The organism is Nostoc sp. FACHB-190 (assembly GCF_014696905.1).
In the GTDB taxonomy this organism is placed as follows: domain Bacteria; phylum Cyanobacteriota; class Cyanobacteriia; order Cyanobacteriales; family Nostocaceae; genus Nostoc_B.
The window spans coordinates 346,029-403,699 of sequence record NZ_JACJQW010000002.1 but is presented as its reverse complement, the minus strand read 5'-3'; the positions used below and the strand labels follow the sequence as shown (position 1 = coordinate 403,699).

The window sequence follows — 57,671 nt, the reverse complement described above, 5'->3', positions numbered from 1 at the left end:
TAATCAGCAAAGCTAAGATTTTAGTGAATTAATCTCCACAAAGGTAAATTTTTTCCCAAATCCCAACTACCCATATCTGATTGTCAAAAATGTCTGCTAAACCTCAAGATAAAAGCCGAAGTTTCTTTCAATCTGGTGACTGGCCGATTGAACAATTACCGGGATTAAGTCAAGAAGAGCGATCGCAACTACAAGTTTGCGGTATTAAAACTACACGCAGCTTATTTAACCAAGGCAAAACTCTAGAAGCTAAATTAGCGTTAGCTAGTAAATTACAAGTTCATCTTCAGTATGTCAATAAATGGGTAGCACTAGCTGATTTATCGCGCATTCCCAGTGTTGGCACACAATATTGTGGCTTATTGCTTCATGCAGGAATCGGTTCTGTCGCCCAATTAGCCCAAACACCCAGCCATAGATTACACAGACAAATTATGCGTTTGCAAGTAGCCACCTTGCAACGACGAGACTTGTGTCCATCAGTTGAGTTAGTTCAGCAATGGAGTCAACAAGCTAAGGGAGTGCTGAGTGCTGAGTGCTGAGTGCTGAGTGCTGAGTGCTGAGTGCTGAGTGCTGAATAAATATGTCTCCCTTGTCTCCCCTGCTCCCCTGCTCCCTTGTCTCCCTGCTCCCTGCCTCTTACTCCTTCACCAATACGCCATTGAGAAAAATATCCGCCAGTCCTTCAGCCATCTGCTGCATTTCTTGGGGAGAAGCGTCGGGTTCCATGAGGGTGTTATTAGAAAAACCTGCGATCGCAAACATGCCTAAAAATACTTTAGCAACAAGTTTGGCATCGATTTGACGATAAATGCCTTTATCCATTGCCGTTTGAAAAAAGGCTTCAGCCACATCTGTCATTTTATTGATAACTTCGATTTGAATGCGATCGCGTAAATCAGGGTGAAACTGCACTTCCATAAAACACACCCGCATCAAATCAGCATTTTTCTTGAAGTTCCACATCCTCCGGCGCATCACCTGGGCTACAGCCTTATAACTGCCCATTTCACTTAATTCTGTTAGCAAATCCGTTAATATCTCCACCCAGCCACCCGTCGCCACTTCCACCAAAATGGCTTTTTTATTCGGAAAATGCCGAAATAACGTACCCTCAGCCACACCCGCAGCTTGGGCTAAATCGCGGGTAGTTGTACCATCAAATCCTTGCGAGGCAAATAGTCGCCGCGCCGCTTGTAAAATGCGGTTGCGTGTTTGTGCTTCTGAAGGTGGGGGAGAATTAAAAACTCGCATAACAGTTACGGTGTGATTTCCGGGACGAGATAGGTAGCATTATTGTCTAACATCGATTACAAAAAGCACGGAAAGCTTAATACAAGATTAACGCCCTGCCCAAATATTGACCTGTTTCTCAGGTAGTGAAACTTTACAAAAGAAGTTGGATTCTCCAAATTGAGCAATCTAAAAATTCTGAGTTATTGGCAAAGCAGCTAACTGGCTCTTCACCATACACTAATGTTGGATGCTACTAATAAAATGATTATCTTACTCGTAAAATTCATGGTTGCTTATGAATCAGATTAGTAGCCGACAAGTAGTTGTAAATGGTGTAAATCAAGTGTTGAGCAGATTATCTCGTCTGTTAATTGCTTTTTTGGCATTAACGATATTCTCGTGGGGAACAATCCCAGAAATGGCGGTGGCGCAAACTCAAACTGCACCACCGCCACCACGCACCGTCCAACCCAGCAAACCACCAGAGAAAAGCTCGATTCAGCCTTATTTAGATCGGGTAGTCAAGCAATTGACTAAGTTTCAACTGGACAATGGGATGAAGTTCATTGTTTTAGAACGCCATCAAGCGCCTGTGGTTTCTTTTTTAACCTACGCTGATGTTGGTGGTGTGGATGAGCCGGATGGGAAAACTGGCGTGGCGCACTTTCTAGAACATTTAGCTTTTAAGGGTACGCAACGGATTGGTACTACAGATTACAAAGCTGAAAAGCCGCTTTTAGAACGCCTAGAACAGTTAGATAGCCAAATTAGAACAGCTAAGGCAGAGAATAAAAAAGCTGATTTGACGCGGTTACAAGCAGAATTTAAGCAAGTAGAAGCCCAAGCCGTCAAGCTAGTCAAGCAAAACGAGATGGGGCAAATTGTGGAACAAGCGGGAGGTGTAGGCTTAAATGCGAATACTTCCACCGAAGCCACTCGTTATTTTTACAGCTTTCCATCTAATAAATTAGAACTTTGGATGTCTCTGGAGTCGGAGCGATTTTTGGAACCTGTACTCAGTCGGGAGTTTTATAAAGAAAAAGATGTAATTTTGGAAGAACGGCGCTTACGGGTGGAAAATTCACCTATCGGGTTGATGGTGGAGAAATTCATCGATGCGGCGTATAAAGTTCATCCATACAGACGGCCTGTGATTGGTTATGACGAAGATATCCGCAACCTTACACCCACAGATGTAAAGCAGTTTTTTGATACTTACTATGCACCAAATAATCTAGCGATCGCAATTGTTGGTGATGTTAACCCCAACGAAGTCAAACGACTCGCACAAATTTACTTTGGGCGTTTTCCTAGCAAACCCAAACCCAAATCAGAAATTCCGGTAGAACCCAAGCAAACCGAAACACGTCAAGTCACTTTAGAATTACCTTCCCAACCTTGGTATTTAGAAGGTTATCACCGTCCGGCAGTTACCCATCCCGATAACGCTGTGTATGAAATTATCAGCCGACTGTTGAGTGAAGGGCGCACTTCCAGATTGTATAAATCTTTGGTGGAAAAACAACAACTCGCCCTGACAGCCCAAGGTTATAGCGGTTTTCCTGGCGATAAATATCCCAATTTGCTGTTATTTTATGCCCTGACGGCTCCTGGTCACACTGTGGATGAGTTAGCCACGGGTTTACGTCAAGAAATTGATAACTTAAAAACTCAGCCAGTCACAGCCACCGAATTACAGCGTGTGAAAACTCAAGCCAGAGCCGATTTACTCCGCAGCCTTGATTCTAATACAGGGATGGCGCAGTTGTTGTTGGAATATGAAGTGAAAACCGGTGATTGGCAAAACTTGTTCAAGCAATTGGATGAAATTGCGGCGGTAACTCCGGCGGATATTCAACGAGTCGCCAAAGCAGCGTTTACCCCCGAAAATCGCACTATTGGTAAGTTGTTGTCGAAACAAGGATGAAAACGAATCGCAAAGAACGCGTAGACACGAAGTGGCTTCCCGAAGGGTAGGGAGAGAAGAAATATGCACAGATATAAGTATCAGGTGAAGGGTAAGAGGTCGATGAAATTCAAACTATTGCATGGTAAAAGGTTGATTTATGTTGTCATGTTTGCCTTTGCCTTTTTACTTTTGACTTTTGACTTTTCTTTAGCAGCGACAACAACAGCCAAACATTACACAGAGTTAAAATTACCAGCTTTACCTGCGGTCAAATTACCCAAATATGAACGCTTTGCTTTACAAAATGGCTTAGTTGTGTATTTAGTAGAAGATCATGAACTGCCGTTAGTGAGTGGTTCGGCTTTGGTGCGGACTGGTAGCCGTTGGGAACCAGGTGATAAAGTTGGGTTAGCTGGTTTAACAGGTGCAGTCATGCGGACTGGGGGAACTAAGCAGCATTCACCCGATGAACTCAATGAAATCTTAGAACAACGGGCTGCATCGGTAGAAACAAGTATTGGTGAGGGTTCGGGGAGTGCAAGTTTTGAGGCGCTAACTGAAGATGTGGACACGGTGTTTGGCTTGTTTGCGGAAGTACTGCGGGAACCAGTATTTGCCCAAGATAAACTGGATTTAGCCAAGAACCAAACTAAAGGGGGAATTGCCCGTCGCAATGATGATCCTAATAGTATTGCCAGCCGAGAATTTAGAAAATTGGTTTATGGCAAAGAAAGTCCATATTCGCGGACTGTGGAATATGCCACATTGGATAAAATTCGCCGGGAAGATTTAGTTCAGTTTTACCAGCAATACTTTCACCCCAATAATATAATTTTGGGAATTGTGGGCGATTTTGATAGTAAAAAAATGCGATCGCTCATTCAAGCTAAATTAGGTGATTGGCAACGTAACCCCAAAATCACTAAACCCCAGTTACCAGAGGTTTCCCCAGCTAACAAAGGCGGAGTATTTTTTGTTAATCAGCCCCAGTTGACTCAAAGTAGTGTACTGTTAGGGCATTTAGGTGGACAATTTGACAGCCCCGACTATGCCCCACTGGATGTATTAAATGGGGTGTTAAATGGTTTTGGTGGACGCTTATTTAATGAAGTGCGATCGCGCCAAGGTTTAGCTTACTCTGTATATGGTTACTGGAGTCCCCGGTTTGATTATCCCGGTATTTTCTTGGCTGGTGGACAAACCCGTTCTGAGGCTACCGTCCAGTTTGTGAAATCCTTACAAACCGAAATTAAACGTATTCAAGCACAACCAGTAACAGCCCAAGAACTGGCTTTTGCCAAAGAATCAACTCTCAATTCTTTCGTGTTTAACTTTCAAGACCCTGGTCAAACCTTATCACGGCTGATGCGGTATGAATATTATGGCTATCCATCAGACTTTTTATTCCGTTATCAAAAAGCCGTCGCCGCCACTACCGCCGCCGATGTGCAACGGGTAGCCAAGCAATATCTCAAACCAGAAAACCTGATAACCTTAGTTGTGGGAAATCAAACCGCAATTAAACCACCATTAACAGGTTTAGCCAAACAAGTCACAACCATCGATGTGACAATTCCTGGTTCACCATCACAAGCTAAGAATTAATCATCTAGAAGTTATGCACAAAGATTGGCTGTGAAAATGGGTGTAAGGGTGTAAAAGGGTTTTGAACATCTACACCCTCACAAAGAAGTCAAAATTCAAAAGTCCGAGAATTTTTGACTTTTGACTTGATTTTTCCCCGTCACCCATTCTCAACAAATAACCTTTGTGCATAAGCTACAACCAAACAAAATTCTTCTCGATGCGCGGATGGGTAGGTGTACAAAATCTCGCTTTTGACAAAATAGCTAGATTCCTTGAAGTGCAAGCTTTTGCAGAAAAAATTCCTAAAAATCATCCGCGCACCTTATCCAGTCTAGGTTTCAGCCATTTTAGTTAACTCAACTGATATTTCCCCATGTTAAAATCAACCCATCCGCGAAACCGCACCTTGAAAACTAAATACAGACTGCCTTTCCAGTCCCCGCAGTTTAAACTTCAACTAATCCCTATTAGGGATTGAAACAATTCTCCAACCATTCTTGGGCGATCGCTTTTGCGTTTAAACTTCAACTAATCCCTATTAGGGATTGAAACGACGTTGACGGAACACTGACCGATACAATTAGCGGCGAAAGTTTAAACTTCAACTAATCCCTATTAGGGATTGAAACTGAAGGCATTATCTTGAGCAGCTTTTTCCATCTCCATCCTTGTTTAAACTTCAACTAATCCCTATTAGGGATTGAAACTATTGCCGAAAGCAGGCTGATAGCCCATTTCGGTATAATAAGTTTAAACTTCAACTAATCCCTATTAGGGATTGAAACTACAAAATTTACGGCGGAGACACTGGGGCTTACTCTTGTTTAAACTTCAACTAATCCCTATTAGGGATTGAAACCCCAAACAAAAATTTCACCATCGCTTTCAACGTTTAAACTTCAACTAATCCCTATTAGGGATTGAAACGGAGAAGTCTTTAATACATTGCTTGGATTATGTTCTAGTTTAAACTTCAACTAATCCCTATTAGGGATTGAAACTCAGCTTTTGATTTTGAGCAATTAGCTGTAATTGCTATGGGTGGTTTAAACTTCAACTAATCCCTATTAGGGATTGAAACTTTATAAACCTGTATCCCCTGCTAGTTGGTACAGGTGTTTAAACTTCAACTAATCCCTATTAGGGATTGAAACGGGTTGATAAGTTGATTTGATTTGCATAATAAAAGTTTAAACTTCAACTAATCTCTATTAGTGGTTCAAATTTGATGTGAAAGGGTATTTAGGGGGGAGCTAAAATGTCTTGCTACCAAAGAGAGGACTTTTAAAACATCCTCTCAAATATCAATAAATCCCCCGCTAGAAAAGATAGATTATTTTAAACTTAAAGAATCATGTTGTGATAGTAATTTTTCTACCTTTGCCTCATCAATTCTTGCTGTTAATCTTTTAGCTTCATGCAAATCTCTGGTTGTTTTTGCCAAGGTAAAAGTCGAACCAACAGAAAAAGCTAAACCCATACCCATAAAACCTTTTACCCAGTTATCTACGGGCAAATTCACAATACCAAAGCTAGTCATAGAAACAGAAAGCATAAAAGCAGCCCATGTTTGAATAATCCAAGCTGTACTATCTTTTTGTGAACTTAGTTGCTGCATATTTCCGCCCGATAAATTCAAAATTTTCTAGCAATAGCAAAGGTAATTAGGATATTTGGAAATGAGACAAACTCGACAGAAAATAACTTTTAATTCTGTCACCTGTAACCTGTCTCCTGTCCCCTGCTATAGTAGCGATATTATTAATTTGTGTAGTCAATTACAACAATTAAATTACCACTTTGATAACTGGACTGTAATCAGTTAACTAAAAAGTACCTAAATAAAAGAATAACTGGTACATAGTTTTGTACCAGTTAAATAAATGGCATAAAGTTGGGAAATTTAATTATTCAGATTCCGAAAATGTTTGTACTTTACCATCAGGACTGAAAACAACTCGAATTCTGATATTTTGACCAGATTTATTACCAGAAACAAAAGGCTTACCAATTGCAGGTATACCTGTATTATCAATAAACTCTCTTGCTGGTTTATTCAAAGGTAAAATCCGTGCTAGAGAACCATCCACATCCACAGTCAAGCTGTATTCTAATGTTTGTGTTAATCCCGCAGGTGGTTGCCAACGCTTCTGAAAGAAACTTCTAGCTTCTGCTATTTGGGTTGTGTCAAATATTGTGCTGTTGGTAGCCACATTAGGAGGTGTAGCAGTTTGTGGAGTATCACCCAATCTATCAACAAATGGATTATTTTCTGCGGCTGAAGGTGGTAGAGACGAACTGATTTTGTCTCCTAGTTGTTGATTAGTTGGTGAGTACTCTGGCGAAAGATTATTGCCACGGTTGTTATTGGGTATAGTTGCCAATGGTGGCGGAACAATTGACGGGATACTACTAGATGATAAATTATCCGCCCCAGAAGACAGACGTGGAGGTAAACTCCGCCTTTGAGGTAAGCTAATTTCACCCTGAGTAATGGACGGTGCAGGGTTTAGGGCAATTTGTTGACCAGAAATTGTTGTTGATGTGGTACTTGGGAGATTATTCTTGGTGCTAATGCTTGCTTGGGGTATATTCAGCCCAGTTTTGGAAGATGTTGACGGTACACCGAGGGAGGTGGCGGAGTTAGCGGAAGAAATACCCGCCCCAGGAGGAATGACAGGTTGTGCCGGCAAACGAGAAGTTGGCAGAGGCAGAGTAGAGTCGATGGGTGGCAGTGATGGTAAATTATCTGGAGATATCAGTCCAGGTAGTGGTGTACTCAAGTTAGCTGGTGGTGTAGGTGCTAAAGCCACATCAGACTCTTGAGCAGTAGTTTTATTTGCCGTTGTCGGCTGATTTTGTCGATAATAATTGGCGTATTGTAAAGTGATTGGCAATAAACCTACACTTAAAACCAAAACTGCGGCTATAGGAGCCCAAGTCGGGAAACGGAGAACAGAATTATTGTTATTCAGAGATGGTAAAGCCATCACATCAGCTGAGTATTCATCCAAAGCTGAGGCTAAATCATAAAGTTGTAATAAACTGAGTTGCACCAATGGGCTAGAGGCTTGACCAGACAAAGAACCAAGATGTAATTTGTGAGTTAAAGAACTGCCCGGTTCTAAATAGATTTTGCTTCTGGGAATGTCGGCGGCGAAAGATTTTAAAGTCTGTGTAGATAAAGCCGATGGGGCTGAATCATCAGATGTTGTAATTGCATCGCCAAAGTCAGAAAAACCCAGCGAAAAACTTTCTGGCGACTGTTGGAGGAATTGCTGCACATAGCTGGTGACGGCATCACATAAAGCTTCGAGTTGGTCGCGATCGCCCCGAATTACAACCCTGCGTTCTTCTGGTAGTCGTGGATCGTCAATGCGTAACTCAAAGCTGAGTTGCTTAATTACAGTTTTCCCCATCCAACGGGACAAAGGCGAACTTTGTGCCAATACTTCGAGTGTGCAAGTGGGGGGTGTGTAGCGACGAATGACAGAATTTAATACAGGCATGGCAGAAACTGCAAAGGAGACGTTTTCAATATTTTGCGGAATGGTCGATGAGTGCGAGCCAGAGACGGCGGTGTCCACCAGGGGCGCTGTAAAACAACAAGTTTACGAGCAATTTAAGTGCCAGGTGGGTGAGTAATTCCGTTGAGATTTGGTCATCCTCTTCCATTCGCTCTTGGTAGGTGTTGCAAAAAGCATCAATGTAATCTCCAAGTAAAGCAGCCTGATGAGGTTCCCGGTTATTTTCCGCCATTTGCTCTAGTAACCCAACAGCACGACGAATTAATTCTTGGTGCTGTTTGGCGAGATAGCAGATGATTAAAACAAGCGATCGCGCTTCTTCTACATCTAGCTTTTTTCGCCCTCCTTGACCTTTGCGTAGGGGATTTGACTGCCGTAGCCGCCATAAAGCTACGCGGTCTGGCACTCTTGACTCTAAATTTAGGTTAACTGCCGCCGAAAGCATAGCCTCAGAACCAATCCCAGTTAAGGTTTCTAGCGCCAACAGTACCAAGTCCAACTGAGTTTTGATATTGTCCCATTGAACTGTGTCTGGGGTTGGAAGCTTAATTAACTCCTCCCACTGAGAATTGGGTGTGGCTGAGTCGGCGGCCGAGTGCATAACTTTTAGCATAGGTGATCGGGCTGGTAGGGGCTGGTGCTGTTACCTATTTTGAAACCAGACTCTTTAGGATTTAAGTTGGTTTCCCATACATAAATTTTGGCAGGAACTAGCTTTTAGCTGGTTGAACTTTGGTAAACAGCAGTTGTCACTGTCTTACTCTACAAGATGAAAATTTATTTTCCATACACTTAGCAGAGGAGAAAATGATCTACCTCAGTAAAAATTTTCCTAGCCTCTACCACTGCTTCCGTATGAAGTATAAATCAATATCAACAATAAATAATTGATGGCTCTGTGATGAATAATTACAACTGAAAAGATGCTGTTAAAGCTACTGCTAAAGCATCTGCGGCATCGTCTGGTCTTGGGATTGTATCTAAATTCAACTCTCGCGCCACTGCTGCTTGTACATCAGATTTATCTGCATTGCCATAGCCGGTTAAAGCTTGTTTAATTTGTGCCGGGGTAAATTCTACATAAGGTAAGCGATGTTGTCCCAAAACTAACATGACAACGCCACGAGCTTGTGCTACAAGAATAGTGCTTGACATACGATAGAAGAACAGCTTTTCGATCGCAACCAAGTCTGGTTGCAATTCACTAATCAGGGTGTGTAAATCATCAAACAAGGTACACAGGCGCTGTGCCATTTCTGCATCTGCCGAGGTACGAATTACCCCAAAGTCAAGCATATCTACCGTTGTGTCTTGTACCTTGCTAGAGCCTTGTTTGCAAGTAATTACGCCAAATCCTAAAATGGCTAATCCAGGATCTAAACCTAAAATTCGTTTTTCCATTAAACTAACTTTGACCAAGCCAGGGTATTGTTTTACTGGGAAGACTGGCAACTTTGATGACTGGTTTTCTAGCTGTAGTCACAGAAGTTAGGACACTCGGAAAGCAGAATGTTAGGCATAGTAATACTATTACCTCCTGCTTACATTTGGCCTCTATCTCCTGTCTTCTGCTATCAGTCTCAAAGCACTGAAATACTTAATAATGACACACTTGGTGTTAAAACCAGGGAGTGTAAATTTTCCTTTATTCATTAGTTTGTAGCACTGCTTTCAATCAGGTATGTCAATTGGTTTTCTCAGACAAGCCCTCCACGCCCTGCAACAGCAGTCGCGCAGCCGCACATCTTATCGGGTTAACCAGTGGTTTAAGTGGTTATCTCCAGGACTATCAGTAAAACGCTGGTTACTTATTAGCGTTGGCGGTGTATTTTTGGCGAGTTTGGGGTTAGCTATATGGGTGAAGTTGACCCCGATTTTTTGGCTGTTGGAGTTGTTGAGGAGTTTTCTGGGAGTAATTACCAACATCCTACCCAACTATATCAGTGGCCCTTTGGTGCTACTGTGCGGCTTACTGTTGCTGCTTTGGGGACAAACTCGCACTGTGGGTTCCATTACTGCGGCTTTCAAACAACAAGGTGAAACAGAACTCATTGATGTTTTGTTAGCCCATCGCCGCTTGTATCGCGGGCCGAAAATTGTGGTTATTGGCGGTGGTACCGGACTTTCGACTTTGTTGCGGGGGTTAAAAACTTATAGTGCTAATATTAGTGCGATCGTCACGGTTGCTGATGATGGTGGTTCTTCTGGGCGGTTGCGTCAAGAATTTGGTGTGCTACCACCGGGAGATATTCGCAATTGTTTAGCAGCCTTAGCAGATGAAGAAAAGCTGTTAACAGAATTGTTTCAATACCGCTTTCGGGCAGGCGATGGCTTGACGGGGCATAGTTTTGGTAACTTATTCTTAACTGCCATGAGTGAGATTACTGGTGATTTAGAACGTGCTGTGGCGGCAAGTTCTAAAGTCTTGGCGGTGCGGGGACAAGTTTTGCCAGCAACTCTCACCGATGTGCGTCTGTGGGCAGAATTAGCCGATGGCCGCCGCATTGAAGGAGAATCGAATATTCCTAAAGCTGGTGGTAAAATTGTCAAAATTGGTTGCACACCTGCTAATCCACCAGCCTTACCCGCAGCGATTAAAGCAATTAAAGAAGCTGACTATATTATTATTGGGCCGGGTAGCCTGTATACCAGCTTGATTCCTAATTTACTAGTACCAGAAATTGCCAATGCGATCGCCTCCTCCAAAGCCCCTCGCATCTACATCTGCAATATTATGACCCAACCAGGAGAAACTGAGGGCTATACTGTTGCTGACCATATCAAAGCTATTGATGCAGCCTGTGGTCAAAGGCGATTATTTGATGCTGTTATGGTACACAAAAAATCTCCTTCTCCCCAATCTCTCATCCGTTATGCCCAACAAAATTCTCATCCAGTTTTCCTCGACAGAGAAGATGTATCGTTACTAGGGCGACGAGTTGTTTTAGCGAATGTATTGTATGAAGATGAAACTGGTGTTGTCCGTCATAATCCCCAAAAACTCGCAAAAGTCTTGTTACGCTGGTACAGTGGCGCTCATCATGGCAAGTAAGAATTAGTCATTAGTCATGTGTATACACTAATGACTAATGACCAATGATCAATGACCAACAATGAAAATTTCTCTTGCAGATGTCCAAGGGACTCTGAATTTAGGTATCAAACTAGGTCAAACTTTGACTCCTGGTACTGTCATTTTACTAGAAGGCGACTTAGGTGCAGGTAAAACTACCTTGGTGCAAGGCATTGGTCAAGGTTTAGGAATCACAGAATCTATTGTCAGCCCCACTTTTACTTTGATTAATGAATACACTCAAGGGCGTATACCCCTTTATCACCTCGACTTATATCGCTTAGAACCATCAGAGGTGACAGGTTTAAACTTAGAAAGCTATTGGGAAGGAATCGAAATAGAACCTGGAATTGTAGCGATAGAGTGGGCAGAGAGAATGCCTTACCAGCCAGAGAGTTATCTGTGTGTGCGTTTAAGCTACGGCGACAATGGTACTCGTCAAGCTGATATTACAGGATTACATTGCAACATCAGCGAGTTAATTGCTAAAATCTAGATAAATTATTTAGATTTGTGGATTAGACTATACAATTATCCGTGATTATGCACCATCAAAGCAAAAAAAATTGGGTAGGCAAAAGTTGTGTAGAGAATCCCACCCAAAAGAAGTTTGAGCGGCAAATTTTGCCGCTCAGAATTCATAATTCATTGCTGTAGGTTGTGAGAAAATTTTCTGGATGCGGTTCTAAATAAATGAACTACAAGGACAACTGTCCCATCCAAAATTAGCCTCACATCATGATGAGATGATAAAAATGTATCGATAGTCGAGGGGGGATTGTACACTCGTTCTATCTACCACTACCGCGTTCATCGAAGAAATTGACTAACATTACTGCCTTCATTATTCAAAAATCAATGGAATACTGTACAATAGGGGTTTGGCCTTGATTGACATTTACTAGCGACTGCATTTAGCTAATTTTTGGTCTATGCTCGCAGACAGTATTGCCGTAAGTGTCGATAAATCTTGAGTCAAAGCTTTTGAATGAAACAATCCTTTGGAGAGTGATATCTAGCAAGCTGCCAGATTTTTGAGTGCGGACACTCAAGGGTAATTACATTCAAATAAGAAGTGACTTTAATTTGTTGTTTAGGGAATCATCTTGGTGAGAAGGCTCATTTACAGATGAATTTTAGTTAGCCAGTCAGTACTGGGATGTATTACTTGTATTCTGTTTTTCTTTGTACCTGCCTTTGATTAACTAAGTAAATTGTTTCTTTTAGTGTGTTTAATTGGGATGCTAGTGTTTTGAGACTAACTTTGTTTTCTTTGCTAATGCTGGCTTTTAGAACACCAATTGCTGAGAAAACAATCAATCAGAAGTGTAAAAAATAGGTTTTAAGGTCGTCCAAATTAAGTGCATATAAAATTTATATATGTATAAAACTGAGTTTTCACAGAAATTTGCCCGTTTACTTAACCCTATTAATTCTCTTCTTTTTTTAGCGGAAAAATCCGGATAGTTGAACACAAAAGACTAGTTGAGAAAGGTTAAAAGATTTACGATCGCAGTAGCCATCCTGTCATCTATCCACTGACCTAGTATTCCCAAGTTAAAAACAGAATCTGTAATCAAAAAGTAACTAATGATTAAGTTATGAGATAAATTAATTTTAAAAAGTCTTGGTTAAAAGAAAATCTTATATTCATACTGATACATCTTCCAAAAGCCCAAACATTTTTAACCAAGTAGCATAGTATTTATACGAGTTAAAATCGTATAAACACTCAACTTTTCGCCTCCAAATTTGGAAGCTAGTGTTTATACGTAGTTGAAAGGAGGCAGGGGGCAGTGGTTCGGCTACGCTCACCAACCAGGGGCAGAAGGCAGGGGGAAAATATTTAACTCAGCACTCAGCACTACTAAATATTTATGAAGAGAAAGTTAAAGCTTGACCGCGCACGTCAGTATTAACGCGATTTTGTTCATAGACAATTTGTCCACCCACAATTGTGATGACAGGCCAGCCTGTGAGGTTCCAACCTTCAAAGGGACTCCAACCACATTTGGTTAACAAATCTTCCCTGCGGACGGGGCTGTAATTATCCAAGTCTACCAAGACTAAATCGGCATCGTAACCAGGTGCGATCGCTCCTTTATGCGGAATTTTATAAGCTTGCGCCACCGCATTAGACATCCAGTTGGCAACTTGCGCCACAGTACATTTTCCTTGCATTGCCGCAGTTAACATCAATGGTAAAGAAGTCTCGACACCGGGCATTCCCGAAGGTGTATTGGGGTATTCTTGGGCTTTTTCTGCCAAGGTGTGGGGGGCATGGTCGGTGGCGATAAAATCAATCACACCATCCCGTAACGCTTGCCAGAGAACTTCGTTATCGTGGGGCGATCGCAATGGCGGATTCATTTGCGCTAAAGTGCCAATATCTTGATAAGCACTGCTATTTAATAACAAATGCTGTGGTGTGACCTCCGCAGTTACCCAACGCGGTTTGTCTTGACGTAACAACTCAGCTTCTTCGCCTGTGGACAGATGTAATATATGTAGCCGACGCTGATATTTTTTAGAAAGATTTAAGGCTTTTTGGGTGGCTAACAGCGCCGCTTGATTATCTTGAATTTGGGAGTGAATGGCTGGGTCATGAATACCAGCAAACTCTTGTCGTCGTTGATTAATGCGTTCTTGGTCTTCAGCGTGAACCGCAATTAAGCGATCGCCTTGGGCGAAAATGGCTTCCAGCACAGTATCTTGGTCAACCAGTAACTGACCGTGCATCGAACCCATGAAAACTTTAATTCCTGGTGTTGGTTGGGCTGTGAGTAAATCTGGCAAAACTTCTGCGGTTGCACCAATAAAAAAGCCATAATTCACTACACACTTACTAGCTGCCCGTTGGAGTTTATCATCTAATGCCGCTTGAGTAGTAGTCAGGGGGCGGGTATTAGGCATTTCTAAAAACGAAGTTACACCGCCCTTAGCACAGGCACAACTAGCGGTAAATAAATCTTCTTTATGTTCTAGTCCTGGTTCCCGAAAATGCACTTGCGGGTCGATAACTCCTGGCAACAAAGTTAACCCTTGTGCGTCAACCTCTCTGGTGACAATGGTACCAGCAATCTCCGGTGCCACTTCTTGGATGAGGCGATCGCGCACAAGTACATCCCCAACCATGAATTCACCATTGGGTAGGACAATGCGAGCGCGGCGAATTAGTAAACTTTCTGAAGATGACATGGAGCTAAAAAATTTGAAGGAAAGGAGTTATGTATGACGGCAAGCTTTAATCTTAGATGAAACTTGCTTGCTCTTTCTATGATCAATTTTTGCAGCTGATTCAAAAAAAGTTTATTTTTAACTTATACATCTGTCTGTAAAGATGCTAAAACTCACCTAGAGAACCTAATTTTCTCGTTAAAATTAACAGATAGACTTTCCCTAAGCTAGTTAATTACTACACTTTTCCTTACTTCAGTACTTTCATGCAAAATCAAGTGTCTGATCAAAATTCTAATCAAAAACCCGATAATTCCTGGATTGCCGAGCTAGGTAGAACAGTTGTATTAAGTATCGTTCTTGCCCTGGGCATTCGTACTTTTGTTGCTGAAGCTCGCTGGATTCCTTCTGGTTCTATGGAACCAACTTTGCATGGGACTCAAAACCAGTGGGAAGCAGACAAGATTATTGTTGATAAGTTGAAGTATAAGTTTGCCAGCCCCCAACGGGGAGATATTGTGGTTTTTTCACCCACTGACGAACTCAAGCGTGAACAATATCAAGATGCGTTTATTAAACGTGTGATTGGCTTACCAGGAGAAACAGTAGAACTGCGTGATGGTAAAGTCTACATTAATAACAAACCCCTGGAAGAAGAAGCTTATTTAGGTTCTAGCCAGCGCACAGTGGTTGATGTTTGCACCTCTGGACAGCAACCAGCTTTCCTAGCTAAAGCGCAGACAATACCGCCAAATGCTTACCTAGTGTTAGGTGACAACCGTAACAGCAGTTACGATAGCCGTTGTTGGGGTGTTGTACCCCGCGAGAATATTATCGGTCGGGCTGTATTGCGCTTTTGGCCGTTAAACCATGTTGGCGGTATTGATAAATCACCCTTGTATCCCTAACCAAGTTATCTAAAAATGCCGTACCTAGCCAAAATCGTAATTTACCCAATTAAGTCACTAGATGGGGTAGAAGTGGCACAAGCCGAGGTTTTGTCTAGTGGCGCATTAAAAGGCGATCGCGAGTTCGCCCTTTTTGATGTACAAAGTAAATTTGTCAATGGTAAGCGTCATCCCAAAATTCATTTACTGCGGGCGGATTATCAAAACACCTCTGGCGATCAAACCATCTCTCTGAAAATTCCTCACCAGGATTCACCATTAGTTTTTAATTTAAATACAGAGAGAGAAAAATTAACCGCCGCTTTAAGTGATTTTTTTGGGTTTTCCCTTACCATCGCTCAAAACTCGCTAATGGGTTTTCCTGATGATACCGATTCTCCTGGCCCAACTGTAATTAGTACAGCAACTTTAACAGAAGTTGCTTCGTGGTTTCCTGGTGTCACTGTCGATGAAATGCGTCGTCGGATACGTGCCAACATTGAAATCGCAGGTGTACCAGCTTTTTGGGAAGATCATTTATTTAGTGAACCAGATCAATTAGTCGCCTTGCGAGTGGGAAATGTGCAGTTTTTTGGAGTCAACCCATGCCAGCGTTGTGTAGTCCCAACCAGGAATCCTGACTCAGCCGCAGTTTACCCAAGTTTCCAAAAAATATTTATCCAACAGCGACAAGCAACATTACCAGACTCAGTAAATCTATCACACTTTAATCATTTTTACCGCTTGAGTGTGAATACTAGAGTACACATATCAGAATCTGGCAAAATATTACAAATTGGTGATGAAATCGAAATAATTCCAGATATTAATTAATAAATTTTATTAATATCAATAATTGGATGACTGTTAAGCTATTATGCAATTGTGCTTACAAGATTTGAATATTTATTATCAGGTTTTTAGCTGCAAGTGCGAGACTTGTAAACTATTTACTAAAAATCTCTAAGTTCAAATTTGCTCCCAAAGACTTGAGTAAACAAGTGTTCATCTATTTTTGATTTTGGCTAAACAGTAACCTTGAGATATCACTAAGCTAGATTACAGTAAGGCCAAATTGACAAATGATTGCAATAGATGAATCCCCGAAAAACTTACCAGTCAATCATAAGAAAATCCAACATCTCAAACTCCACAATAGTCTAAATTCTGCTGCCATACAAAAGTTTCAGGACTTAGTGTAATTATAAAATTGCCTCTGCTATGTATGCGTAGAGCTTGGCAAAAGTAAATCTTTATACTAAAAATAGTAATATCCTTTGTAGCTTTGAACGTATCACACAGTAATAACCCGGAGCAAATTATGTATCTAAAGTTGCCTGAGTTATCCACAACGGGAGCTAGGGAAAAATCCAACAACCATGATATTTAAACTTCCGCTTACTCAATCGTTTCATCTCCTCATTACCAAGGTTTATGCCAAAATACCCATGATATTAGTTATAATTAAGACCTTTGTCTTGTAATTGAGAGTCGTTGTGAGGCTATTGGTTTATCTTGCATTGCAAAATAAAGTACAGCAACACTAAAGCTGCTAGACCAATTAGAAAACTCAGTATTACTGAATTCCCGATTTTTGTGGAACAGGTAAGGTATCTATTTGATCACAGCAGGCAAATCATCTCACAAATGCCAAGCAGAAAATCAAATCTGCGATCCCAAAGAAAAATATTTTCAGGATAAGATTACAATCAAATGTGCCGGGTTTTCAACAATTTAGCTAATAAGTATCAGTTTGAGAAAACTATGGAATTGACGAGAAGCAAGATGTAATGAACCACCAGCAGTTAGACCCGGATAAAAAAGATATTTTAATAATTGACGACAAGGCAGATAACTTGAGAGTTTTATCCTCTCTACTGGCTAGAAAAGGATACAACGTCCGTAAAGCGTTAAACTGGCAAATGGCTTTAACTGCTTGTCAAACTGTTTTACCGGATCTAATTTTACTTGATATTATGATGCCGGAAGTTGACGGCTATGAAGTTTGTCGGCGGTTTAAGAGTTGGGATTTAACCGCAGATATTCCCGTAATTTTTATTAGTGCTTTAGATGATGTCTTCGATAAAATTAAAGGTTTTAGATTAGGGGGAGTAGACTATATTACTAAACCTTTTGAGTTTGAAGAAGTTGTAGTGCGCGTTCAAAATCAACTAGAACTGAGACAAGCAAGATTAGAAATTTTAAGACTCAATACAGAACTAGAGCAAAGAGTCAAATCTCGGACTTGGGAATTAGAAAATGCTCTACAAAAACTGCAACGAGAAATAATTTCTCGGCAACAATTACAAGATAAATTACTAGATATAGTTCTACATGATGCACTGACAGGATTACCAAATCGGGTTTTGTTTTTAAGACAGTTAGGCAAAGCTCTTAACCTGGCGAGAGAAGATAAAAACTATCATTTTGCTGTCCTATATTTAGATTGCGATCGCTTCAAAGTTGTCAATGATTCTCTCGGTCATCTTGTGGGAGATGAATTACTGATTGCGATTGCGCGTCGTCTGCAATCATGCTTGAATCCTGGTGATACCCTTGCAAGACTCGGTGGTGATGAATTTGGTATTCTTCTCGAAAATATTTCCGATATTAATTCCGCAATTCAAGTTGCCGAACTCATGCTCCAAGAACTATCTATGACATTTAAATTGTCTAGATATGAAGTATTTATGAATGCTAGTATTGGGATTAATTGGGGTTGTAAAGATTACGAAAAACCAGAGTATTTATTACGGGATGCCGACACAGCTATGTATCGTGCTAAAGCGCAAGGTAAAGCCAGTTATAAAGTCTTTGACCCGGCAATGTACCAAGAAGCTATTCAACTGTTAGAAATTGAAAATGATTTGCGGCGAGCTATTGAAAGAAGAGAGTTGATTATTTATTATCAGCCGATTATTACCTTAAGTACTGGTCAAATTACTGGCTTTGAAGCATTAGTCCGTTGGCAACATCCTGTGCGGGGTTTAATGGCTCCTACAGAGTTTATCCCCATAGCTGAAGAAACAGGTTTGATTAACGAAATTGATATTTGGGTTTTACAATCAGCTTGTCAACAATTACGCCTTTGGCAAGAGCATCCAAATATTCCTAAAAATTTAACGATGAGTGTTAATTTAAGTGCGCGTCTGTTTACCCAAGCTAACTTAATTAACCAAATTGATCAAATTATTCATGACACCAAAGTTAATCCCAAAAATCTAGAATTAGAAATTACCGAAAGTGTGATTATGGAAAATACTCATGCGGTGAGAAGCATGATTGAGGAAATCAAACAACGCAACGTCAAGTTAGTAATGGATGATTTTGGTACTGGTTACTCTTCTCTCAGCTATATCCATAGTTTGCCTTTAGATTCTTTAAAAATTGATAAGTCTTTTATTACTAGAATGCAGTTTTATCAAGATAATCTAGGACTAGTACCAACAATAATTAGTATTGCTAAATCTATGAATATGACTGTGATTGCTGAAGGCGTAGAAACTCAAGAACAATTAGTAAAATTAAGAAGTTTGAACTGTGACTTTGCTCAAGGGTTTCTGTTTTCTCAACCTTTAAAACCAGAAACAGTGATTGACTTTATTGCATCTATGCCCCAGTGGTGAGGATAGGATTTTATACCGGATAGCAAGCAGATTGGTATATACTGAGCAATAAAATTTACATAATTTAAAATCAAAAATATATTGATTTGTTCTCGGTAGCAAGAGAATTTAGAGCAACAGTTGATTGACATTAGCTGTCAAAAGTGAGAGTCTGGTTACTCAGAAAGTCAAAATAGTGTCAAAAAATTTTTATTGATTAAAGACTACTATTTTCAGTTACATAAAAGCATAATAGAGATGTGACTGATTTGTTTGCCCCTTTACATTCCCTGGAAAACGGTCGCTGGTTCAAGCTCATTTGTGGAGCCAGCTACCAACATCTGCCAGCAGTCAGAAGTTTAACTTTAGCCTACACTTTGGCGGGTGCTGACTGTATAGATGTCGCTGCTGACCCGGCGGTGATAGCAGCAGCCAAAGCCGGACTGCAAGCAGCTAAAAACCTGACTAAAGCCGCCCAAGAACGAGGCTTCGACTATCAAGGTGGTTCGCCTTTGTTAATGGTGAGTTTGAATGATGGTGAAGACCCCCATTTTCGCAAAGCCGAGTTTGATGCCGTTCATTGTCCCTCTGACTGTCTTAGACCATGTGAGCGAGTTTGTCCGGCACAGGCGATCGCATTTAACCGGAAACCAGATAATTTTTCTGGGGTAGAATCTCAGAAATGTTACGGTTGTGGTCGTTGCATCCCATTATGCCCTTACGATATAATTTATACTAGATCATATATATCAACACCAGAGGCGATCGCGCCAATGGTAATTTCAACAGGAGTAAATGCCGTAGAAATTCATACACAAGTCGGCAGATTAGTAGAATTTCAAAAATTATGGCAAGCAATTTCACCTTGGGCTGAACAACTTCAGTTATTGGCTATCAGTTGTCCTGATGGCGATGGCATGATTGATTACTTAAAAGCAATTTATGAACTAATTACCCCACGTCCTCGTAGTTTAATTTGGCAAACCGATGGTCGTCCGATGAGTGGTGATATTGGAGATGGTACCACGACGGCGGCAGTCAAATTAGGACAAAAAGTTTTGGCAGCGAACCTACCCGGATATGTGCAGTTAGCAGGTGGCACAAATAGCTACACCGTTGCTAAGTTAAATGCAATGGGACTACTGAAGAGAGCAGGGGAGCAGGGGAGCAGGGGAGCAGGGGAGAACAATTCTTCCTTCCCTTCTGCCCCTCTGCCCCTCCTCCCCTCTGCCTCAATAGCAGGAGTCGCCTACGGAAGCTATGCCCGTGTATTGCTGTCGCCAATTCTCGAACAGTTGGAGAATAAGGAGGTGAATTACGCCAGTGTTCAAGGGAATGTCCGCTTGGAAGCAGAACCGGACTTATTGTGGGAAGCTGTAGGGCTTGCCTATTCTCTCGTTTCCCAGATCAAGTCACAGCAAGAGCGATAATCGCTCGTTCGTTATCTCTCAAAACGTCACCATAGAAAGCATGACGATTAAAGACGATCTCCAAAAGTTATTAGACATCTTGCCCCAAGACTTGCGACAAGTACTAGAAAATCATCCTCAGCGAGATAGTTTAGTTGAAGTAGTCTTGGATTTGGGTCGTCGCCCAGAAGCTCGCTTTCCTAATCAAGCTGAGTATCTGAGTGAAACACCCGTAACTCAAGCACAAATTGATGATTGTATTCAGCGAGTCGGCACCTTTGGCGGAGATAATCGAGCAGGAATTGAGCAAACTTTGCATCGGATCAGTGCTATCCGCAATCGGAATGGTAAGATAATTGGCTTAACCTGTCGTGTTGGTCGTGCGGTATTCGGTACTATCGGTATGATCCGCGATTTGGTAGAAACAGGTAAATCCATTCTCATGCTAGGTCGTCCAGGTGTGGGTAAAACTACTGCCCTGCGGGAAATTGCCCGTGTGTTGGCAGATGAGCTAAACAAACGAGTAGTAATTATCGACACCTCCAACGAAATTGCGGGAGATGGCGATATTGCTCACCCTGCCATTGGTCGTGCGAGAAGGATGCAAGTAGCTCATCCAGAACTTCAGCATCAAGTCATGATTGAGGCAGTGGAAAATCACATGCCGGAAGTAATTGTGATTGATGAAATCGGCACCGAACTGGAAGCTTTAGCAGCGCGTACCATTGCCGAACGTGGTGTGCAGTTAGTAGGCACTGCTCATGGGAACCAAATTGAAAACCTGATCAAAAACCCCACACTTTCTGATTTGGTTGGTGGGATTCAGGCTGTGACACTGGGAGACGACGAAGCCAGAAGGCGTGGTTCGCAAAAAACGGTGTTAGAGCGTAAAGCTCCGCCTACCTTTGAAATTGCTGTAGAGATGTTAGAACGACAGCGTTGGGTAGTTCACGAAAGTGTTGCTGACACAGTAGATACTTTATTGCGTGGACGGCAACCAAGCCCACAAACCCGCACTGTGGATGATAATGGCAAAGTTGTCATGACTCGACAGCTATCGGTGGTGAATGGTCGTGGCGGTCATTTAGCGAGTGGGGAAGACACTTTCTCCTCTGGGCGACAGTCTAGTGGCTGGCGGGCATCGGGACAGATGGTGGCACTTCCGCCATTGAGTCTAGAGAGGGAAAAAACAACTGGACAGAGCGAGTTTGACCGCTTGCTAGAGGAATCCTTTAACTACTCCGACACCATTGATTTCGCCGCCACGAAGAACGCTGGCCCCAACGGGGAAGATTTGCCACTGCATGTTTATCCTTATGGGGTGAGTCGCCACCAATTAGAACAGGTAGTTAGTGTGCTGACTTTGCCTGTGGTATTGACAAAAGACATCGATAGTGCTGATGCAATTTTGGCATTGCGATCGCATGTCAAAAACCACGCTAAACTACGGCAAATGGCCAAAGCCCGTCATGTGCCTATCCACATGATTAAAGCCAGCACCATTCCGCAAATTACCCGTGGACTGCGGCGGTTATTGAACATCGATGAACCAGAAATTGCTGATGACCGCGAATTGCAACTTTTTCTGCACAGTGGTAGCGATGACGAAATTGATGCCCTAGAAGAAGCTAGACTTGCAGTCGAGCAAATTGTCATTCCCAAAGGACAACCAGTAGAGTTACTGCCCCGTTCTCCCCAAGTTCGCAAAATGCAGCATGAGTTGGTAGAACATTATCGCCTCAAATCCCATAGTTTTGGCGAAGAACCTAATCGTCGCTTAAGGATTTATCCGGCGTAATTTTAATTCAGGACTAACGCACAAAGGTTAGTTGTTGAAGTTGGGTGTAAGGGTGTGGGGGTGTAAGGGTTTTGAATACCTAAGACTCCTACACCCTTCTTCAAACTCTTGATTTTTCCTCTCATTGCGTAAGATTTTACTGAACATGAATCAGATTTCGCCATCCAAAGATAATTGGAATGCTTTGCTTTATGAAGATAAACACGCTTTTGTGTGGCAATATGGCGAAGATTTATTGCAATGGCTGAATCCCAAACCGGGAGAATTGATTTTAGATTTAGGTTGTGGCACTGGGCAACTTGCTGCGAAAATTGCTGAATCTGGTGCTGAGGTGATGGGAATTGATAGCGCCGCCACAATGATTGAAAAGGCGCGACAAAATTATCCTGATTTACGGTTTGAAATTGCTGATGCTCGTAACTTGCAAATAGACAAACTATTTGATGCTGTATTTTCTAATGCTACCTTGCATTGGATCAAAGAAGCCGATGCTGCGATCGCCTCCATATATCAAGCACTCAAACCAGGAGGGCGTTTTGTTGCGGAATTTGGTGGTAAAGGTAACGTAGAATCTATAGTTCAAGCCTTGTATATGGCTTTGGCAAAAATTGGTCTATCTCACCCCCAAACTTTCAATCCTTGGTATTTTCCTAGTATTAGTGAGTATAGTAATTTACTGGAAAAACAAGGCTTTGAAGTTACTCATGCTATTTTGTTTCCCCGTCCCACCGTCTTAGCAGATGAGACAGCAGGTATCAAAAACTGGCTAGAAATGTTTGCTAGTAATTTTTTCACCAACCTTTCGGCTGTGGAACAAGTAGAAGTGATTCGTAATGTTGAAGACTACCTCAAGCCTACACTTTACAAAAATCATGTTTGGCTGGCAGACTATCGCAGAATTCGCATTATCGCTATCAAAGTGTAGTAGCGTGTCCGTAATAAAATTAACCGCAGATAAACGCGGATAGAATTGCTGCTATTGGATAAACTTATCTGTGTCAGTTTGGTAGCTTGTTTGTGGTGTGGGACGAAAAGCCTACAATAGATCAGCTAGAAACCCATTCCACAATCAAATTTCAATCAAAATTTAAAAACCAATTGTCAAGAAAACATCAATTATGAGAGAACTAGATAAAAATAAAAATATAAGCATAAATGATACTTAGATTTCTGAAAAAAACAGTACACCCACAAAACACTTTTTCTTACTCCCGACTCCCCAATCCTTACTCTCAGGCTGTATAGATAATTTCTAAAATAAATCAGACTACTGTAGCTTTTATCGTTTTAGTTATTCGTAAATAGGTTTTTGTTTTTTAATATTTCAAATTTTTCTAAAAATAAGTTAGTCCAAATTTACATTTTTTAACACTAGCAATGGTATTGACTTCCAGATTTTTTTGAGAAAGATTGATAATTAATGACTTAGGTATATCATTTCGACAAATTATTTGAATAATTAAATAATTCATAAGTATGTTTAACATTGCCAGTAAATTGAATAACATGGAGGAAATATACTGACGAGGGTATTAGATGGAGCCATTACAAAACCAGATTCTAACTTTGAGCCATAAACTGGATGCCCTCTACCAGGTAATTGAGCAGCTAGATTTTAAAGTTGCTCAGGCTTTCACAGAGTGTTCCTTGGCTAAAACATCTGTAAAAGATAATTATCAAGAAAATAGCGAGACTTTTCCCTATCATTTAAGAGGACAAATTAGTTTTAATCAAGAACTAGAACACAAGGATGTTCTGACAGATGGCGCTTATATTGATATGAATCGTCAAGGTGGGGATAAAGTTTTAACACCAGAAATTCAGATACAAAGACTAACAGCGCAACTAACCGCAGCTTACAATCGGATTGCGGCTTTAGAAGAACAATTACTCCGCGAAAGAATTCATTAATGGCTCATTAGTAGATATTCCCAAGGATTTTACCGGAACTTGTTAAGTCCGGTATTTTTGTTTTTATTAAGATTAATCCTTTCCTTTCCTGGCTGAGGAAAATTTGCACTAGGAAAAATTATTTTTGCGTTCTTTAAGTAATGTCCTACCCTGCGGGTTCACTGTTAGACGTTCTGCTCAGAGTAGCCTAAGAGTGCGTCTAGGTTTTTTCATAATTTTGCCTAAGTCCTGATAAGTCATAAGTATTTACTCCTTACTCATTTAGGAAACATAAGCTCCTGATGGACATTCATGGTACACGTAAGATTTAATTATTCTAAGCGGCCAGGAATTTTAGAGGAGACCAATGAATAAAATTATACTGAGTTTACTTTCCACTCCGATGCTGATTAGTTCTATTCTGTCGATGACAGCGATGGTTAATCAAGTACAAGCAGCAGAACCAGTAGTTAAAAATACTGAAGACCGTTTATCTTGTATCCGCAATAAGCATAAGGTTGGCTTAGTATGTGCTAGAGCGTCTGTGTTAGCACAAATCCCGACTGAACAGGCTGAAGTAGAATTTTCTAACGATAATGTGCCGATGTTAGAGTTTAGTGACCAAGAAAGCGAAATGGCAGTGACTTTGTTTGGTTGTGACTGTCCAGCCTGCATCAATTCGTTGCGTCAAATGAGTGGTGCTAGACCTTTGGTTTATTAAAGTTTCAACAGCGATCGCTTTCATTTTATCTTTTGTTAATCAAGATTTTAGCGATGCGATCGCTATTTTTTTATGAGAATTGAAATTAGTTTAAATATAGCAGAATGCAGAAGCTAAAAATAATCTATTCTGCCAAATCTAAAAATTAAATTAAATTAAATTTAAAATAATAAATCTGTTTTATGATTTTCAAAATCATTGGAGTGGTGATGAAAATTGTTAATTAAGTTTTGAAATCAAAATCTGCTGAATCAACAACTTTTGTAACAAACAAAACGAAGTGTAAAGTGATATTACAAACATTGCAAAAATATTTAGAAATTGTTTTATAGCCAAACATGGCTCTAACGTAGAACCTATAGGAAAGACTTGAGGCAAGTGTCATGAACATTAGTGATATAAAAAACTATCGATTTGTCTGTACACTCACTTTTGGCGATATTTACGGTCAAATTATTGTTTGGCTGATTACAATTGCAGTTAGTCTGGCATCTGCCTTAGCCTTGATGGGTGCGAGACGACCAGTATATGCTTTAGCAACTGTAGGTTTAATTGTGCTGCTTTCGTTGCCTTTCTTGCTATTTGCTTTTGTAACTACATTGTTAAATCATATTGAACTAGTTGCTGTAGAGCCAGGAACCAAAACTGTACCTATCCCTGGTAATATTTCTCAGCAAAAACCTGTACAAGCTACTACCTGAAAAGTGGGGAGTAGTAAATTTTATTAATTGTTGGTGTTGAATTCTGAACTAATGATTAATTTCCCTGTCAGCAGATGGGGAATTTTTTTGTACAGATCACAAACCACTAAGTGAATCCCGTCTCTACAATAGAAAGCAGCTTTTTGCGATCGGGGGCTAGTTATGCTGGAACATGATGTCATTATTGTTGGGGGAGGATTGGCAGGTTGTCGGGCGGCGGTGGAAATTGCCCGTACTGACCCCAGTTTAAATGTTGCTGTCATTGCCAAAACTCACCCTATCCGTTCTCATTCGGTTGCAGCCCAAGGCGGAATGGCTGCATCGTTAAAAAATGTTGATACTGAAGATTCTTGGGAAGCACATGCTTTTGATACTATCAAAGGTTCTGATTACTTAGCAGACCAAGATGCAGTTGCAATTCTCACCAAAGAAGCGCCAGATGTGGTAATTGACTTAGAACATTTGGGTGTTTTATTCTCGCGCTTACCTGATGGACGCATTGCCCAACGGGCTTTCGGGGGACATTCTCACAATCGCACCTGTTACGCGGCTGATAAAACTGGTCACGCAATTTTGCATGAATTAGTCAATAATCTGCGGCGTTACGGTGTGCAGATTTATCAAGAGTGGTACGTAATGCGCCTGATTTTAGAAGAAGGACAGGCGAAGGGTTTGGTGATGTATCACTTATTGGATGGGCATATTGAGGTGGTCAGGGCAAAGGCGGTGATGTTTGCCACTGGTGGTTATGGTCGCGTTTATAACACTACTTCCAATGATTATGCTTCTACAGGTGATGGTTTGGCGATGACTGCACTTGCAGGTTTACCCCTGGAAGATATGGAGTTTGTGCAGTTCCATCCCACAGGCTTGTATCCAGTGGGGGTGTTGATTTCCGAGGCTGTGCGGGGAGAAGGGGCATATTTAATCAACAGTGAAGGCGATCGCTTTATGGCGAACTATGCACCCAGCCGGATGGAACTAGCACCCCGCGATATTACCTCACGGGCGATCGCTTACGAAATTCGGGCGGGACGTGGTGTGCATTCTGATGGTAGTGCTGGCGGCCCCTTTGTCTATCTCGACTTGCGCCATTTGGGCAAAGAAAAAATCATGAGTCGCGTTCCCTTCTGTTGGGAAGAAGCCCACCGCTTAGTCGGCGTTGATGCAGTGACTCAACCAATGCCAGTCCGCCCGACAATTCATTATTGTATGGGTGGTATACCTGTGAACACAGATGGGCAAGTTCGTAGTAGTGGCGATGGTTTAGTGGAAGCCTTCTTTGCGGCGGGTGAAACGGCTTGTGTATCTGTTCACGGGGCAAATCGTTTAGGTAGTAACTCGCTATTAGAATGTGTAGTTTATGGCAAACGCACTGGGGCGGCGATCGCCCAATATGTACAGCAACGTAAATTACCTTCCATAGATGAACAGCGTTACATCACAGAAGCCCAACAAGAAATTCAAGCTTTACTAGAACAACCAGGAGAGTATCGAATTAACCAAGTCCGCCAAGCCTTTCAAGATACTATGACCGAGTTCTGCGGCGTTTTCCGCACTCAAGAATTAATGAGTCAAGGTTGGGAAAAAATAACGCAATTACAACAAAAATATTCTCAAGTTTTCTTAGACGACAAAGGTAGCTGCTGGAATACCGAACTAGTAGAAGCTTTAGAACTGCGAAGCTTAATGGTAGTCGGACAAACAATTCTCGCCTCAGCCTTAAATCGCCAAGAAAGTCGCGGCGCACACTTCCGCGAAGACTTTCCCCAGCGCGATGATGTCAATTTCCTGCAACATACAATGGCTTACTATTCACCCGCCGGAATTGATCTTCAATATCGCCCCGTAGTGATTAATATGTTTCAGCCACAGGAGAGAAAGTATTAGCTAGATGTAGGAGATAGGGTGATGTGGCAATCATAGTCAGTTTACCGATATAGCCAAACGCGCAGTAAAGACAGTAATTGTTCAATATCTACGGGTTTGGTGATGTAATCGGATGCGCCGGACTCGATGCACTTTTCGCGATCGCCTTGCATGGCTTTGGCGGTGAGGGCAATAATTGGTAAGGTGATGAATCGGTTATTTTGGCGAATTAAGCGCGTAGTTTCGTAACCGTCCATTTCTGGCATCATTACATCCATTAAGATCACATCAATATCGGGTGTAGTTTCTAACATGGTGATGCCATCTCTGCCATTTTCAGCATACAGCACCTGCATGTGATAGCGTTCTAACATACTGGTCAAGGCAAAGATATTACGGACATCATCATCAATAATTAATACATTTTTGTTTGCCAGGATGTAATCACGGGCGTGGAGTTGTTCAAGAATTTGGCGTTTGGGTTCTGGTAAATTTGCTTGGACTCGATGTAAAAATAATGTCGTTTCATCAAGGAGGCGTTCGGGCGATCGCACATCTTTGACGATGATAGTCTCGGTAATGCGTCGTAGTTCAATTTCTTGGGCTTTGGTTAATTCAATCCCAGTGTAAATAATGATGGGTAATGATTCGCCGTTTGGCTGCTGTTTGATTTGCTGAAGCAGTTCAAACCCATTCATGTCGGGTAGCCCTAAATCGAGGACGAGACAATCAAAGGGTTGGGCGTTAATTGCTTCTAAGGCGGCTGTACCTGTGGCGACGGCGGTTGTGGCGACATCGCTGTTACCAATTAACTCAACAATGCTATGGCGTTGGGTGTCGTCATCTTCTACTACCAGTAAATTCTTCACCCGTCGTTCGACAAAACCTTTGATTTTATTTAAAGCTTCCGAGATACTTTCACTGCTGGCAGGTTTTTGCAAATAAGCTAATGCCCCTAATTGTAAACTCCGGCGTTTACCTTCTTCGACGGTCATGATGTGAACCGGAATGTGACGGGTATTTGCGTCATGCTTTAACCTGTCGAGGACAGTCCAACCATCCATATCAGGTAAGCGGATATCGAGTAAAATCCCGGCGGGTTGGAATTGTTGGGCGAGGGCTAAACCATTAGTACCACTTTGGGCGGCGATGACTTTAAAACCTTGCTGCTGCGCCATATCCAAGAGGATGCGAGCAAAATGAATGTCATCTTCGACGATTAATAATACGCGATCGCTGTTTTGGATATCAATGCGATCGTCTTCTAGAAGGGGGGAGGGGGGAGTTGGGAGTGGGGAGTTGGGAGTGGGGGGTTGGGGAGTGAGAACTAGTTGAGATGTGGGTTCTGGCAGAATGAAGGTGGAGTCAGAATCAAATTGGGGTAAGTAGAAGGTAAATGTACTACCTTGACTAACGTTACTTACCAAGGTGATTTCGCCACCAAATAAACGGGCGATTTCGCGGCTGATGGATAAACCTAAACCTGTACCGCCGTATTTGCGGCTGGTAGTACCGTCCGCTTGTTGGAAGGCTTCAAAAATCACTTTTTGTTTTTCCGGGGCGATACCAATTCCTGTATCGATTACGGAAAAGGCGACTACCATTGGGGCGCGGTTCAAGCTTTCTTGATTCATACTCCACCCCTGCTTGGCGACTTCAATGCGTAAGCGTACCTCTCCCCGTTCGGTAAATTTAAAGGCGTTGGAAAGGAGATTTTTCAGGACTTGTAACAAGCGTTTTGGGTCAGTATAAACGGCTTTTGGTAAATCAGCACCGGTTTCAATGCTGAAACTGAGTCCTTTATCTTGGGCGATTTGGCGGAAGGTGCGTTCTGTTTGATCTCGCAAATCTGTCACTAACATCTGCGACATATCAATGGACATGGTTCCCGACTCAATTTTTGCTAAATCTAAAATGTCGTTAATTAACGCCAACAAGTCATTCCCCGCCGAGTAAATTGTGCGGCTGTATTCCACTTGTTTGGTGCTGAGGTTGCCATCGATGTTATCGGTTAACAACTTCGCTAAAATCAACAAGCTATTTAATGGTGTCCGCAGTTCATGGGACATATTCGCCAGAAATTCGGATTTATATTTGGATGACAGCGCCAATTGTTCGGCTTTTTCTTCCAAAGAACGTCTCGCTTGTTCAATTTCTAAGTTTTTGCGTTCAACTTCTTTCTTTTGCAACGCCAGTAATTCGGCTTTTTCTTCGAGTTCGGCGTTGGTTTGTTGTAACTCTTCTTGTTGTTTCTTGAGTAAATCTTCGGAAGTTTTGAGAGACTGGGCTTGTTGTTCGAGGCGTTTGTTGGTTTCTTTGAGTTCGTTTTGCTGAGTTTGCAGTTCTTCGGCTAAAGATTGCGATTGTTTGAGTAATTCTTCGGTACGCATGGAAGCGGCGATAGTATTGAGAACGATCGCAATACTTTCGGTAAGTTGGTCGAAGAAGGTTAAATGAATCTCACTAAAGCGGCGGAAGGAAGCTAACTCAATCACGGCGGTGACTTGTCCTTCAAACAACACAGGTAAAACTACAGCGTTGAGTGGAGAAGCTTCACCCAAACCAGAACTAATCTTGACATAATCGCTGGGGATTTCCGTTAACAAAATTCGCTCTTTTTCTAAAGCGCATTGTCCTACCAAACCTTCACCCAAATGGAAACGGTTGGCTAGATGTTTGCGTTCGCGGTAAGCGTAGCTGCTGAGTAATTTTAGATATGCTTGTTGTTGTTCGCCTGCATCCATTAAGTAAAATACGCCATGTTGTGCGCCTACTAATGGTGCAAGTTCCGAGAGAATTAATTTGGAGACTGTTTCTAAGTCGCGCTGACCTTGCAACATCCGGGTAAACTTGGCGAGGTTGGTCTTTAACCAGTCTTGTTCGGTGTTCTTTTGGGTTGTCTCGCGCAAATTGGCAATCATCTGGTTGATGTTGTCTTTGAGGATTGCCACTTCCCCTAGTGCTTCCACGGAAATTGACCGGGTTAAGTCGCCTTTTGTTACCGCCGTCGCTACTTCTGCGATCGCCCGTAGCTGTGTTGTCAGAGTTGCGGCTAGTTCATTTACGTTATCTGTCAGGTCTTTCCAGGTTCCCGCCGCCCCTGGTACCCTGGCTTGACCACCAAGTTTACCCTCAATTCCCACTTCTCGCGCTACGGTTGTGACCTGATTGGCAAAGGTCGCTAGAGTATCAATCATTTCATTGATGGTTTCCGCTAAGGTTTCAATTTCACCCTTCGCATCTAACATCAATTTCCGCTTCAAATCTCCATTCGCCACGGCGGTAACAACTCGCGCAATTCCTCGCACTTGGGCGGTTAAGTTACCCGCCATTGAGTTCACATTATCGGTGAGGTCTTTCCAGGTTCCCGCCACACCTTGTACCAAAGCTTGACCGCCTAATTTTCCCTCGGTTCCCACCTCCCGCGCCACCCGCGTTACCTCACTGGCGAAGGAACTGAGTTGATCCACCATTGTATTAATCGTGTTCTTCAAGTCGAGAATTTCACCCTTCACATCCACGGTGATTTTCTTCGACAAGTCCCCATTCGCCACCGCCTTAGTTACTTCCGCGATGTTCCTTACCTGGGCTGTGAGATTCCCCGCCATTGAGTTGACGTTATCGGTGAGGTCTTTCCACGTCCCACCAACGCCACGCACATAAGCTTGGACACCAAGTTTACCTTCCGTTCCCACCTCACGCGCCACCCGTGTTACTTCCGACGCGAAGGAATTAAGTTGATCCACCATTGTATTGATAGTGTTCTTCAACTCCAGAATTTCACCCTTCACATCTACAGTGATTTTTTTGGATAAGTCGCCATTCGCCACCGCCGTTGTCACTTCCGCGATGTTTCTTACCTGGGCTGTCAAACTTCCCGCCATGAAATTCACAGAGTCGGTTAAATCTTTCCATGTCCCCGCCACACCTTTGACTTCGGCTTGAACACCGAGTTTTCCTTCCGTTCCCACCTCTCTTGCTACTCTCGTTACTTCCGACGCAAAGGAATTAAGTTGATCCACCATTGTATTGACGGTGTTTTTCAACTCCAAAATTTCACCCTTCACATCCACAGAGATTTTCTTGGATAAGTCGCCATTCGCCACCGCCGTTGTGACTGCTGCAATGTTTCTTACCTGGGCTGTCAAACTTCCCGCCATGAAATTCACGCTGTCGGTGAGGTCTTTCCATGTCCCCGCCACACCTTTAACATCTGCTTGGACACCTAACTTACCTTCACTTCCGACCTCACGCGCCACCCGCGTTACTTCACTGGCGAAGGAGTTGAGTTGATCCACCATGATATTGATAGTGTTTTTCAACTCCAGAATTTCGCCTTTCACTTGGACAGTGATTTTTTTCGATAAGTCCCCGTTGGCGATCGCGGTTGCAACTTCCGCTATACTACGTACTTGGTCGGTGAGGTTCCCCGCCATCATATTCACCGCACCTGTTAAGTCTTTCCAAGTTCCCGCCACACCGCGCACTTCCGCTTGAACACCCAGTTTTCCTTCTGTACCCACCTCTCGCGCCACTCTAGTTACTTCCGATGCAAAGGAACTGAGTTGATCCACCATTGTATTGATAGTGTTCTTCAACTCCAGAATTTCACCCTTCACATCCACGGTGATTTTCTTCGACAAGTCCCCATTCGCCACCGCCGTTGTGACATCCGCAATATTTCTTACCTGGGCTGTCAAACTTCCCGCCATGAAGTTTACAGAGTCAGTCAAATCCTTCCAAGTCCCCGCCACCCCGCGAACTTCCGCTTGGACACCTAATTTACCTTCACTTCCGACCTCACGCGCCACCCGCGTTACTTCACTGGCGAAGGAGTTGAGTTGATCCACCATTGTATTAATCGTGTTCTTCAACTCCAGAATTTCACCCTTTACATCCACGGTGATTTTTTTGGACAAGTCACCATTCGCCACCGCCGTTGTCACTTCCGCGATGTTTCTTACCTGGGCTGTCAAACTTCCCGCCATGAAATTCACGCTGTCGGTTAAGTCTTTCCATGTCCCCGCCACACCGCGCACATCGGCTTGGACACCTAACTTACCTTCACTTCCGACCTCCCGCGCCACCCTGGTGACTTCTGATGCAAAGGAACTAAGTTGATCCACCATGATATTGATTGTGTTTTTCAACTCTAGAATTTCGCCCTTTACATCTACAGTGATTTTCTTCGATAAATCACCATTTGCGATCGCCGTCGCAACTTCCGCAATATTACGTACCTGTCCTGTCAGATTTCCCGCCATCAAATTCACATTATCAGTGAGGTCTTTCCAAGTTCCCGCCACACCCCGCACTTCGGCTTGGACACCCAGTTTTCCTTCTGTTCCCACTTCCCGCGCTACTCTTGTAACTTCCGACGCGAAGGAATTGAGTTGATCCACCATTGTATTAATAGTGTTCTTCAACTCCAGAATTTCACCCTTCACATCCACCGTGATTTTCTTCGACAAGTCACCATTCGCCACCGCCGTTGTCACTTCCGCGATGTTTCTTACCTGGGCTGTCAAACTCCCCGCCATGAAATTCACGCTGTCGGTTAAATCTTTCCACGTCCCCGCCACACCTTTAACATCGGCTTGGACACCTAACTTACCTTCGCTTCCGACTTCCCGCGCCACCCTTGTTACTTCTGACACAAACGAACTGAGTTGATCCACCATGATATTGATAGTGTTCTTCAACTCCAGAATTTCACCCTTCACATCCACAGTGATTTTCTTCGATAAATCACCATTTGCGATCGCCGTCGCAACTTCCGCAATATTACGTACTTGTCCTGTCAGATTTCCCGCCATCAAATTCACATTATCGGTGAGGTCTTTCCAGGTTCCCGCCACACCCCGCACTTCGGCTTGGACACCGAGTTTACCTTCCGTCCCCACTTCCCGCGCTACCCTTGTTACTTCCGATGCAAAGGAGTTCAACTGATCCACCATTGTATTAACGGTGTTTTTCAGTTCCAGAATTTCCCCTTTGACATTGACTGTGATTTTCTTCGATAAATCACCATTGGCGATCGCTGTGGCAACTTCCGCAATATTACGCACCTGCCCCGTCAAATTTCCCGCCATCAAATTCACATTATCAGTGAGGTCTTTCCAAGTTCCCGCCACACCCCGCACTTCCGCTTGGACACCGAGTTTACCTTCCGTCCCCACTTCCCGCGCTACCCTGGTAACTTCACTCGCAAAAGAACCCAGCCGCTCTACCATTGTGTTAACAATATTGGCTGTTTGCAGAAACTCGCCTTTGAGGGGTTTACCATCTATTTCTGTGGCGATGGTTTGAGACAAATCCCCATTTGCCACCGCGCGAATCACCCTTGTAGTTTCGGCTGTCGGTTGGACTAAATCTGTAATTAGAGTATTGACAGAATTCACACAATCTGACCAAGAACCCCGCACAGTTCCTAAAGAGGCGCGTTCTGTAATTTTCCCTTCTTTCCCAACCACATTCCCAATGCGCTGGAGTTCTAACGCCATCCGTTCATTTTGCTCAATAATATCGTTGAGCGTGTCAGCAATTTTACCTGCCAAACCAGTATTTTCCACGGACATCCGAACCGAAAAGTCACCTTTTTTCACAGCAGTGAGTGTTTTCAGCAATTGTTTTAAATCAAGATTGTCGCTTTCTCTGGTTAACTGTTCGGTTGCCATTGCTATATCCTGGGGAAACTGGGGAGTGATTTTAGGGCGATGAGATTAATACTGCACACTCATAATGTTGCAGAGCGTTATTATCCAAGAATCATCGTTAAGCCACACATCTACATACCAAAATTGATATGTCTTGGATAAGTAAATTGATGCTTAAGTATAAATGCTTTTCAGAAGAGAATTTTTTTGCTGATTGTTAACTAAACTCTTGCTGAAGATAGTTAAAAGTCATTTTTAATATAACAGACTCATTATTAATAAATATCAATGATTTTAACTCTAGAATTTATCTAACTTTAGGAGGAATAATAGATTATTTCTATCTAACATAAGGTAGAAGACAGTATGAAATAAATTTGTTATTTGGAGGTGGGAACAATTCTATTTGAGGCTGCATTTAATCTTTTATCTCTTCTTTCTTTGTGTACTTTGCACCCTACCCTGCGGGTTCGCCGTCAGGCGTTCTGCCGAAGAGTGTGTCTATGTGGTTCGTTATCTAATTCAGTGTATCTTCATACAGAATTGGTATGACAGGAAAAGAATTTGCAGATAAACTTTATACACAAAGATGTATTGACAAAATTCGCTCTCTTTTAAGTAGTTAAACATAATTAATTACACAAAGTCATTGCGAATGGAGCGAAGCGAAATGAAGCAATCGCAAGGGCTGGGATTGCTTCGCTTCGCTCGCAATGACTGTAATTAATTTTGCGTGGTTACTTAACTTATTTGCGCGAAACAAAAAATATCTATAGGAATCCGGAATGGGGGGTCGGGAGTAGGAAAGAAGCCTGATCTGAATGTACTGATTTCTGAAAAAAATCAGTACACCTACAAAATGCTCTTTTCTACTCCCTACTCCCAGCCTTTACAGATAATTTCAACAATCAAAGCGGATTCCTATATGAGAAGTAAATCTATGACTACAACAAAGGAGTGAGTAAACGAGAGATTCTCACAGCTAACTTGAACCACAAAGGTTTTTGCTCATATTCGGCAAAATCTACGGTTACAGAAGCAGCTAAATCGGTTTTTAACATTTTCTCAACGCTGTTGACAAATTGACCATCGATAATAAAACTCATAACTTCAAAGTTGAGAAAAAATGAGCGATTATCTAGGTTGACTGTACCTACTCCTGCTAAATCATTATCGATGAGGATGATTTTTTGGTGCATGAACCCATGTTTGTAGCGATAAAACTTGATATTGATGGGTTTCATTTCATTGTAATAAGAAAAGGAACAAAGATAAACAAATAAGTGATCTGGTCGGTTTGGTAAAATAATGCGGACATCTACACCGCGCATTGCTGCTAACTTTAAAGCTGTCAGAGTTGAATCATCTGGAACAAAATAGGGAGTCGCTATCCACAGGCGAGTTTGAGCTTGATTGATAGCATTCACGAAAAAAAGTTGACAAGCTTTGTGTTTGTCGGCGGGGCCTGTGGGTAAAATTAATGCTGTTTGGTTGGCTTCCCAGTTGGGTTGCACTTGCCAGTTAACATCGATAACTTGACGATTTGCCCAATACCAATCTTGTAAAAAAGAACTTTGTAGACTTTGAACAGTCGGCCCTTGCAGTTTTATATGGGTGTCGCGCCAAGGACTGAGACGGCGATTTTTTCCGACGTAATCATTACCAATATTTAAACCACCAGTAAATGCAATTTCACCATCGACTACTAAAATTTTGCGATGGTTGCGAAAGTTAAGCTGAAAACGATTACCTCTACCTTTGGTGGTATGAAATGCGCTGACTTGAATAAAATTTTGGCGTAGAGAGTTGATATAAGTGCGAGGTAATTTGTTAGAACCAATTTCATCGTAGAGAAAATAAATCCGAATGCCTTGCTGTGCTTTCGCAATTAAAGCAGCTTGAAATTTATGACCTGATTCATCATCATCAACGATGTAAGATTGCAGCAAAATATAGTTTTTCGCCGAGGCGATCGCACTTAACATCGCTGGATATGTTTGCCGTCCATCAATGAGTAATTCTGCCGCATTACCTGATGTAAAAGCAACGCCTGTAAATGTTTCTGCTAATGGTGCTAGTGATTTTAATTTTTCGGGGATGACAACTTGAAATTTAGTGATTTCTCTATACGCTTTGTGAACTAATTTTTGATGTTCAGAAAAGACTGAACGTAAGGCTTCAGCATAGCCATGAAATTTAGTTCTGCCTAAAATCCAGTATAAAGGTAAAGCCAGCCAGGGAAATGTAACTAACGAAATACTCCAGGCGATCGCACCACGGGAAGAACGTACAGTCATGACTGCATGGGCAGCATGGGCAATTCCCAAGGCATGAACGACAACGGTAGCTGCACTCAAAAAAGTGAGGATGCTAATGTCTACAAGCATCTTTATTTCTTATATATCGACATAACTAAATTCTGCCAGCAATGGCTTGTGATCGGATGAATTAATTTCGTCTAAAACTTTGGCACTGGCGGATTTTTCAGTTAATCCTCGATAAAAAATATAATCTAGGGGTGGTGACAAAAGGAACCTTTTAATCTTCTTGCTTTCATGAGGGGCAAATTCTACTGACTTTAACCCTAATTTAGTGACAGCTTTATCTAAAAGTATGGCTCGTTGACGATTCCAAGTATTGAAATCACCAGCAAAAATAATCGGCCCGTGATGTGTAGATAAGGCTAATTCTATTTCTTGTAATTGAGTTTTAAATTTGGTTAAATCAACAAAATTAATTAAGTGACTATTAATAGTTAATAGGGTTGTTTGCTGGTGAGATAAAGCATATTCTGTAATTAATGAAACCTTGGGCGTGTTTACTAAAGGTTCATAGTGTTTAGTAACTATCGCTTTCTTGCTGAGAGGACTAATATTAGCTGCTGTTAAAATCCCTGAATAAGTTTGATGATGGGTATCAATAAAATTCGGTGCATAAGCCCAACTCAATTTGTTAAACCCAATAATTTGTTCCACGCCTACACTCATACGGACTTCTTGACAGAAGATTAAATCAGGTTGGTACTGTCGCAGAATGAGGTAAAAATCTTTAAACCAACTTTTGTCAAAGTTATTTTTAGCAATATTCCAGTTTAAAACCTTAATTGAGTGAGGCTTTAGTTCTGTTTGCAGTTCATGACTGTTACCGAGTGTAGATTCATGGGTACGAATGAATCGATAAGAGGGAACAAACTGTCTGGCGAAAGAGGCAATGTTTTCTTTGAACTCAGACATGACTCAAATTTACTAAACTTTATCTATGTTAAATTATTCCCTAGTTGCGGATGTTTACGCTAACAAGGTCAATTAATATGGCATTTAGTAATTATAAAAGTATTAGTACAGTCATCAAAAAATTCCAAATTAAATATATCCAGTCTAATTTTATGTCGGAATTAGATTTTCCTGTTCCCCCATTTTTCCAAGAAGAATTAGATTTACTATTTATAGATGGAGTTATAGATAATTCTGAAGATGCTATTTGTGAAAATCTGATCTATCCAGTTTTAAAAGAAGTTTGGAAACCTTACCGGAGTAAATTAACACTTTGGAGCCATGAAACATTGACTTATGACGAAGATTTATCAGGAGTTCCAGATTATACAGTCACCCAACGAAATCCTCTAGGAACAGTTGTATTTGATAAACCCTATTTTCTGACAGTAGAAGCTAAACAAGACAAATTTGAAGAAGGTTGGGGACAGTGTTTAGCTGAGATGATTGCAGTCCAAAGAATTAACGATGATTTTGTCAGCGATATTTTTGGAATTGTGACGAACGGCAAAGTATGGCAATTTGGCAAGTTGTCTGCTGATGTTTTTACTCGGAATAAAGATTTGTATGTTATTCAAGATTTAGATAAATTGTTTGCGGCAGTTAATTATATTTTTCAACAATGTGAATTAAAAACAAAGCCTGCCTAGCTTATCTACAACGGCAAAGCCAAACGCAGGCTAATTATATGCTTATTTGAGCTTCATTGTAGGAGCGATCGCTGGCTATGGACTCTCCTGTGCCGCCACCCCGACAGACTCTCCCCTTCAGCTATATAAGTGAGTTAGATATGATGCAATATGAAGAATAAGAGGACGAATAGGTGTTACATAACAGTCTTGCTATCGCAATCCTCAATAATTTTAGAACATCTTTATTTCTTGTCCTCTTTGTTCCTGGATGATGGAAAATTTTGTTAATTGGAAGTCTTCTCAATCAAAAATGCTATCCTTCTGTAGCAATTAAGTATTGTGAACTCTCCCAATCATTCTATTAATCCACTCTGACACGAAAACGTACAAAACCGAAATTACTACCTGCTGTATAGTTGAGAGTGCCGAAATTCACCACTACTGCTCCTGTGGGATTAGTTTGATTAGGACACACATTATTGGCACTTAAAGGAGCTAAAGGCGAGAAAAAGCTCCCATTATCGCCATCCGCAGCATTAGTTCTGGGTGTAGTTGTGTTAGCTAAATTCACTAAAATTCCACTAGCGGAAGCAAAGCTGTTACTAATAAATGTTGTACCTGTAGGGATAGGGTCACAAAATCTGGCATTTTGTATTGCCTGGTTGCCATCGGCGAGAAAGTAAATTGTATATTCAACTTCGTCGCCACTTTGTAAGGTGAATTGCGAACTCAGGTTAATAATTCCTACTGGGAAAAGTTGAGACCAACCTGCGGCGTTATCGTTCTGGTCATTAGGATCATCAATAAAACTCCCAAAGTTAACACCACTCAAAGGCAAACCATTTCTGACAACATTGGTAATTCGTTTCACACCCCGCAACCTTAAAATTGGAGTGGGTATAACAGAACCCACTGCTACTTCCTCTCCTACTGTTGCAGGGTCGTAAGTAACGCTAGTTGTGCCATTTGTTGTGGTTCGAGTGGGGTCAAGATAAGTTGCAGTTGCACCATTGTTATACACTCCATCAGGCACAGTTGCAGCCACATCAGTAGTAAAGGTAATTTGCACACTTGCACCACCGGGTATGTTGAAGCTACCAAAATTCAGCGTTGTTGCACCAGCTGTAGGGTTACTGACACTAGTACGTGTTGCGCCTCCGTTCAATGTCACCGTAGGAGTAACCGAGCCATCAAAACTAAAACCACTGGGCAAAGGATCAGTAATATCAATATTGTTAGCAGTAGCTCGGTTAGTAGCATTGGCAACAGTGATGGTATAAGTTGCCTTACCTGGTTTCATAATTGGCCCTGGTGTGCTGGTGGTTTTTGTAATAGTTAGTTGGGGAATACATTGTGCGCCAGAACTGGCACCAGGGATAGTACCAACACCTTGGCTGATACCACTTGTACCTGCGGTAGCACCAAAATAAGGGTCAGCAGGATCAACGGGGTCTTTTGCTGTACCACTCTGCCCACCTGTAACGTTAACACTAGCACCAGAACTAGTAAAAACAACTCCACCACCGCCACCACCACCAGGGCCATGAGCGCCATCAAATGGTTGACTTGCACTGCTGAATCTGACATTACCACCGTTACCACCTCTGGCATTTACATTTAAACCAGTAAGGTTATTATTGGCAGACATCACCACCACACTACCACCCGCACCACCTCCGCCAGTACCATCTTGACGGACATCAAAGGCAGTGGCTCCATTAGCATTGATAGTACCAGTACCACTGACACTGCCAGTACGAATCAATACCATACCGCCACCAGCAGCACCACTACTAGCAATACCATTGGTCGGAACACCTATAGTTGCGCTAGTTGCCTGATTTGTTGTACCAGCACCACCTCCACCACCCAAGACAACACGACTGCTGGTAGCAGGAAAGTTAGCACCACCAAAACCACCAATAAATAACCCAGATGTCCAAGAACGACCGCCTAGACCGCCCGAACCTCCATTACTACCGCCGCCACCACCGGAGTTTTGCTCGTTGGTAGATGGTCTACCATCGGTACTACCGCCACCAGCGTTACCAGGTGCGCCACGGCCGTAACTCCCACCAGGATAGCCTTCAACACCAGTGTCAGTGGCTGAGATGGTGGCTGAATTCAGTACATACTGAGGTGTGCCAGCAGTACCTTCCCCTTTAGAACCGTTGGCATTAGTAGTGGATAAAGTAACATAATCTGTAAGACTACCAGTAGTATCACCACGTAGTTGGCGACCTGCGCCGCCACGGAAACCAATACCACTCACATCTACCGTGGCGCTGGCTAAATTCAGGTTACCTGCAACGTCATAAATTAAAATTCCGCCTGAAGCACCGTTCCAAGGTGCGGCGGTGAGGCTAGAACTCATGGTGGCACTGGAATATTGGGGTACGCGAATTACTTGATAGGTTCTTTGTCCTTGAGTTCCGAATGGGGTATTACTATAGGAATTAATTAATCCTCCGCCATTGATGCCTTGAATGGGGATGGAACTGCCAGATATTGGCCCGGTAGCGACAACATATTCGTAATTACCTGCGGTGAAGTTGGCATTGTTGAGGTTGCCACTAGCGCCTGTGGTGGCGGGAGTAAGGTTAACATTGCTATTATTGCCACCACCAGAAACTCCATTACCGTAACTATCTGTGTTGCTGGAGTTAATATCTGCGCCTTGCATTTGGATGATGAGCAACAAGTCACCTGCTGTAATGGGGGTGGTAGAACCGTTGGGGTTAATTGCACCGACAGGAATTGAGGTTGAACCTGCGGCAACGGTTGTATTTGTCGCACCAGGGTAGTAAGTGTTGATGATGCCGCCTAAACTGCTGGGGCCGTCTTTGCCAGGGGTGGCACATAATTGGGGTGTGACTTGGGCTGTGGCTGGTGTTTGGGTGAGTAATATTAGGCTTTGATAGCTGAGGGTAGTGAGGATGAGGGTGACGCTACGGATAAGTTTTAGGAGATGGTTGTGAGAATGGTGGGGTTTTAGCATTTTGAATAAACCGCAAAGGACACAAAGGTATAAGAGTTTAAGAGGGTTTTTGCGTAAGTTTTGAATTAGTTAAGAAGTTGGTTCTATTTGTAAGTCTTTCTCTTGTTCTTCAAGGATGATTTCTAGTCCTCTGGTATCTTTGAAAATTATTTCTACTCGTCTATCTCTGGCTGTATCGATGACGGTGTTACCGGAGGTTCTACGTTGTTTTTCGCCAAGGGTGCGAATGGTCATTCTTTCGGCGGCAATGCCTTGTTTTAGTAGGTAATTTCTAGCGGACATGGCGCGGCGTTTGCCTAAATCTAAGTTGTAGGCATCACTGGCGCGGATATCGGTATGGCCTTCAATTTCAATGACAATGAAGGGATATTGTTGTAAGACTTGGGCAACTTGGTTGAGGACTTTAGTACTTTCTTGGCTGATGAAGTCTTTATCTAAGGCAAAGTGGATGATGCGCGGAACTTTGAGCCGGATGGGTTCTGGTTTTGGTTCAGGTTGTGGGGTTGGTTGGGGTGGTTGGGGTGCGCTGACACATTTGGGCGGTGTGGAAGTTGCTAGGGGAGAAGGTGAGTCATTCTTTTCTGAGGGGTCTGTGATGATGGCGTTATAGGCTGGTTCGGAAGTACCGTATTTTGGATGGGTAGCGATCGCACTTATTCTCTCCCCAGCCCGCAAACCTGCTAAACTACCGCTAAAGTTACCTTTTTCATCAGTAGTCAAGGTTGTGAGTGGTTCACTCAAGGGGCCGTAGTTCTCGTTTCCCTGGACGCGATATATCTGCACTTGAGTACCAGGGTCGGCTTGACCACTAATTAAGGCTTGACCGTTCACTAGCAATAACTGGGAACTGGCAAACTCTGGTGCATTTATCGCGCCATTTGCTGTTTCCAGTCTGCGGTTGGGACTGTTGCGTTTGGGGTTGGGGCCATCTCCTCGTTGAAAGTCACTGATGTTTAGTTGTTGCTGGGTGTTGAGGTCAATACTTAAACCTTCTAAGTCGCTAAACTTGTTATTTTGAATAATGTTTGCGATCGCACTCCCAAAACCACTACCATGAGTACCAAATGCTGTCACTGCTACTCCCGGCCCGGTTTGGTGGCGAATTTCGTTATCGCTGACTTGATTTGCGTTCCCCATTAAGTAAACTGCGGCGCGGCGCAAACGTCTACCGTTAAAGGTGATGCGGTTATCGTGAATTTTGACGTTACCTGTGGGCTTGAATAAATAAATACCAGCCCCATCGTTACCGCAAATCAAATTTCCTTGCAGTTGGGAATTGGCAATTACTCCTTCTAACCTCACAGCATCAGGCATTCCGGCTATACCGTTACCAACAATGATGTTTTCTGTCATTAAGGTATTTTCAGCACGTACTGAGGTAATAATTGCACTACCTTCATGGTAAGAAATACGGTTGCGGCGGATTGTTGTTCCGGTGCTGTTGAAAACGTAGACACCAAACGCTGAGGTGTTCTCTGGCATTTTCTCATCTGGGGTAATGCCTAACCAGTTGTTTTCAATTACCACGCCTTTGGGGGGAATATCTTTGTCTCCAAAGGGAAAGTTACTGTTTGGTGGTTGTTGCTGTTGGGTATTGGGAGGCGGTAAGCGATGGGAAATAAAAATATCAGCTGGTGGTGTGGTTAAGGTTGCGCCTTGGTTCAGGGAACGGAAACCGTAGATGCTTAAACCGCGAATCTGCACATTATCAGCAACGACTGTAAAACCACGCAATATCTCTTGGTTGGCGGCGGGGGTGATGGTGACTATTGGTTGAGGGATGGCAATTTCCGCAGTTGCAGAACGGGAAGCATCGTAACTTGGTTGGCTAGTACCGTCTATGATTAATTTTGGTGTGGCTAAGGCTGGTAATTCTTGCTGTAGTTGGATAGTGGTTTGATTTGGCGGTAAGTTAAATTCTATTCGTGGGTTGTCGTTGCTGGGTTGTATCTGCGCTTTTTCTTGGTTACTCAGTTTTTCTACGGGGAGATTACCGTTTACTAAGGCAATGGCTTCGCGTAAGGTGAGTTTGTCGTCTGGTTGTATTTGTCCGTCTTGGTTACTGTTGACTATGACTCTGACGGCTGTGGGGGATGATTGAGCGATCGCAATTTGGGGGATGATTACAAGTAAGAAAGGAACGAACCGCAAAGGGCGCAAAGGACACGAAGGAAGAGGAAGAAGAGAGGGTTTTAGGGAATTAAGGGGATTTTTTGGTATCATTGCTCTCTAAGGCTACTGGTTGAATTACTGACTCTTGCTGTTGTGGTGGTACTACTTTTTGCCTACCGAAACCACCGAAAAGCTCGTTGAGTTTAAAGCTGATGTTTAAGTAGGGGCCGCCTGCGGAGCGATAACCGCTAAAATCTCGGTCATCTGCGCTCCCGAAGGCGTAACCTACACCAATTCTTAAATCTGGTGTTAAATGATACCCACCTTCGATAGCTAAACCAAATTCGTTGAAGCCTTGTTCTGGTTGACCTAACCAACGTCCTTCGACGGCTAAGTCTGTGCGGTAGCCTAGTTGGTAAGTTGTGCGTAACTGCGCTAGGTGAACGCTGCTGTGATTGGTAAAATCTTCGGCTAGGGAAGTAGAACTGCTGCGGAAGGCGTATTTACCATACAATTCCCATTGCCAGTTGGGTGCATAAATCGCTTCTGCGGAGAAAATATGATCTATGGAACCGTTACCGCTACCGGCTAATAAGGTATCGGGTGTGGTGGCGGGGTTTTGGCGGTATTCGTATCCTAATAAAGCGTTGAATTTATCGTCGTTGGGGTCACGGTAAGCTAAACCGACGCGCAGATTTGCGGTGTCTCCTAGTCCTTGCAACAGTTGGTTTGCGCCACCGGCTTGTTGATAGCGTACCGCCGCAGTTAAAGCTGGGGAAAGTTTACCGGATGCGGCGGCGGAAATTACTGTATGATTGCCTTCGCTGCCACTACGATGTTCTAATCTGGCGTTGGCTTGGAAGTTGGGGTTATCGGTGTAATCTAAGCCGATGCTGTAAACATCACCTGCAAACAAACCTAATGAGGAAGCACTTTGTCCGACTGCGTAAGGTTGAGCAAATCTGATACCTGTGGCGGAATCTCCAAAAATATCTTTGAAGATGTGTTCGTAACCAAGGCTTAATTTTAATCCTGGTGCGAGGCGGATACCGTGATTGAGGGATACGGAACCTTGGTCAGTCATTCCATCCGCACCGCCTAAAATTGAGTAACGACCTCTGACGGTGGTATCTGGAGAAAATTTGTGTTCGACAATTGTATCTAGACTGGTGATGCTATTGCCTTGTAATAACCCACCTTCATAAAATTGGTGTGCTAGTCGCATACTTACGCCAGGATACAATGCCCAATCTAAGCCGAATGTGGTGCGGTTGGGATAGAGTGGGTCGCTTTTACCTAAGTTGAGTTCGTTTTGCGCGTGAAATGTGAGTGATTCGGATAAGGGAACGTCAAGACGAGAGACTAACTGGCTGGCGTTTCCGTTGAATTGGTTAGTAATGCGGTCTTCGCGGGAACGGTTGACGTATTCCAGACTTAAATCTGATTGACCGATTTTTTGTTGAATACCTGCGCGAATAGTGGTGAGGGAATTATTAATTTTGCTTCCTGGTGCGGCTTGAGGTTGGGGGTTGAATAAGTCAATTAACTGGGTGCGTTCGGCTGGGGCGATACCAAAATTGTCTTCGCGATCGTACCCTAGATTAAAGCTGGTGGTTTGTCCCAGTTTCCCTGTTAAGGCTGCACCGTAGCGAGTTTGTCCTGGTGTGAAACTCCAAGTGGCGTTATTGGCAAAGTTTTCGGTGACAGAACGATAGTAAGCCTGTCCTTGGAAGTTTTTACCGAGATTCGCACTGGCTTCTAAACGGTACGCAGAACCACTGACGTTACCAAAGGCGAGGGTATTGTGGCGAGAGTGTGCATATTCCCCGATAATTTGCCCAGAATTACCTAAAGGTGCAAAGAAATCAAATCCGTATAGTTCAAAATCTTGCTGTCCTTGGTCTTCTTTGAGGTAACTTGCACCGATAAATGGATTTCCGTTTTGACTATTTTCGGAATTTCTCAGGTTATATTGCAGTCGTCCGGCGTAAAGTTTGCTGTCTTCTCCCGCGTCGTTTTGATAGGTAACAACGATGCGGCGTACCAAAGTTTTACCAAAGGGGTTTAATTCTGTGGCGACAATGGGACGACGGAATAATAATGTACCGCGATCGTAATCTATTTCATAGTCGGAACCACGGGATAAAGCTTTACGTTCCAAGACTGTACCGGGACGATTGATTTCTTCGGCTTCAATAAAGACGTTTTCACTACCAGGAATAACTAAGCGGCGAGAGAGGAAGTAGTAACCACTGGTTCCGTTGGGGGTAATTGTATCGCGTTGGAAGCCTTGAATATTGTTGGCGTATAAGGCTGTTAGTTGCAGTTTGCCAAAGTTGTAATTACCTTTGAAGCCGTGCAGTTGTCTGGTGGTAGCTGTATATAACTGGGATGATCTGGCAAACTCTTCAGTGCTGTAATCACCCCACATAAAATAGTCTGATTCTGCACCTCGGATATCTGGCGTGCGTTCAATGCGAGCATAGACACTATCTGTAGAAGGTGCAGTGTTAGTAAAGCTAGAACTATCACCATATACGGGATAGTCTTTTTCACAAGATTGAATACCACCAAACAGGCGGTTATCTCCGTTACAGTCTTGATTTAGGGGACGTTTGCTATTAAATGCGCCTGTAAATAACCAATCTCCAACTTTACCTGTGGCGAAGACTGCTGCATCTACATCTACACTTGTGCGACCGATTTTATCAGGGTTGAGATAGTCGCGGAAACTACCTCGGTAATCCGTACCACCTGCGCCAATCCTCACGTTAATGCTACCCGTGGCTAAGGAAGGACGTAAGTTGGTAATAAATTTTACATTGGTATAAGCTTCGATCTCTGCATCTTGATTAATAGCCGCCCGAATTTTCACGTTTTGGGCAATTAAACCTGCTTGGAGTGTGGCTGTAAACTCACCTTTACGCGCGAGTACCTGAAACCCTGGCGCATCTTTATCTTGATCTGCACCGACAAATTGACCTGCACTAGCTGTTAAGGTGACAGGAGTATCTTCGGTGATGATTTCGCCTTTTTCGTCGGTAATTTTACCTTCTAAGGTGATGAGAGAACGTCCATCGGCGGGGATTCTCGGTTCTTGGCTGGGTGCGATCGCAATTTTTTTCTGTACCTCTTCAACCGTGACTTTCACACTGATTGATTTACCATCAGCACCTTGAGCCGTAATCGTATTTTCACCTTTATTTAACGGCACGTTATACCAAATTAAGGTGTTTAACTGTTGTGCTTCGTCTTTATGCAAGTATTGAGAAATAGACGCATCTATGGGTTTACCATTCAATGTCACCGTGACTTGGTTATCAGGGTGATATTGAACTCCCAAGTTAGTCGTTTTGGCAGCTGTTACACCTGCAACTGGTGTGATAATCCGAATTTCTGAGTTAATAGAAGTTGCGGTTGCTTCTGGTGTCTGCTTGGTTTCAGCTTTCTCTCCAGCAGCCAACGCATCTATATGATCTGAGGAAATCTTCGCCTGATTGACTTCTGTGTTTTCTCCAGACGTGAAAGAGTCTATTTGATCTGAAGTGACTAACTTATCCGGTTGGCTTGGTCTTGGTGGCGAGAAAACAGCTTCGATATCATCTTCTACAGGTGCAATTAACTCTGGAACATTAGGAGATTCAACTTTTTGTTGTGTTTGTGGTGGTGTTTGTGCAGTCGCCGCCGCAACTGGGAGGATAGGAAATGCACTACAAATGCTTAATAATGTTAAGTCACGCTTTCTAGCACTAATCTGCGTCATCTTAATTACGTCCTTCCCCTGATGCTGGTGTGACTGCAAAATTCATCCGTCCCATGCTTCTGGGTGCGAGTCGGACGAGGCGCGATTGGCTATTTTTCTCGATGTTGTAGAGGTTAGGCGCGAGGCTATATCCGGGTAGGCTGGTTAAATCTAAAGTTCCAGTCCGATTACCAGCAATCACATTAGCTAGAGAAAACATCCCATTAGCATCGGTAAGGATGCGGTTTCCGTCATCCATGTAAATTACGGCGTTGGGTATCCCTGCTTCTCCTGGTTGTTGTTCGCCGTCAAAGTTTTTATCAATAAAGACTCGTCCAATTAAAGTTGCACAGTCGGAGATAATACCAGGACGAATCTTAAGTAAGTGGCTGGCTGTGTTACTGCGGATGCTACCTGCGGCGGCGACGGCTAAGTTTTTCCCGCTTCCGCGAACAGCATCAGGTGTGACTGTGACTGCATAGACAACATTCATCGTTCCCTGTGCAGGGATAGTACCAGCGTAGTTGATAGTTACTGTGCGGTTATCTCGGCTACTGGATACAGTGACAGGTGTAGTGGTATTATTGCTGGTTAAAGATACTTGCAGCGATCGCGTCTCGAAATTCAAGCCGAGGGGGAGAGTATCAGTCAGGGTAATGTTGCTGGCGGGAGAGTTACCAGTGTTACGAATAGCCAACCGATAAACGACAGTATCACCTGGTTCTACGGCGATGCGATCGGCTGTTTTGACAATCTCTAACGCAGTAGCACCTCTAGTAAAGAACACAGTATTAGAAGTAACAGGTTGAATATTGTCGCCTCCCAACACGGCTGTATTCGTAGTTTCTTCAGCAATTACGGCTGTAATTCCCAGTGAAAAAAATCCAGGTAGAAGCAGAAGCAGAATCATCTTTTTCTGCTTCCAGTCTTTGATCAACTTCATAGCTAAATTAAAAAATGTATTTTTCCCTTAAAAGCATCAAAATGAGGAGAATTTATGATTGAAAATAACTAATCATGATTATTTAAAACACCCTTGTTAAACTCAAAATTAATATGTGATTTGAATACTATGCTCTTCTTACCAGTATTTTTTCTATCCAGATGTTTTTGATAATCAATACATAAAATTTATATTCTTCGGTTTTGATGATAAGTTTGCAAATTGCCATTGAAGTAAAGATGTAATTCCAAATAGTCTGTCAGGCTAAAGGTTTAAAACTATCTAAGTCAAGTCTGATTTAACTCGCGCCGATGAATTTAGATGGTATAGCCGTGATTTTAATCATGTGGTATTGATTCCACAAGTTCATTTATCAATGAGAGTAAATCCCATAATTAAAATCACCCTCAGAAAATATTTGGTTATACGTCTGCTGCTATTCCAGCAAAATAAGATGCTTAAGACTGTTATGGGTTTTTAGGTAAATGCTTTCAGAATACAGTTAGGTAGATGCGGCGACTTACTTAAAACAAATATAACTACCATGATATTAAATGGCAATTAATTTACAGGAAAATCATTCTTGGCTAATCAACACAACAAAATTTTTAACTGTCAATGTAGATACCACGAGATTGATTAACTAAATTTTGATGAATTTTTGAGATTTGTCCTAGTATTTACTGTCTAAATCAATCAACCGAAAATATTTTTGTTTCCAAAATAGTAATTATACGGGTATAGAAAAATATAAGTTTATAGAGAAATTGACTATTTACTCAATGTTGATGGCTGATAAATTTTCTGAGGCAGACAACAGTCCCAAAATTTTTAGCTAGTAATCAAACCATTTTTTATCAGAAATAAATTTAAATATTTGATAAAAAATTAACAAGAGGAAGTAAATATTTCAGCATCTGATCATACTTAAAAATTAAATATCATTCACGGATTCTTAAATATATCTAAGTAAAACCACCCTAGTTGTTTTGGGAATAAACAGCGAAAGTAAGTATTAACAAGTAAATAAATATTCATTCGACTCATTTTTTAAGTAGTTAAACATTATTACTATAGGACTCATATTTGATTTCTGAAAAAATCAGTACACCCAAATCAGGCTTCTTTCCTACTCCCTACTCCCCATTCCCTACTCCCTGCCAATACAATTAGATTCAGGAATCAAACCGTATTCTTATATTCATCAGGAAATACTACCATGTTAGAGTTAACCCTTGAAAATAAAAAATCATCTAATTCTCAAGCAACACTTGAGAAAATGCTTCAAAATTCTGAATATACCCAAAGAAAATCACAAAAACAAACTTTTTCTTCCTTACAAATTGCTGATGTTATTGGCAGAGCTTTTATTATTGCGTATAAAGAACAAACTAATTTACTGCAAACATCTTTGATTAATGAAGGTTTACAGTGTGAAGTCCTCCGACAGAAGCACCAACCACAATATAAAAACTTTTCTCCTAGTTATCTCTGTTTACTCAATCATTTAAGAGCTTGGCAAATAGCAGCCAGGGAAACTCAACCCACTTTAATTGTTGAGGCCGATTTTGTTCCCGTTGTGGGGTTTGGCAAACTTCCTCTACCTTTCAACCCGAATCAAACTGATGTAGGTATGTGTTGGCTATATACTTGCGCTTCTCAAGTATATAGTGTTTCTGCTGATGGCTATGCAGAAGGGTTTTCTGTATCAACAGTTGCTTACATTGTTACTCCCCAAGGAGCAGCAAAATTAATTAATTTTGCCGAAGAACTTATGAAAAGCTTGGAGCCTAATGCTTATTCTACTTGGGATACTTATCTTGATAATTTTCTTCGTCGTCACCAGTTGAAAAACTACATTCCTTTCCGCAACTATGGTGAGCATGGCGGTTTACCTAATTTAGAACATTCTCGTCATGGATTAAGTAAAACTCATAGAGCAGATGTGCTATACAATCAGCTTGCTTTTATGCCGATGTATGCTACAAATCATGGCGTAGATTATTTCACTTTTTTCTCTGTAAGGATACAAGCCAGAATAAAGGGAATAGGAAGGTTACTAACAGGTAAATTTCTCCGCTTACCAATTCTCAAACGTTCTACAGTTCCTGCTAGGTTGGCTAATTTTGCAATTCGTAGACAATTTTTTCTTTCTATCTAGAGTTTGTGGAATACTTTTTAGTTCAGGGGAAAAATGTAGCAGTATGATGTGAAAGAAAGTATATAAATAGTTTATTAGTATATTACTATAAATGGTTTTAAATAATGGCTTTGTACGTAGGATGTGTTAGCGACAGCGTAACGCATCTACAACCAAGTTTTAGGTGCGTTACGGCTTACGCCTAACACACCCTACTGGATTGTCTAGACTAGAATAGTGCATTAGATTGAAAAAATTAACCGCAGATGAACTGGTCTCAACAATTAAGCCAAGGTAAATCTTACCTTGGCTTAATTAATTATTCGGCGGGGGATTCTTCTGAGACTGGTTCTGAGTCTGTTTCTGGTTCTGGTTTAATCACTGGAGGTTTAACTGGTTTCGGCCCACGCGCTAATGCAGGATTAACTGGCGGTTTAATTTCTTCCTTCGCTGTACCTTTTTTTCTTTTACCAGAGGAGCGATTATCTCTAGAATTTGAGCGTTTTGGATAAGATTCAATAGAAGGCGCAGAATCAGAATTTTCTGAATTGTTTTCGGTATTAGCTTGGGCTTGACGTTCCGATTTCTTAATTGGGCGTTCTACCATTGTTAATTGTTAAAAATTTACTTGTATGGTGCATCGGTTTGATCATTATCAAACTGATGATCAGGACTTTTTCTGGGTGTTGTTGTGACTTAAAATTAACTAAGTATAAATACTTAAATACTTTTAATTTTGAAAGACACCTTACAATATTAGCGCATGGGTGCAGGCTGTGTTAACGCAGTAATCTACGATCCAGCCTTAAACTCATCATATAGCAGAAGGCAGGAGGAAAAATCTTACTATTCCTGCATTCACGCTTTCAAATTGTCCTAACATGTCTCAATACGGTTCAGTTAAGAGAATAGTAGGTTGGGTGTAGGGATAGCGTAACCCAACAAAGTATGCGTGAATGTTGGGTTCCGTTCCTCCACCCAACCTACACCTACTGCTATAAATGCCAAAAATGACTTACTGTCCTAGTGCGATCGCATTATCTAAACCCACTGGACGTAATCGATAAAAAATGCTTTTGTCAAACTGCACACGTTCAAAGGATTGATGCAGATTGATTGTAGTTTCACCGCTACCCAGAAATAAATAACCATCTGGGTTTAATTGCTGTCTAACTTTGGTGAGTAAATTTTTCTTAGTATTGATATCAAAATAAATTAAAACATTCCGCAGCATAATAATATCTATCTGGGGTAAAACTGCCCAAGGATGCACCAAATTCATCTGCCGAAATTCGATTTTCTGCCGAATTTCATCTTGGATTTGCCATTCATTATCTAATAATTTAAAATACCGATCGCGCAAATTTTTCGGCAGCCCACGTTTAATTTCTAATTGGTTATAACGCCCAGCTTTCGCCCGTTCTAAGACTTTACCAGAAAAGTCACTAGCGATAATTTTAACAGACCAATTAGCTAATAAAGGAAAGTATTCTCGCAGGAGAATGGCAATACTATAAGGTTCTTGTCCATGCGAGCAAGCTGCACACCAAATATTCAGCGATCGCTCAATGCGTCGTTTTTTAATTAACTCTGGCAATACCAATTGTTTCAAAGCTTCAAAGGGATAGGTATCGCGGAAAAATGAAGTTTCGTTAGTAACTAATGCTTCAATTGCTTGGATATGTAAATCACTCACAGGCTGATGCCGCAAATGAGCAATTAATTCAGTAATAGTCTCAAATCCTGCTGCTTCAGCAATTGGCTGCAAATGTAATTCCGCTAAATAAGTTTTATCGCCATCTAACACCACGGCTGAATGCTGATGAACTAATTGCCGTAAATAGTCAAAATCCCCAGTAGTTATCCTCATTGTCTGTTTCATAACAGACCTAACCTGGGAACAGAATTGACACGCTGGATAATTTCATCTGCCATTTGTTCAAGGGGAACAACTTGATTTGCCAGTCCAGCATTCACCACAAAACCGGGCATTCCCCAAACCACACTACTAGCTTCGTCTTGGGCTAGTACTTGTCCGCCAACTTCTCGGATACACTGACAGCCATGTAAGCCATCTTGACCCATACCTGTCAGCATAACTGCGATCGCACCTGCACCGTAAACTTGGGCAACTGAACGCAATAAGACATCCACTGAAGGGCGACAGGAATTTTCTGGGGGTGCTTGATGAATGGCTAAACGCACCTTGCTTCCCTCCCGTTGCACAATCAGATGGAAATCTCCTGGTGCTAACCATACCTGGCCAGCAGCTAATTCCACACCATCAACTCCTTCCCTGACAGGAAGTTGACACTTAGAAGATAATCTTTCAGCTAGTAACTTTGTAAACATCGGTGGCATGTGCTGGACAATCAAAATTGGAACTGGAAAATCGGCAGATATCTTACTCAGTAATTCAGCTAGTGCATTCGGCCCTCCGGTTGAAACTCCAATTGCTACCACATTTACTGGTGCTTTTTTGCTAGGGATGGGCAGAACAACACCAGAACTTTGATGAGTCGGGGATAATGCCGCCATTCTTGCGCCAAATAACTTAATTTTGGGAATTAATTCTTGGCGGATATGTTCATTGGCAGCCTCCACACTCCCCAGATTACTGGGTTTGGTGGCATAATCTGAAGCACCCAAAGAAAGAGCTTCTAAAGTAGCAGCCGCACCAGCGTATGTGGAGGTGCTGAACATAATTACTGGTAGGTGGGGATATATTGGACGGAGGGCGGCAAGAGTTTCTAAACCGTTCATATCGGGCATTTCCACATCTAAGAGAACAACATCAGGGTTGACTTGCGGAATTCTGCCCAAGGCAATGCGACCATTCGCCGCCACTCCCACTACCTCTAATTGCGGATCACTGGATAAAATTTTACTGACGCGACTGCGAACCAATACCGCATCATCCACAACTAATACCCGAATTTTTGGCATGGTGTAGTTTTAAGAACAAGAGTTTAATGTTTTACGCATAGGCACAAAGATTTCTGTTTTACCTATCAGACAATGAACAAGATTTGGGGGATTCTCCCCCAAACCCCCTCCAAAATCATTTTTTAGTTTTTTGTTGAGTCATTATTTGTTGGTTTTGTTTTAATTTAGTTTTCTTATCTGAAGTGTATTGCAGTATAAACCCTTACTCCCCACTCCCCACTCCCCACTCCCCACTCCCTTCAATACTTAAACTGCGTGACAATTTTTTGCAAATCTACAGCCATCCGGGCTAATTCGTTGGCGGCGGCGGAAGTGTTACTGGCTCCAATGGTGGTGGTTTGAGCATTCAGGGCGACAATGCCGATACTTTTGGCAATATCTGTGGTGCCTTTGGCGGCTTCGGCTATGTTGCGGGCAATTTCGTTGGTGGTTGCTGTTTGTTCTTCTATAGCACTGGCAATGGTGCTTTGTAGGTCATTAATTTGCTGGATAATCTCAGTAATTTGACTGATGGCTGTCATTGCCCCTTTGGTATCAGTTTGAATGGCTTCAATGCGTTGACTAATATCTTCAGTGGCGCTGGCGGTTTGTTTGGCGAGTTCTTTGACTTCGTTGGCGACGACGGCAAATCCTCTCCCTGCATCCCCGGCTCTAGCGGCTTCGATGGTGGCGTTGAGTGCGAGTAAGTTGGTTTGCTGGGCAATGGATGTAATAACTTTAATGACTTTACCAATTTCAATACTACTTTGACCGAGTTTATCTATTGTCCCATTGGTGCGATCGGCGGTTTTAACGGCTTGGTTGGCGACTTTTGCACCTTCAGCAACGGTTTTGGCAATTTCTCGAATGCTGGCATCCATTTCCTCTACTGCTGTCACTACTGTAATGCTATTTTGATTGACTTGTTCGGCTGAGGCGGAGGCGGAAGTTGCTTGTTCGGCGGTTTGTTTGGCGTTTTCTGTCATTTCTTTGCTGACTGCGGTGAGTTCTTCCGCCGAGGATGCAACGGCTGTGGCTACATCTGCCATTTGCTTGATAGAAGAACGCAGACGACTAATCATTTGATTGGCATTTTCCGTTAGCTGCTGAAATTCTCCGGCATTTTCGGCTGCGATGTGCTGGGATAAATTGCCTTGAGTCACCACAAGGGTAACTTCTTGAATACTTTTAATCTGCTCGGAGATATTTGCAGACATTTGATTGATGTTGTTGATTAATTCTTGCCAAGCACCTTTCGCACCTTTGACTACGGCTTGAGAACCTAATTTACCTTCTGTACCAATTTCTGTGGCGATGCGTGCTACTTCGTTGCTGACATTGTGGTTCAAACTTACCCATTCATTAAATACTGTGGCAATTTCACCTAAACCATCATCAGTAACTGCTAAACGGACTGTGAAATCTCCATTTTTGGCGGCTTTGAGGGCTGCTAATAAAGGTTGTAGTTGTATATCTGTGGTGGTTTGATTGTTTTCTGTGGGAGATTTCGAGTTGGCTGTTTTGCCAGTCCGACTTGTCGCCATTGCCAATAGCTCCTAAATGATTTTAACGTTGAGAATTTTTTCAGTGTCAACAACTAACAAAAACCCTGCTGCTAGTGGGTAAGCTCCCGCCAGTATGTCACGCATTCTACCTTTTAAGCTGGCGGGTGGGGGTTGAAAGGTGTTTTCGGGAAACTCTAAGACATCGCCAACATCATCAACCAGTAAACTCACTATCTCATGATCAGAAGATACAACGATATTAAACCCCGGCGATGCTTCTGGTTGAAGGTTCCGCCTAGCAGGTTCACCCATATCTAAGCGTTGTTGCAAATCGATGACAGTAATAATTTGTCCACGCAAGTTAATTAACCCACAAATATCTGGCGGTGTTAAAGGTACAGGAGTTATGGCTTGGGGACGAATGACTTCTTGAACATGGCGTACATCAATGCCAAAGTAAGTTTTATTTAACCAAAAAGTGCAGAGTTGTTGTTCAACCACGATCGCTCACTTGCAACAAATAAGGGTTAACCATGTTAATCACTGCCTCTATATCTAATATTTCTGTGATTTGTCCTTGAATCACAGCACAAAACAAAACTCCTAGTCTACTGGGGATACCTTTAACTGTCAGTGGTTCTTCTACAATATCAAGAATGCGCTCCACAACTAAGCCCACACTTAATCCGGCTTGGGGAGAAACAATCACTAATTGCAGTTTTTCGGTTTCCCTATTCGGGGTGGGCTGCTGACTGGGGAAGATTTTTTGCAGGTCAATTACAGGTAAAATTCTGTCAGCAGTCCTCACTACATCTTGATTACCGACTTTTTCAATGGCAGTAGAGGGAATTTCTTCTAACCGAAAAGCGATCGCCACGGGAATACCCATCAATGCGCCTTGCGGCCCTTGAAATAGTAAAATTAATTGGCGTTCCTCTTGTTCTGTGGAGATGTTTGCATCAGAATTACTGGACAATAGCTGCCGTTTTTCATACAGTCCAGCCTGTTTTGCCAAATTTACCGCATCAATAATTAATGCGACTCTGCCATCGCCCATAATTGTCGCACCCATAAACACAGATATAGCTTGCAACTGTTTACCTAAAGGTTTAACTACAATATCTTGAATGTCTTCCACTGCATCTACAACTAGTCCAAATTGGTAGTTGTCGGCTTGGATAACTACTAGGGTGAGTGCTGAGTGCTGAGTGCTGAGTGCTGAGTGCTGAGTGCTGAGTGCTGAGTTGGGAGTTGGGAGTTGGGAGTGGGGAGGGTTTGATGGGTGTAGGACTTGATGGAGATTAACTAAGGGGATGAGATTTCCTCGCAGGGGGTATACGGGTACGTCGTAAAATGTTTCAATTTGGTTGAGTGCTTGCTCTGGTTCTAGGCGCACTAGTTCTTGCAGGCTGGCTTGGGGAATGGCGTAGCGATCGCCGTTACTATTGACAATTAATGCGGGAATAATTGTTAATGTCAGGGGAATTTTGAGTTGAAATTTAGTTCCTTGTCCTGGCTGACTTTCAATTTCAATACTGCCGTTAATTTTATCAATATTACTTTTAACAATATCCATCCCCACGCCGCGCCCAGAAATGTTTGTTATTTGGGCGGCGGTGGAAAAGCCAGGTAAGAAAATTAAATTAATGGCTGCTGCATCGCTCATTGTCTCAGCTTGTGCAGAGGTAAGTAAACCTAGTTTCTGCGCCCGCATTTTGAGTTGTGTTGGCGATAAACCACGCCCATCATCGCTAATTTCAATGTTGACTTTACTGTTTTCATAACAGGCTTTCAAAGATATCTTACCTGTGGGTGATTTACCAGCAGCATGGCGCTCAGTTGGTGATTCTATGCCATGATCAATACAGTTGCGGACTAAATGGGTTAAGGGGTCTTTAATCGCTTCAATAATGCTTTTATCAACTTCTGTATCGGCTCCTTGAATTTCGACAGCCACTTGTTTACCGTGCGCGATCGCTAAATCTCGAATTACTCTGGGGAATTTTTGCCAAATTGTACTCATCTGTTGCAGGCGAGTTTTCATTACTCCTTCCTGCAATTGGCTAGTAATTAAATTTAGGCGCTGGCAAGTTGCTGTCAAGTTACTATCTTTATATCTCTGGGATAAACCTATGACTTGGTTACGGGTTAAAACCAGTTCCCCGACTAAGTTCATTAGTTGATCTAGCAAACTCACACTTACGCGGATATAAGCTGATTCTGTTCCAGTGATGGTGCTTTCTTCGGTTTCTGGCGATGATGATAATACAGTAATTACCTGTTGATTTTCTTGTAGTTTCGCTAAAGCACAAATAAGTGTAGAATAATCTGCATCACCTTCTTGCTTGGTTGTTTGAATTTGCGATAGCAGCTGACGGATGCTATCTACGGTTTGGAGTAAAGCAGTAATAATTTGTGGTGTGGCTGTAAAGTTGCGATCGCTGTTAACCAATGATTGCTTTGTATCTTCACGCAAATATGAAATTAAACTTTCTCCGGCATGAGCCAGTGATTCTAACTTAGGAAATGGCAAAAAGCCGCAGTTTCCTTTGAGTGTATGAAGTGAGCGATAAATTCTATCTAACGCTGCTCGATTAACAGATGCTTTCTCTAGCTCAATAATATCGCTTTCAATTTGAGTCAAACTTTCATAGCTTTCTAAAAGAAATGCTTCTAGATCCTCGTTGTCAATTTCTGTTAACTCCATTGGATTCAGAGATGATAAACCTATATAGCAATCCTAAATGATTTACAAACATCTATCCCCCTTGTCTCTCTGGAATCCCTGATTTATATCTCAAATAAGATGGCTATATCTTTTGTCTTAATTTTAATATTTTTTAAATCAATAGATATATTTCGCCAGCAAGATGCCCACAGTAGTTAATGCTGAAAAGATAATGATTATCTCTTCCAGCAATTAAATCTAGAGTATGCAATGTCCCCGTTGTCAATCAACGCAAACTACAAAGAATGGTCATCGTAAAAATCGACAATGCTACAAATGTAAACATTGTGGTCGTCAGTTTCTCGAATCTTACCATTCTTGGAGCTATTCAAACGATATCAAGCAACTTTGTTTAAAAATGTATTTCAAGGGGATGAGCCTACGAGAAATTGAACGTGTTACCGAAATTCACCACACAACCGTTTTACACTGGTTACGGCAAGCTCAGTCAACCATAGATTATGTTTCCAAAGCCTAATAAGTTTGACAAAAGTATCCTCAAAGTAGCATTATAGTTTCAGCACTATATGTTGCTTGAGGGTATGTTGATTTTGTTGAAAAAATATAAAATTAATTTATATAAAAATTAAAAATAATTGCAAAACTCTGCGTTTTATTTAACAAGACTT

General features: G+C 42.2%; 37 protein-coding genes and 1 CRISPR repeat array. Of the genes, 18 read left to right on the top strand and 19 right to left on the bottom strand.

Features of this window, described 5'->3' with window-relative positions; all coding sequences use genetic code 11:
- Window positions 1–89: 89 nt before the first annotated feature.
- A complete protein-coding gene (locus H6G28_RS04700) occupies window positions 90–542 on the top strand; it encodes a DUF4332 domain-containing protein (RefSeq protein ID WP_190593751.1) in 453 nt (150 codons plus the stop codon).
- Between the two features lie 97 nt (window positions 543–639).
- Here the strand turns inward: H6G28_RS04700 and H6G28_RS04695 are convergent, their stop codons facing one another.
- A complete protein-coding gene (locus H6G28_RS04695; RefSeq protein WP_190669264.1) occupies window positions 640–1,254 on the bottom strand; it encodes a TetR/AcrR family transcriptional regulator in 615 nt (204 codons plus the stop codon).
- 277 nt (window positions 1,255–1,531) lie between these two features.
- Here H6G28_RS04695 and H6G28_RS04690 point away from each other — a divergent pair, with 277 nt between their 5' ends.
- Window positions 1,532–3,163: a M16 family metallopeptidase gene (locus H6G28_RS04690; protein WP_190669263.1), complete on the top strand. Its 1,632-nt coding sequence runs from the start codon at window positions 1,532–1,534 to the stop codon at window positions 3,161–3,163.
- Window positions 3,164–3,265: 102 nt separating this feature from the next.
- Window positions 3,266–4,750 carry a M16 family metallopeptidase gene (locus tag H6G28_RS04685; RefSeq protein WP_190669261.1) on the top strand — a complete coding sequence of 495 codons (1,485 nt, stop codon included), beginning with the start codon at window positions 3,266–3,268 and terminating at the stop codon, window positions 4,748–4,750.
- 426 nt (window positions 4,751–5,176) lie between these two features.
- A CRISPR array of direct repeats spans window positions 5,177–5,957; the repeat unit is 37 nt; unit sequence GTTTAAACTTCAACTAATCCCTATTAGGGATTGAAAC.
- 108 nt (window positions 5,958–6,065) lie between these two features.
- Here the strand turns inward: H6G28_RS04685 and H6G28_RS04680 are convergent.
- The 4 genes from H6G28_RS04680 to ruvC form a co-directional block, all read right to left on the bottom strand.
- Complete coding sequence (locus H6G28_RS04680; RefSeq protein ID WP_190593757.1) at window positions 6,066–6,350, bottom strand: YiaA/YiaB family inner membrane protein; 285 nt, start codon at window positions 6,348–6,350, stop codon at window positions 6,066–6,068.
- A 289-nt stretch (window positions 6,351–6,639) separates the two neighbouring features.
- Window positions 6,640–8,319 (bottom strand): DUF4335 domain-containing protein, encoded by a 1,680-nt coding sequence (locus H6G28_RS04675; protein ID WP_313949887.1) that lies wholly within the window; start codon window positions 8,317–8,319, stop codon window positions 6,640–6,642.
- Window positions 8,267–8,872: a DUF3038 domain-containing protein gene (locus H6G28_RS04670; RefSeq protein ID WP_062296578.1), complete on the bottom strand. Its 606-nt coding sequence runs from the start codon at window positions 8,870–8,872 to the stop codon at window positions 8,267–8,269. Before H6G28_RS04670 ends, H6G28_RS04675 begins: the two co-directional genes overlap by 53 nt.
- 296 nt (window positions 8,873–9,168) lie before the next feature.
- Window positions 9,169–9,660: a crossover junction endodeoxyribonuclease RuvC gene (gene ruvC / locus H6G28_RS04665; RefSeq protein WP_190593758.1), complete on the bottom strand. Its 492-nt coding sequence runs from the start codon at window positions 9,658–9,660 to the stop codon at window positions 9,169–9,171.
- A 280-nt stretch (window positions 9,661–9,940) separates the two neighbouring features.
- On the opposite strand from ruvC, the gene H6G28_RS04660 reads away from it, so the two are divergent.
- Together H6G28_RS04660 and tsaE are read left to right on the top strand one after the other, a co-directional pair.
- On the top strand, window positions 9,941–11,311 hold the full coding sequence (locus tag H6G28_RS04660; RefSeq protein ID WP_190669257.1) for a gluconeogenesis factor YvcK family protein: 1,371 nt from the start codon (window positions 9,941–9,943) through the stop codon (window positions 11,309–11,311).
- A gap of 61 nt (window positions 11,312–11,372) precedes the next feature.
- Window positions 11,373–11,828, top strand: a complete 456-nt coding sequence (tsaE, locus tag H6G28_RS04655) for a tRNA (adenosine(37)-N6)-threonylcarbamoyltransferase complex ATPase subunit type 1 TsaE (protein WP_190669255.1) — start codon at window positions 11,373–11,375, stop codon at window positions 11,826–11,828.
- Between the two features lie 1,379 nt (window positions 11,829–13,207).
- On the opposite strand, the gene H6G28_RS04650 is transcribed toward tsaE, so the two are convergent.
- The gene (locus H6G28_RS04650; RefSeq protein WP_190669253.1) at window positions 13,208–14,530 is read right to left on the bottom strand and encodes a dihydroorotase; all 1,323 of its coding nucleotides are present in this window, start codon (window positions 14,528–14,530) and stop codon (window positions 13,208–13,210) included.
- A gap of 245 nt (window positions 14,531–14,775) precedes the next feature.
- Between H6G28_RS04650 and lepB the strand changes: the two genes are divergently transcribed.
- From lepB to H6G28_RS04600, 10 genes are all read left to right on the top strand, one after another.
- A complete protein-coding gene (gene lepB / locus H6G28_RS04645; protein WP_190593770.1) occupies window positions 14,776–15,417 on the top strand; it encodes a signal peptidase I in 642 nt (213 codons plus the stop codon).
- Between the two features lie 15 nt (window positions 15,418–15,432).
- Window positions 15,433–16,230 carry an MOSC domain-containing protein gene (locus H6G28_RS04640; RefSeq protein WP_190593772.1) on the top strand — a complete coding sequence of 266 codons (798 nt, stop codon included), beginning with the start codon at window positions 15,433–15,435 and terminating at the stop codon, window positions 16,228–16,230.
- 956 nt (window positions 16,231–17,186) lie between these two features.
- Window positions 17,187–19,022, top strand: coding sequence for a two-component system response regulator (locus H6G28_RS04635; RefSeq protein ID WP_190593774.1), 1,836 nt, complete (start codon window positions 17,187–17,189; stop codon window positions 19,020–19,022).
- A 239-nt stretch (window positions 19,023–19,261) separates the two neighbouring features.
- Window positions 19,262–20,431: a circadian clock protein LdpA gene (ldpA, locus tag H6G28_RS04630; protein ID WP_190669252.1), complete on the top strand. Its 1,170-nt coding sequence runs from the start codon at window positions 19,262–19,264 to the stop codon at window positions 20,429–20,431.
- A 40-nt stretch (window positions 20,432–20,471) separates the two neighbouring features.
- Window positions 20,472–22,208, top strand: coding sequence for a R3H domain-containing nucleic acid-binding protein (locus H6G28_RS04625; RefSeq protein ID WP_190593777.1), 1,737 nt, complete (start codon window positions 20,472–20,474; stop codon window positions 22,206–22,208).
- 145 nt (window positions 22,209–22,353) lie between these two features.
- Window positions 22,354–23,133: a class I SAM-dependent methyltransferase gene (locus H6G28_RS04620; protein WP_190669249.1), complete on the top strand. Its 780-nt coding sequence runs from the start codon at window positions 22,354–22,356 to the stop codon at window positions 23,131–23,133.
- A gap of 611 nt (window positions 23,134–23,744) precedes the next feature.
- On the top strand, window positions 23,745–24,119 hold the full coding sequence (locus H6G28_RS04615) for a hypothetical protein (protein WP_190593780.1): 375 nt from the start codon (window positions 23,745–23,747) through the stop codon (window positions 24,117–24,119).
- A gap of 346 nt (window positions 24,120–24,465) precedes the next feature.
- Window positions 24,466–24,819: a hypothetical protein gene (locus tag H6G28_RS04610; protein ID WP_190593783.1), complete on the top strand. Its 354-nt coding sequence runs from the start codon at window positions 24,466–24,468 to the stop codon at window positions 24,817–24,819.
- Window positions 24,820–25,202: 383 nt separating this feature from the next.
- Window positions 25,203–25,520, top strand: a complete 318-nt coding sequence (locus H6G28_RS04605) for a hypothetical protein (protein WP_190593787.1) — start codon at window positions 25,203–25,205, stop codon at window positions 25,518–25,520.
- Between the two features lie 162 nt (window positions 25,521–25,682).
- Complete coding sequence (locus H6G28_RS04600; protein WP_190669246.1) at window positions 25,683–27,410, top strand: succinate dehydrogenase/fumarate reductase flavoprotein subunit; 1,728 nt, start codon at window positions 25,683–25,685, stop codon at window positions 27,408–27,410.
- Between the two features lie 41 nt (window positions 27,411–27,451).
- Here H6G28_RS04600 and H6G28_RS04595 read toward each other — a convergent pair whose 3' ends face one another.
- The 3 genes from H6G28_RS04595 to H6G28_RS04585 all read right to left on the bottom strand — a co-directional run bounded on the left by H6G28_RS04595 (window position 27,452) and on the right by H6G28_RS04585 (window position 37,278).
- The gene (locus tag H6G28_RS04595; protein WP_190593791.1) at window positions 27,452–34,066 is read right to left on the bottom strand and encodes a HAMP domain-containing protein; all 6,615 of its coding nucleotides are present in this window, start codon (window positions 34,064–34,066) and stop codon (window positions 27,452–27,454) included.
- 923 nt (window positions 34,067–34,989) lie between these two features.
- Window positions 34,990–36,432 carry a cardiolipin synthase gene (cls, locus tag H6G28_RS04590; protein ID WP_190669244.1) on the bottom strand — a complete coding sequence of 481 codons (1,443 nt, stop codon included), beginning with the start codon at window positions 36,430–36,432 and terminating at the stop codon, window positions 34,990–34,992.
- 9 nt (window positions 36,433–36,441) lie between these two features.
- The gene (locus tag H6G28_RS04585; protein ID WP_190669242.1) at window positions 36,442–37,278 is read right to left on the bottom strand and encodes an endonuclease/exonuclease/phosphatase family protein; all 837 of its coding nucleotides are present in this window, start codon (window positions 37,276–37,278) and stop codon (window positions 36,442–36,444) included.
- Between the two features lie 77 nt (window positions 37,279–37,355).
- Here H6G28_RS04585 and H6G28_RS04580 point away from each other — a divergent pair, with 77 nt between their 5' ends.
- Window positions 37,356–37,967 carry a hypothetical protein gene (locus tag H6G28_RS04580; RefSeq protein ID WP_190589506.1) on the top strand — a complete coding sequence of 204 codons (612 nt, stop codon included), beginning with the start codon at window positions 37,356–37,358 and terminating at the stop codon, window positions 37,965–37,967.
- A gap of 343 nt (window positions 37,968–38,310) precedes the next feature.
- Here H6G28_RS04580 and H6G28_RS04575 read toward each other — a convergent pair whose 3' ends face one another.
- The 4 genes from H6G28_RS04575 to H6G28_RS04560 all read right to left on the bottom strand — a co-directional run bounded on the left by H6G28_RS04575 (window position 38,311) and on the right by H6G28_RS04560 (window position 47,744).
- Complete coding sequence (locus tag H6G28_RS04575; protein ID WP_190669240.1) at window positions 38,311–40,947, bottom strand: beta strand repeat-containing protein; 2,637 nt, start codon at window positions 40,945–40,947, stop codon at window positions 38,311–38,313.
- Between the two features lie 69 nt (window positions 40,948–41,016).
- Complete coding sequence (locus tag H6G28_RS04570) at window positions 41,017–43,170, bottom strand: OmpA family protein (RefSeq protein WP_190669238.1); 2,154 nt, start codon at window positions 43,168–43,170, stop codon at window positions 41,017–41,019.
- Entirely contained in the window at window positions 43,148–46,822 is a 3,675-nt protein-coding gene (locus H6G28_RS04565) for a TonB-dependent receptor (RefSeq protein WP_190669236.1), read from the bottom strand. Before H6G28_RS04565 ends, H6G28_RS04570 begins: the two co-directional genes overlap by 23 nt.
- Window position 46,823: 1 nt before the next feature.
- Window positions 46,824–47,744, bottom strand: coding sequence for a DUF11 domain-containing protein (locus tag H6G28_RS04560; protein ID WP_190669234.1), 921 nt, complete (start codon window positions 47,742–47,744; stop codon window positions 46,824–46,826).
- A 1,219-nt stretch (window positions 47,745–48,963) separates the two neighbouring features.
- Here H6G28_RS04560 and H6G28_RS04555 point away from each other — a divergent pair.
- Window positions 48,964–49,905 carry a glycosyltransferase family protein gene (locus H6G28_RS04555; RefSeq protein ID WP_199332772.1) on the top strand — a complete coding sequence of 314 codons (942 nt, stop codon included), beginning with the start codon at window positions 48,964–48,966 and terminating at the stop codon, window positions 49,903–49,905.
- A 298-nt stretch (window positions 49,906–50,203) separates the two neighbouring features.
- Here H6G28_RS04555 and H6G28_RS04550 read toward each other — a convergent pair whose 3' ends face one another.
- The 6 genes from H6G28_RS04550 to H6G28_RS04525 form a co-directional block, all read right to left on the bottom strand.
- Window positions 50,204–50,491 (bottom strand): hypothetical protein, encoded by a 288-nt coding sequence (locus tag H6G28_RS04550; protein ID WP_190589501.1) that lies wholly within the window; start codon window positions 50,489–50,491, stop codon window positions 50,204–50,206.
- A gap of 408 nt (window positions 50,492–50,899) precedes the next feature.
- Entirely contained in the window at window positions 50,900–51,766 is an 867-nt protein-coding gene (locus tag H6G28_RS04545) for a CheR family methyltransferase (protein WP_190669232.1), read from the bottom strand.
- Window positions 51,763–52,830: a protein-glutamate methylesterase/protein-glutamine glutaminase gene (gene cheB, locus H6G28_RS04540; RefSeq protein ID WP_190669230.1), complete on the bottom strand. Its 1,068-nt coding sequence runs from the start codon at window positions 52,828–52,830 to the stop codon at window positions 51,763–51,765. The genes H6G28_RS04545 and cheB overlap by 4 nt, the downstream gene beginning before the upstream one ends.
- Before the next feature lie 239 nt (window positions 52,831–53,069).
- The gene (locus tag H6G28_RS04535) at window positions 53,070–54,353 is read right to left on the bottom strand and encodes a methyl-accepting chemotaxis protein (protein WP_190589498.1); all 1,284 of its coding nucleotides are present in this window, start codon (window positions 54,351–54,353) and stop codon (window positions 53,070–53,072) included.
- Window positions 54,354–54,365: 12 nt separating this feature from the next.
- Window positions 54,366–54,815 (bottom strand): chemotaxis protein CheW, encoded by a 450-nt coding sequence (locus H6G28_RS04530; protein WP_190589497.1) that lies wholly within the window; start codon window positions 54,813–54,815, stop codon window positions 54,366–54,368.
- Entirely contained in the window at window positions 54,808–57,021 is a 2,214-nt protein-coding gene (locus tag H6G28_RS04525; protein WP_190669227.1) for a chemotaxis protein CheA, read from the bottom strand. The genes H6G28_RS04530 and H6G28_RS04525 overlap by 8 nt, the downstream gene beginning before the upstream one ends.
- A 226-nt stretch (window positions 57,022–57,247) precedes the next feature.
- On the opposite strand from H6G28_RS04525, the gene H6G28_RS04520 reads away from it, so the two are divergent.
- On the top strand, window positions 57,248–57,520 hold the full coding sequence (locus H6G28_RS04520) for an IS1/IS1595 family N-terminal zinc-binding domain-containing protein (RefSeq protein WP_190589495.1): 273 nt from the start codon (window positions 57,248–57,250) through the stop codon (window positions 57,518–57,520).
- The last annotated feature ends 151 nt before the right edge of the window (window positions 57,521–57,671 follow it).

Excerpts from the sequence above, each read along its gene's own strand:
- H6G28_RS04700 (WP_190593751.1), top strand. The coding sequence starts at position 90 with ATGTCTGCTAAACCTCAAGATAAAAGCCGAAGTTTCTTTCAATCTGGT.
- H6G28_RS04695 (WP_190669264.1), bottom strand. The coding sequence starts at position 1,254 with ATGCGAGTTTTTAATTCTCCCCCACCTTCAGAAGCACAAACACGCAAC.
- H6G28_RS04690 (WP_190669263.1), top strand. The coding sequence starts at position 1,532 with ATGAATCAGATTAGTAGCCGACAAGTAGTTGTAAATGGTGTAAATCAA.
- H6G28_RS04685 (WP_190669261.1), top strand. The coding sequence starts at position 3,266 with ATGAAATTCAAACTATTGCATGGTAAAAGGTTGATTTATGTTGTCATG.
- H6G28_RS04680 (WP_190593757.1), bottom strand. The coding sequence starts at position 6,350 with ATGCAGCAACTAAGTTCACAAAAAGATAGTACAGCTTGGATTATTCAA.
- H6G28_RS04670 (WP_062296578.1), bottom strand. The coding sequence starts at position 8,872 with ATGCTAAAAGTTATGCACTCGGCCGCCGACTCAGCCACACCCAATTCT.
- ruvC (WP_190593758.1), bottom strand. The coding sequence starts at position 9,660 with ATGGAAAAACGAATTTTAGGTTTAGATCCTGGATTAGCCATTTTAGGA.
- H6G28_RS04660 (WP_190669257.1), top strand. The coding sequence starts at position 9,941 with ATGTCAATTGGTTTTCTCAGACAAGCCCTCCACGCCCTGCAACAGCAG.
- tsaE (WP_190669255.1), top strand. The coding sequence starts at position 11,373 with ATGAAAATTTCTCTTGCAGATGTCCAAGGGACTCTGAATTTAGGTATC.
- H6G28_RS04650 (WP_190669253.1), bottom strand. The coding sequence starts at position 14,530 with ATGTCATCTTCAGAAAGTTTACTAATTCGCCGCGCTCGCATTGTCCTA.
- lepB (WP_190593770.1), top strand. The coding sequence starts at position 14,776 with ATGCAAAATCAAGTGTCTGATCAAAATTCTAATCAAAAACCCGATAAT.
- H6G28_RS04640 (WP_190593772.1), top strand. The coding sequence starts at position 15,433 with ATGCCGTACCTAGCCAAAATCGTAATTTACCCAATTAAGTCACTAGAT.
- H6G28_RS04635 (WP_190593774.1), top strand. The coding sequence starts at position 17,187 with ATGAACCACCAGCAGTTAGACCCGGATAAAAAAGATATTTTAATAATT.
- H6G28_RS04625 (WP_190593777.1), top strand. The coding sequence starts at position 20,472 with ATGACGATTAAAGACGATCTCCAAAAGTTATTAGACATCTTGCCCCAA.
- H6G28_RS04620 (WP_190669249.1), top strand. The coding sequence starts at position 22,354 with ATGAATCAGATTTCGCCATCCAAAGATAATTGGAATGCTTTGCTTTAT.
- H6G28_RS04615 (WP_190593780.1), top strand. The coding sequence starts at position 23,745 with ATGGAGCCATTACAAAACCAGATTCTAACTTTGAGCCATAAACTGGAT.
- H6G28_RS04610 (WP_190593783.1), top strand. The coding sequence starts at position 24,466 with ATGAATAAAATTATACTGAGTTTACTTTCCACTCCGATGCTGATTAGT.
- H6G28_RS04605 (WP_190593787.1), top strand. The coding sequence starts at position 25,203 with ATGAACATTAGTGATATAAAAAACTATCGATTTGTCTGTACACTCACT.
- H6G28_RS04600 (WP_190669246.1), top strand. The coding sequence starts at position 25,683 with ATGCTGGAACATGATGTCATTATTGTTGGGGGAGGATTGGCAGGTTGT.
- H6G28_RS04595 (WP_190593791.1), bottom strand. The coding sequence starts at position 34,066 with ATGGCAACCGAACAGTTAACCAGAGAAAGCGACAATCTTGATTTAAAA.
- cls (WP_190669244.1), bottom strand. The coding sequence starts at position 36,432 with ATGCTTGTAGACATTAGCATCCTCACTTTTTTGAGTGCAGCTACCGTT.
- H6G28_RS04585 (WP_190669242.1), bottom strand. The coding sequence starts at position 37,278 with ATGTCTGAGTTCAAAGAAAACATTGCCTCTTTCGCCAGACAGTTTGTT.
- H6G28_RS04580 (WP_190589506.1), top strand. The coding sequence starts at position 37,356 with ATGGCATTTAGTAATTATAAAAGTATTAGTACAGTCATCAAAAAATTC.
- H6G28_RS04575 (WP_190669240.1), bottom strand. The coding sequence starts at position 40,947 with ATGCTAAAACCCCACCATTCTCACAACCATCTCCTAAAACTTATCCGT.
- H6G28_RS04570 (WP_190669238.1), bottom strand. The coding sequence starts at position 43,170 with ATGATACCAAAAAATCCCCTTAATTCCCTAAAACCCTCTCTTCTTCCT.
- H6G28_RS04565 (WP_190669236.1), bottom strand. The coding sequence starts at position 46,822 with ATGACGCAGATTAGTGCTAGAAAGCGTGACTTAACATTATTAAGCATT.
- H6G28_RS04560 (WP_190669234.1), bottom strand. The coding sequence starts at position 47,744 with ATGAAGTTGATCAAAGACTGGAAGCAGAAAAAGATGATTCTGCTTCTG.
- H6G28_RS04555 (WP_199332772.1), top strand. The coding sequence starts at position 48,964 with ATGTTAGAGTTAACCCTTGAAAATAAAAAATCATCTAATTCTCAAGCA.
- H6G28_RS04550 (WP_190589501.1), bottom strand. The coding sequence starts at position 50,491 with ATGGTAGAACGCCCAATTAAGAAATCGGAACGTCAAGCCCAAGCTAAT.
- H6G28_RS04545 (WP_190669232.1), bottom strand. The coding sequence starts at position 51,766 with ATGAAACAGACAATGAGGATAACTACTGGGGATTTTGACTATTTACGG.
- cheB (WP_190669230.1), bottom strand. The coding sequence starts at position 52,830 with ATGCCAAAAATTCGGGTATTAGTTGTGGATGATGCGGTATTGGTTCGC.
- H6G28_RS04535 (WP_190589498.1), bottom strand. The coding sequence starts at position 54,353 with ATGGCGACAAGTCGGACTGGCAAAACAGCCAACTCGAAATCTCCCACA.
- H6G28_RS04525 (WP_190669227.1), bottom strand. The coding sequence starts at position 57,021 with ATGGAGTTAACAGAAATTGACAACGAGGATCTAGAAGCATTTCTTTTA.
- H6G28_RS04520 (WP_190589495.1), top strand. The coding sequence starts at position 57,248 with ATGCAATGTCCCCGTTGTCAATCAACGCAAACTACAAAGAATGGTCAT.